Genomic DNA, 56,901 nt, shown 5'->3' on the forward strand with positions numbered 1-56,901 from the left:
TTCGACGTCACCACCGCCGCCGAACGCTCCATGGCCTTCGAAGCCCTCGACCAGCTCGCCCTGGACCACCTCCTCGGCGTCCGCTGACCCGGCCGCGGCAGGGGTACGGGGCAGCCCCGTACCCCTGCCCCGCCGTGCGCTTCAGGTGCCGACCTGAGCCGGCCGCGCGTACGCCACCGGGTCCGCCAGCACGTCCTGCACCACCAGGGCCGCGGCGCCGCGCGCCGCGTCACCCGCGACGGACGAGGCGCGCAGCCGGCCGCTGCCCCGGGACCAGAGCCCGGAGACCACCCGGCCCGTCAGCTCCTCGTCGGCGGGCGGCGAGAGCCACGGCATCAGACCCCGGTAGATCCCGCCCAGCACCACCGCGTCCGGGTCGAACAGGTTCACCGCGCCGGACAGCACCTGACCGAGCATCCGGCCCGCACCGGCGACCGCGGCCACCGCCCGCGCGTCCTCGGCCCGTACACGCCGCTCCAGCTCCAGGACCCCGGTGGCCCCGCCGCCGGACTCCTCGACCCCGGCCGCCCGCAGCAGCGCGCTCTGGCCCGCGTACTGTTCGAGGCAGCCGCGCGAACCGCACCGGCACTCCGGCCCCGACGGGTCCACCACCACGTGCCCGATCTCGCCCGCGAAGCCGTGGGCCCCGCGCAGCAGCCGCCCGTCCAGGACCAGGGCGCCGCCGACACCGATCTCACCCGTCAGGTACAGGAAGCTGCGCACCGCGCCGAGCCCGCCGAACCACAGCTCGGCCAGCGCCGCGAGATTCGCCTCGTTCTCCGAGCGCACCGGCAGCGCGGGCGTGCCGGGGCGCATCCCGGCGAGCGCCGCGGCGAACAGTTCTTCGGCCGGCACCCGGTTCCAGCCCAGGTTCGGCGCCTGGCGCACCGAGCCGCCCGAGACGAGCCCCGGCAGGGCGAGCGCCGCCCCGACCGGGTGGAGGCCCTGCTCACGGGCCGAGTCCAGGGTGCGCGCGGCGATGCCGGCCGCCCTGGCGAGCACGTCGGCGGGCGCCGAACCGCGGTTGTCCAGGTGCTCGGTCTGCCGGACCCGGCCGGTGCCCGCCAGGTCCACCACGCAGACCGACACGTAGTCGATGTTGATCTCCACACCGAGCCCGGCCGGACCGGTGCGCGCGACCTTGAGGGCCGTACCGGGGCGCCCGGCCTGCCCGCTGAACGTCTTTCCGGACTCGGTGAGGAACCCGGTCTCCAGCAACTGCTCCACCAGCGAGGACACCGCGGCCCGGGTGAGGCCCACCCTGGCCGAGACGCCCGCCCGGGTGGCCTCGCCCGCCTCCCCTTCGTCCCGTACCGCGCGCAGCACGAGGCTCAGGTTGTGACGCCGCACGGTGTCCTTGTCCGCCTTGGGTCCCAGGGGCGAGAGGTAGTTCTTCATATCGTCGGCGAGCCTATGCGATGGCTCGCGGTACGAGACCGGCGGTACGCGGCCGGACCGCCGGTCAGGCGGCGGCCGCACCGTGGTCCGGGAGCGCCGTGGTCCGGTGTGCGGCGGCCCGTGCCCGGTGGTGCTGTTCCGCGCACGGGCCGCCCGGTCCGGCGCTCAGGGCCGTGCGCCCCGCGCCTTCAGCATGTCGGCCATGAGGGCGATCTCCGACTCCTGGGCGCGTGCCATGCCCGCCGCCAGGTTCCTGATCTCCTCCGTCCCGGCCGGACCGGCCGCCGCCCGCGCCATGTCGGCGCCGGCCCGGTGGTGGACGGTCATCAGCCGGAGGAACAGCACTTCCGCGTCCCTGCCCGTCGCCGCGCGCAGCCGGTCCAGCTCGGTGTCGGTGGCCATACCCGGCATCAGGGCACCGTCCTTCGCGGCGGTGGCCGGGTGACCCATCCACGCCATGGGCGGGCGGTCGGAGCTCTTGGGCCTGCCCCACGCCTCCAGCCAGCCGAGCATCATGCCGCGCTGGTTGGCCTGGGTGTTGATGATGTCGTACGCCAGCCGCCGTACGTCCTCGTCGTCGGTCCGGTCCCGGACGAGGAACGCCATCTCCACCGCCTGCTGGTGATGGACCGACATGTCCCGGGCGAACCCGACGTCCACCGAGGACTCCGTGGGCGTGGAGGCCCCGGACCCCGACGGGGACGCCTGGGAGGGCCGTACCACCATCAGCAGGACGAGGCCGACGGCCACCAGGAAGACCACGGACCCTGCCAGGAGCAGGGGGCGGGGGGCTCGCACCGCACGGGTCACCGGGCGACACCGCCGCTGCACGCGGCGCCCGGCTCGGGGGTCTGCGGGCCCTGGACGTACTTCGTGAAGAACTGGGCGACCCGGGGATCGCTGGCGCTGTCGACCGTGACCTGCTTGCCCCAGGCGCTGAGCATCAGGGGGTCGTCCTGGCCCGCCAGCGGGCTCATCAGGGAGTAGGGCGTCCTGGAGACCCGCTCGGAGAGGGCCTTGACGTCCGCTTCCTTCGCCTTGTCGTTGTAGGTGACCCAGACGGCGCCGTGCTCCAGGGAGTGGACCGCGTTCTCGTTCGGTATCTCCTTCGTGTAGACGTCCGCGTCGCAGTTCATCCAGACCGGGTGGTGGTCACCGCCGACGGGCGGGCTCATCGGGTAGGTGACGGCCTTCTCCACGTGGTTCTGCGTCAGCTTGTCCCAGGAACGCTCGCCGGTGACGGGGGAGGTCCTGGCCTGCTCCTCCGCCTTGTCCTGCTCGTCGGCGGCCGACATCAGGTAGCCGCCGCCGACGACGAGGCCGGCGACCACGACGAGTGCGGCGGTGATGGTGATGACGCGGCTGCGGCGCTCACGGGCCCTCTCCTTGCGGCGGGCCTCCTCCAGCTTGGCGCGGCGGGCGGCGGACGGGCTGTTCGGGTCCTTGGTGGTAGCCATGTCGTGTCCTCGGGTTTCGGCGCGCACGGGGGTGCGCGGCGCGGGTTCAGGGGGGCTGGCGTACACCTCCCCGGCGCCGTGAGGGCGCAGGGGCGGTGCCGGCCTCCCTAGATCCGTTGGACCTGAAGGCGGAGACGGTTCACGGAGCCGGCGCCGTCGTCGGAGGGGCCGCGGATGCCCCCGGCTCCGGCGAGCGGGCCGGGCGGGGCCACGGCCGAGGGGCAGGGCAGCGCGACGGGAGCGGCGGGTCCGGGAAGCACGACGGGTGTCGAGTGGTTCGTCGCGCCGTGGCAGGAACTGCCGATCCCGCGCTCGCCCGGGGCGTCGGCCGTGACCACCGACGCCGCCGTGGGCACGGGGGTGAGCGCCCGGGCGTGCGACACCGGGGCGGCGTCCCCGTGGTGCGCGTACGCGGCGGCGGGGGAGCAGCAGAGGACCACGGCCATGAGCGTCAGGACCCAGCCCAGGGAGGCGGGCAGCGCTGAACCGCACCGCCGCCGGCCCGTCCACCCACTCGTCCTGGTCATCGCCGCCATCGTAATGGTGTGTGAATGTTCAATGAGTCCGGCCCACAGCTTGGCATGAGGACGGCGCCGGGAACACCCGTACGCCGGAGGCGCCGCGCCGGAGGCGCCGGGAGGTCCTGGTGCAGGCCGTGCGCCCCACGGCCGGGCGGCCACGTGCTCCGTACCCACCTCCGGGGCGGCCGAACCCGGGCTCGGCCGGTGCGCGGGGCGGACCCGGGCGGTGCGCCGGTGGCCGCACGGCAGGAGTTCGTGAGCGTCGCACGTACCTTCCGAGGCGGGCCGGCAGGTGTCTTCCCGCGCTGAGGGGTGCGGCGCACCGGCCACGGGCGCCCGGGCCGCGGGAAAATGATTTACAGGTGTAATACCTGTTAACGTGTAGGGGTGAGTGATCCAGCCGTGCGCACCCGGAAGCCGTCCCTCCCCGCGTTGCCGGTGACCGGTACCCTCCGGCTGAAAAGCCCCGCCGAGACCTGGTACAAGCCCGCACTGAGCGTCGTCGTGGCGTCCGGGGTGCCGAACCTGCTGCTGTACTCCCTCGACCGGCTCGACCTCGTCATGTACACCATGGCCGGCTCGCTCTGCGCCCTCTACGGGCACAACCTGCCGTACGCCCGCCGTGCCCACACCGTCGTCCGGGTGGTCCTCGGCATGGTCGCCGGGCTCGCGGTCTCCCTGGTCACCGCGGCTGCCACCGACTCGACGGCCGTGCTGATCACCGTCGGCGCCCTGCTCGCCGCCGTGCAGAAGGCCTTCTGCGACGCCTCCCGCATCGGCCCGCCCGGCAGCGTGATCTTCACCTTCGTCACCTCGGCGGCGCTGTTCGCCCCGCAGGAACTCGGGCAGGTCCCCGGACACCTGGCCCTGGCGCTGGCCGCCGGGGCCTTCTCCTGGCTGATCACCGTCGGCCCCGCCCTCCGGCGCAGGGAGGGGCCCGAGCGCCGCGCCACCGCCCGGGCCCTGGACGCCGCCGCGGCCTGCGCGGCCGACCCGGGTCCCCGCACGCGGCACGCGGCGGCCGCCGCCGTACAGGCCGCCTGGCAGTCACTGCTCGCCGCCGGCCGGCCCACCCCCGTGCGCCAGGAACTCGAACGCCTCGTCGTCCACGCCGAACGTGCCCTGGCCCGGTCCGCGGCCGGCCGCCCCCGCGGCGCCGACGCCGAACGGCTCCGCGGCTGGGCCGCGCAGACCCGGGCGTGCGGCCCCGTACCCAGTCCGGGGCCCGCACCCGGCACCGTCGAGCAGCTCTTCGGGATCGACGCCGAACGGGCCGGGCAGCGGGCCGGACGGGGCCGGCGCGAGGCCCGGCGCAGGCTCCTGCGCGCCCTCGGCCCCGGCTCGCCCGTACTGCCGATCGCCGTCCGTACCCTCGTCGGCTGCGCCCTGGCCGGTTACGTGTCCTCGGCCCTCGGGGTGGGCCGGCCCTACTGGGCCCTCGTCACCGCCGCCTCCGTCCACCAGCCGAACCTCTCCCTGTCCTTCGGCCGCGCCCTGCAGCGCACCGTGGGCAACCTCGTGGGCGTCCTGGTCTTCGCCGCAGTGATCCCGGTCGCCCGGACCGGGCCGTTCGCCCTCGTCCTCTGCGTCCTGTGCTGCAACTTCGCCGCCGAGGCGCTGATCACCCGCAACTACTGGCTCGGCTCGGTGGCCGTCACCCCGATGGCCCTGCTCGTCGTCGAGTTCGCCGGCTTCCACCCGGCCGGCGAACTCATCGGCGACCGCACCCTGGACACGCTCGTGGGCGCCGCGGTCGGCATCCTCGCGGCGGCCGCCGTACCCAACCGCAGGGCCACCGGCCGGGTGGAACGGGCCCTCGCCGCGACAGGGGTGGCCCGGGACCGGGCCGAGAAGCTCCTCGCCGACCCGGGAACCGACCCCCTGACGCTCAAAACGGCCGGCAGGCACCTGACCTCCTCCCTCGTCGAACTGCGCGACGCGAGCGACATCGCCGCGGGGGAGTGGTGGCAGCGCGCCCTGCCGGAGGAGGAGATGCTCGCCGCCGAGCAGGCCGGACACCGTACGCTCGCGGCGACGGCACAGCGGCAGGGACTGATCACCCTGCCCCCTGGGAACGGAGCGGCGTGAGCGAGGACATCGTTGCCTCGGTGGTACGGCAGTGGCATGCCGTCAACCCGGAACTCGACACCGGCCCGATGGAACTCATCGGCCGCATCAACCGCTGCGCGGCCCTCCTGCAGCAGGCGGAGGACGCCCCGCTGCGCGCCGCCGGACTGACCCGGGCCGAGTTCGACCTGCTCGGCGCCCTGCGCCGCAGCAACAGAGAACTCACCCCCGGCGAACTGGCCCGCGAGACCTTCTCGTCCGGCGCCGCCGTCACCAAACGGATCCGCGCGCTGCAGGACAGCGGCCTGATCGACCGCCGCGGCGACGCCCGGGACCGCCGGGTCGTCCACCTCGGACTGACCGCCGAGGGCCGCGGCCTGGTCGACCGCCTGCTGCCCGAACAGCTCGCCTACGAACGGTCGGTCCTCTCCGGTCTGGACGCGAGCACCCGCGAGGGGCTCGGTGGACAGCTCAGCGAACTGCTCGTCCATCTGGAGGGACGCCTCGGCGGCGGACGCCGCTGAGGCGGTGCGCGGTCAGTGGGAGCCCCGGACCGCGAGCAGCGGGGCGGCCGACCGCCGCAGCTGCTCCGCGCGTTCGGCGAGCGCGGCGTCGTCGCCGCGGCCGGCCGGCGCCGACGCCCCGAGTGCGAGCCGGCTGCGCCGGCTCCCACCCGTGAGGGGGACGGCGACGGCGTGCAGCCCCGGGACCGACTCGCCGCGGCTGACGGCACGGCCGAGCTCGCGGACCTCCGCCAGCTCGGCGAGCAGGGCGGTGCGGGACGTCAGGGTCCGGGCGGTGACGGCGGGCAGCCGCTCCCGGGGATAGAGGACACGCACCTGCTCCTCGGTCAGCCGGGCGAGCAGGACCTTGCCCACGGCGGTCGCGTGCGCACAGCGGCTCCGGCCCGCCTCCAGCATCACCCGGACCGGATGGGGTGACTCGCGGCCGTCCGTCACCAGGACCCGGTCGCCGACGAGCGCGGCGCAGTGCACCGTCTCGCCGGTCCGCACGACCGCCTCGTCGAGTACGGCCCCGACCCCCGCGCGCACCTCGGGGCCGAAGCCCGCGGGGCTGCCCAGGCGCAGCAGCGCGGGCCCCGCCTCGTAGCCACGGCCCGACGGGTCGCGGACCGCGAAGCCGCGCCCCTCCAGGGTGCTCAGGACGCGGTGGGCGGTGGAGCGGCCGACACCGAGGCGGCGGGCGGCCCCACTGACCGTGAGTGTGTCCTCGGTGAGGAACAGCTGCATCAGTCGCAGGCCGGTGTCCAGCGACTCGATGGTGTAGCTCCGGGCCGGCACCGCGGCGGCCTCCTCCTCGTACACGCGTCCATCGATCACGAATCTGCACCTTTCGATCTGGTTCGATCAGATGTGCCCTTGTCCCGCCCTGCGGTGCATCGGAATATGCACACACGGAGGAAGTTCGCACGGGCGTCCACCTCTTGCGGCCTTCTGGCTGGAAGCTCTCCGAAAACCTTCGAGCGGGAGCAGGGGTGTCTTACCGGCGCATTGTCCTGCACGGCGGGACGCGCGGACCCGGTTTACGTCGGTTCGCCGCTCCGTCACTCACCGCACACGCACGGAGGCGGTGAGTACGGAAACTGGCGAGTGTATTACCGCCGGAGTGCTCGCGCAGGGGGTTGGGTGAATATGCCGAGGCCCTGTTCTGATCTGGCTAGGCTCACGCGCAGTGAGTCGAGTTGATATGAAATCGCGCACTTGTTCACCACTGTCCGTACAGGTGTGCATACCTCCCGAATCAACCGCCAGAGGGTTTAGATGGTCCGTGCTGAATCTCCGCCGACAAGAAGAGACATCCCCGTAGTGCGCGCCGTGCTCCTGCCCGTCCTGCTCATGGCCGGAGCCACCGCCGCCGGAGCCGCGCCGGTGGCCGGCGCCACCCGGGCGGCCGTCGTCTGGTGCGGGGTGATCGCCACGGTCGTGGTCGCCACGCTCGCCGTCGCGCTCAACCGCCGCAGCCGGGCGATGCGCGTCCAGCGGGCCGAGTACGAACAGCGGATCGCCCACCTGGAACACCGCCTCGCGGCCTACGACCAGGAGACCGTACGGCTCACCGAGGAACTGCTCCCCGCCGCGATCCGCAGGCTGCGCGCGAGCAACTCGCCCCAGGAGGTGATGCGCGACGTCGTCGACGCGGACGAGTCCTACCGCGGCCTGCCCAAGGCCCAGCGCGCCCTGGTCCTCCAGATCCTCGACATCATCGACAACGAGGAGGCGATGCGCGACTCCGCCCAGCGCGCCTTCGTCAGCGTCGCCCGTCGCGTCCAGGCCATCGTCCACCGGCAGGCCAGCGAGCTCCGGGAGATGGAGGACCACCACGGGCGCAACCCCGAGGTCTTCGACGACCTGCTGAGGATCGACCACGGCACCGCGCTGATCGGACGGCTCGCCGACTCCATCGCCGTACTCGGCGGCGCCCGGCCCAGCCGCCAGTGGCCCAAGCCCGTACCGCTGTTCAGCGTGCTGCGCGGCGCCATGTCCCGGATCCTCGAGTACCAGCGCATCGACCTGCACTCGATCGCCAAGGTCGCCATCGTCGGCACCGCCGTGGAACCGCTCATCCACGCCTGCGCCGAACTCCTCGACAACGCCACGCGCTACTCCCCACCCCAGACCCGGGTCCACGTGACCGCCGTCGAGGTGCAGACCGGCATCGCCATCGAAATCGAGGACGGCGGCGTCAGCCTCAGCGAGGAGGCCCGCGCCCGGGCCGAGAACATGCTCGCCCAGGCACGGGCCGGCATCAACATGAACGATCTCGGCGAGTCCCCACGGCTCGGTATGGCCGTCGTCGGCCGGCTCTCGCGGATGTACCAACTCCAGGTGTCCCTGCGGCAGTCCGCGTACGGCGGCGTCCGCGCCGTGCTCGTCGTCCCGCGCGACATGATCACCACGGGACCCGCCCCCGGCATCGCGCACGGCATCGGCGCCACCTCGCGCCCCCAGAGCTCCCTCGACATGTCGCAGATGCAGCACGTGGTGCCCCCGCGCGGCAAGCGCCGGGCGCGTCCCGCGCCGACCGGACCGGTCCCCTCGGCCGGAGCCCCCGCACCGGCGGCCGCTCCCACGACCCGGCCCGCCTCCGCCCCGGTCCCGGCCACGGACGACGACGACGTCGTCGTGACCGAGTGGACGGCCGGGGGCCTGCCCCAGCGCCGCAGCCGGGGCCGCGCCCCGCTCGGCTCGCACAACCTTCCCCATCAGGCGGCCCCGGCCGCCGAGCCGCCCGCCGGCGCGCACAACGGGGCGGGCGGCGGACGGCACGGCGGCGCGGAGGCACCGCCCGGCCTGTGGCTGGAGGCCTTCACCCAGGCCGTCAACGGCGTGCCCAAGGAAGCGAAGAACGGCGAAGACTCCGATGAGACGTGGGACAAGGGAGACCTGAAGTGATCCAGCAGCGGGGAAACATGGACTGGATGCTCAAGGAGCTGGCCGACGACGTACCGAGCATCCACCAGATCGTGGTGCTCTCCGCCGACGGTCTGCGCATCGCCCGGCACGGCGGCGACCCCGACGTCGCCGACCGCCTCGCGGCTGCCTGCGCCGGCCTGCAGAGCCTGGCTGCCGCGGTGGCCACGGAGATCCCGCACAGCGACGGCCAGATGAAACTCGTCGTCATCGAGGTCACCGGCGGCTTCTTCTACCTGATGGCCGCGGGCACCGGCGCGTACCTCGCGGTCCTGGCCGGTGAGACCGTCGACGCCGGACTCGTCGGAGCCCGCATGCGCGACATGGTCGTGCGCATCGGCGCCCACCTGACCAGTCCTCCCCGGCATGGCGGGCAGGCCGGATGAGTGCTCCCCGACGAGAACGCCGTACGACCGACCCGGCGCTGAGCGACCCGGAGCGGCTGTACGTGATCACCGGTGACACCGACGGTGAGAGGGCGGAGCTCGACCTCGTGACGATGGTCGTCGCGCAGGCCGAGCCGTCGCCCACGGTCCAGCCCGAGCAGGCCGCGATCCTGCGGCTGTGCACGGCGCCGCTGTCCGTCGCCGAGATCTCGGCCTATCTGAGCCTGCCCTTCAGCGTGGTCACCTCGCTCCTGACAGAACTACTGGCGACCGAACTCGTCGAGTCGCGCGCGCCCGTCGTCCGCGCCTCGCTCCCGGACCGGTCCCTCCTCGAAGCGGTGATGCATGGACTTCAGAAACTCTGACACGATCACGGGCCCCCGCAGCGAGGACGTCCTTCCCACCACGGCCACGGCCGCGGTGAAGGTCGTCATCGTCGGAGGGTTCGGGGTCGGCAAGACGACCATGGTCGGCTCGGTCAGCGAGATCCGGCCCCTGACGACCGAAGAGACCATGACCCAGGCCGGCGTCGGCGTGGACGACAACATGGGGGTGGAGAGCAAGACCGCCACCACCGTCGCCATGGACTTCGGGCGGATCAGCCTCAGCGAGGAACTGATCCTCTACCTGTTCGGGACCCCCGGCCAGGAACGTTTCTGGTTCCTCTGGAACGGCCTGTTCGAAGGAGCTCTCGGAGCCGTCGTCCTCATCGACACCCGGCGGCTCCAGGTCAGCTTCGACGTGATCGGCCGGCTGGAGGAGCGCGGCGTCCCCTTCGTCGTCGCGGTCAACACCTTCCCCGACGCACCGCACCACCCGGTCGAAGCCCTGCGGACCGCCCTCGACCTGCCGGACGAGGTACCGATGATCGACTGCGACGCCCGGCTGCGTGCCTCCAGCCGCGACGTGCTGATGACCCTGATGCGCTACCTGCACAGTCTGGCCGTTCCCCTCGCCTGACGAGGGCACGCGTGTCCCCACCGCGCGTGCCGTGTCCCCGCCCGATCCGCTGATCCTCGGAAAGCCCGACCCTGGAGCGACTGTGACAACGCCCTTCCACCACGAACCCGGAGCGGCCACGGGGCCGTTGCCGCCCCCCGAGTGCCCCGCCCACGCCATGGGTGCCGGTCCGGGCGGCCTGCGCCGGCTCTACGGGCCCGAGGCGGAGAACGACCCCGCGGGTCTCTACGCCAGGCTCCGCGCCGAACACGGCACGGTGGCCCCCGTCCTGCTGCACGGAGACGTACCCGCCTGGCTTGTCCTCGGGCACAGCGAGAACCTCCACGTGACCCGGACGCCCTCGCAGTTCTCCCGCGACTCCCGGCGCTGGCAGGCCCTGCGGGACGGCACCGTCGCGCCGGACCACCCCCTCGCACCGATCTTCACCTGGCAGCCGGTCTGCGCGTTCGCCGACGGCGACGCCCACGAACGCCTGCGCGGCGCGGTCACGGACAGCATGGCGCGGATCGACACCCGCGGTGTCCGGCGCCACGTCAACCGCTTCAGCAACCGGCTCGTCAACGACTTCTGCCGGAAGGGCACCGCCGAACTGGTGAGCCAGTTCGCCGAGCACCTGCCCATGATGGTGATGTGCGCGATCTTCGGCATGCCCGAGGAGTACAACGACCGCATGGTCCAGGCCGCCCGCGACATGACCCGGGGCACCGCCACGGCGGTGGAGAGCAACGCCTACGTCGTCACCGTGCTGAACCGGCTGGTCGAGCGGCGGCGCAACGCCCCGGCCTCCGACTTCGCCAGCTGGCTCGTCGAACACCCCGCCGGACTCACCGACGTGGAGGTGGCGGAGCACCTGCGGCTCATCCTCATCGCCGCCTACGAGTCCACGGCGAACCTGATCGCCAACGTCCTGCGCATGGTGCTGACCGACCCGCGCTTCCGTGCCAGGCTCAGCGGCGGCCACATGACCGTGCCGGAGGCGGTGGAGCAGACCCTGTGGGACGAGCCGCCCTTCACGGCCGTCTTCGGCCGGTGGGCGGTGGGAGACACCGAGCTCGGCGGCCAGCGGATCCGGGCCGGTGACGCGCTCCTCATCGGGATCGCCCCCGCCAACACCGACCCGGTGGTACGTCCCGACCTCACCGCCGACATGGAGGGCAACCGCGCCCACCTCGCCTTCAGCGGCGGCCCGCACGAGTGCCCGGGCCAGGACATCGGCCGCGCCATCGCCGACGTGGGCGTCGACGCCCTGCTGATGCGCCTTCCCGATCTGGAACTCGCGGTCGACGAGAGCGAGCTCAGGTGGGTCGGCAACATCATGTCCCGCCACCTGGTCGACCTCCCGGTGCGGTTCGCCCCGAGCCCGGAGCAGAAGATCGACGCCGACCCGCTGACCTCGATGGCGGCCCGCCCCCGGCCCCGCACCGACTGGGAGGTGTCCTCACCCGCCCTGCCCAGGCCCGGGACTGCCGGGCCGCAGCCCGCACACGCGGCGCTGCGCGGCGACGTGCCCACCGGCGTACGGACCGCGGAGGCCGTGCCGGACGCCGGTCTCCCCGGGCAGCGCAGCTCCCCACCCCGGATCTGGCAGGCCGTGGCGCGCTGGTGGAACGGTCACTGACCCACCCGTGGCCCGGGGCCCGGCCCGGTCCCGGCCACGGGGCCGGCCCGCCGGGTCCCCTACCATCGGGCAGCGTGAAACTCACGATTCTTGGCGGGGGCGGATTCCGGGTCCCCCTCGTGTACGGGGCACTGCTCGGCGATCACGCCGAGGGCCGCGTCTCCCGGGTGGCCCTGTACGACACGGACGCGGACCGGCTCGCCGCCGTCGCCCGGGTCCTCGCGGAACAGGCGCGCGGCGTTCATGACGCACCCGCCGTCGTCCCCACCGGTGACCTCGACGAAGCTCTGCGCGGTGCGGACTTCGTCTTCTCCGCCATCCGGGTCGGCGGCCTGGCGGGCCGGGCCGCCGACGAACGCGTGGCGCTGGACGAAGGCGTCCTCGGCCAGGAGACGGTCGGCGCCGGAGGCATCGCCTTCGGGCTGCGCACCGTGCCCGTGGCGGTCGGGCTGGCGCGGCGCATCGCGCGGCTCGCCCCGCAGGCCTGGGTCATCAACTTCACCAACCCGGCGGGCCTGGTCACCGAGGCCATGTCCCGGCACCTCGGGGACCGCGTCATCGGGATCTGCGACTCGCCGGTGGGGCTCGGCCGCCGGATCGCACGGGTCCTGGGCGCCGACCCCGGCCGGGCATGGATCGACTACGTGGGCCTCAACCACCTGGGCTGGGTCCGCGGGCTGCGGGTCGACGGCCGCGACGAACTTCCGCGCCTGCTCGCCGACCCGGCACTGCTGGGATCCTTCGAGGAGGGGCGCCTCTTCGGTGCGGACTGGCTGCGCTCCCTGGGGGCGATCCCCAACGAGTACCTGCACTACTACTACTTCAACCGGGAAGCCGTCCGCGCCTACCAGGAGGCGGGACAGACCCGCGGTGCCTTCCTCCGCGACCAGCAGGAGGGGTTCTACGCCCGTATGAAGGACCCCGCCGCCCCGGCGCTCCTCACGTGGGACCGCACCCGCGCCGAGCGGGAGGCGACGTACATGGCGGAGAACCGGGACGTGGCCGGTGCCGGTGAGCGCGAGGAGAGCGATCTGGAATCGGGGGGTTACGAACAGGTGGCGCTCGCCCTGATGCGTGCGCTCGCCCGCGACGAACGCGCCTCGCTCATCCTCGACGTCCGCAACCGCGGCACCCTCCCGGTCCTCGACGGGGACGCCGTCATCGAAGTGCCGTGCCTGGTCGACGCCAACGGTGCCCACCCGGTCGCCGTCGATCCGCTCCCGTACCACGCGGTCGGGCTGGTCACCGCGGTCAAGGCGGTGGAGCGCGCGGTGCTCGAGGCGGCGGACACCGGTTCGCGCTCCGCGGCGGTACGGGCCTTCGCGCTGCACCCGCTGGTCGACTCGGTGTCCGTGGCCCGTCGGCTGGTGGACGGCTACACCCGGGTCCATCCGGGGCTCGCCTACCTCGACCGCCCCTGACCGGACGTCACCCGCGCCCCGGCCGTGACCCGAAGCGGCGACCCGTCAGGGGGCGGACACCGCCCTGGCCCGGTCGGCCGGAGTCCAGGACGGGGCGACACCGGTGACCTGGCACACCATCAGGAACAGCGGGATGGGTGGTGTGTAGGGCGTACGGCCGTCCGGCGCGTGGATCAGCTTGGGACGCCCGGCGGGGACGTAGGCCCCGGTGGCGTACGACACCTGCTCCGGCCAGTCCAGATCCAGGTCCGAGCCCGCGGGTACGATCCACCACCACCGGTCGGCGTCCGCGAACACGCATCCCGCGCGCGGCAGATGAGACATCAGCCGGAAACCGTACCGCGCCGGGACGCCCACGGCGTCGCAGCCGAGACTCGCCGACAGGGCGGGCGGCAGCGGCAGCTGGACCCGGCCGCGGTCGGAGGGCCCCCCGCCGGGGCGGGCGCGCCGCGTGCCGAGCAGCAAGGACAGGGCGTTCCTCAGCACGACTCCTCCCTGCAGAACGGCAGTTCCGCCCACACGATGCGCCCGGAGGCGTACCCCGCGGCGTGGGACCCCCACGCGGAGCTCATGGAGTCGACGAGCAGCAGCCCGCGCCCGTGTTCGTCGTCGGACGTGCGGGACAACCGGGGGCCGCCCGGCTGATGCCCCTGGTCCTGCACGGAGACGCGCAGGCGCCCGCCGTCGCAGCGGAGCTCGCAGAGCACCCGTGCGCTGGCGGTGTGCACCACCGCGTTGGTGACGAGCTCGGAGACGATCAGGACCGCGGCGTCGTGCGTGTCCCCGCCCAGCCGCCACTGGGCCAGCCGCGCCCGTGTCAGCTGCCGGGCGCCGGCCACCGACTCGGGCTGCGCCGGCAGCGCGAAGCAGTAACGGAGCGCCTCCGTCCCGGGGCTGAGGTCCATGAGCCGGGGGATGAGCGCACTGCCACGTGCCACGACCGATTCCTCACAGTGGGGGCTGCGTCACGCTTCGCACCGGGGTGAAGAAGGAGGGGGTACGCGAACGTGAACGGGTTCACGCACCAACTCTCCCCCCGACAAGAACACTTGGCAAGAGGCACTCTGAAAAATTCAGAGTGGCTGTGTCCTTGGGGCGACGCACATGGCACACTGCTCGCACACAGCGCATCAGGAGGTCCGAAGTGAGCGAACCGCGGTCCGCCCCGACCGTCGGTCAGGTCGTCCTCGGCAAGCGTCTGCAGGAGCTGCGGGAGCGCGTAGGCATGAGCCGCGACCAGGCCGCGAAGGTGCTCCATGTCGCCCCCGGGACGATACGCAGGATGGAGACCGCCGAGGTCGGTCTCAAGATCCCCTACGTCCAGCTCCTCCTGAAGGCCTACGGGATCGGCGACGAGGAGGCCGACGCCTTCGTCGAGCTCACCGAGGAGGCCAACAAGCCGGGCTGGTGGCAGCGCTTCCACGACGTGCTGCCCGACTGGTTCAGCATGTACGTCAGTCTGGAGGGGGCGGCGAGCCTCCTGCGCATGTACGAGCCGCACTTCGTCCCCGGCCTGCTGCAGACCGAGGACTACGCGCGTTCCGTGCTGCGCACCGGGGCCGTCGGACAGACCAGGCCGGAGGACATCGAGCGCCACGTGGCCCTCCGGATGGCACGGCAGTCGCTCCTGACCAGGGCGGACGCGCCGAAGCTCTGGGTGGTGATGGACGAGACGGTCCTGCGCCGCCCCGTCGGCGGGCCCGGCGTCATGAGGGCCCAGGTGGACCGCCTTCTGGAGGCGACCGCCCTGCCGCACGTGACCGTGCAGATCGCGGAGTTCTCGACCGGCCACCACCCCGGTACGTACGGCCCGTTCGTGCTCTTCCGCTTCGCCGTCCCGGAACTGCCCGACATGGTCTACAGCGAGTACCTGACCGGCGCCGTCTACTTCGACGCGCGCCCCGAGGTGGCCTCCTACCTCGAGGTCATGGACCGCATGGCGGCTCAGGCCGCAACTGCACAACGCACGAAGGAAATCCTCCGGGACTTCCGCAAGGAGCTGTGATGAACCACATATACAACGGCATGCCGGCCGGTGACCTCGGCACCGAGGGCTGGTACAAGCCGTGGAGCGGTGGTAACGGAGGGAACTGCATCGAGGCCATGAAGCTGGCCGACGGCAGGGTGGCGGTCCGCCAGTCCGCGGATCCCGACGGCCCCGCCCTCATCTACTCCCACGGTGAGATCGCCGCCTTCATCCAGGGAGCCAAGGCGGGACAGGCCGACTTCCTCCTCACCTGACGTCTCATCACCTCGTGGTCCCTCACACGTCAGCCCGACCGCCGAACCGGCCGGCCACCGAGGTGACCGGCCACCGAGGTGACCGGCCACCGAGGTGACCGGCCGGGCACATTCCGTCACGCCGGCAGGCGGCTGCCCTCGGTGAGGTGAGCGACGGCACGGGGGCGCCGGCCTCCGCTCCGCCCGGGGTCACAATGGACGCATGTCACGACGTACCTCACGCCCGCGCCGACCCGCCACCACCGCGGCGGCCTCGCCGCGGATCACCCCGGCCTCGCCGTGCCCCTGCGGTCTTCCGGCGCCCTACGCGGAGTGCTGCGGCCGGCTGCACGCCCTCGCCGCGGCGGCCCCGACGTGTGAGGCGCTGATGCGTTCGCGGTACTCCGCCTTCGTGGTGCGGGACGCTGCCTACCTGCTGCGCACCTGGCACCCGGAGACCCGGCCCCCGTCCGTCGACTTCGACCCCGCGATGCGCTGGGAGCGCCTGGAGATCCTGGAGACGACGGAGGGCAGCGCCTTCCACACCGCCGGAACGGTCACCTTCCGCGCGCACTACACCGACGACGGCCGCCCCGACTCGCTGCACGAGAAGAGCCGCTTCGTCCGCCACGAGGGTGCCTGGGTGTACGCGGCAGCGGTCTTCGTCGACTGAAAACCGGTGTCGGCCGCCGTCCCCGTCCCCGTACGCTTCCCGCATGAGCGAGGACACCGCGGCGCCGGACACCGCACGAGCACGTTGCTGGCGCGGCCGCGGCATCGCCTTCACCCCGATGGAGACCGACGACGCCGAGCTGATCCAGCACTGGCGCTCCGACCCCGTCGCCGCGCACGAGACCGGTGTCTGGCCCAGCTCGCTGTACCAGGTGCGTGAGCGCATCGAGCGCTACCTCGACGACGACTCCCGTGACGACTTCCTGATCCTCCTCCCGGACGGCACCCCGATCGGCGTCGTCGCCCTCTTCGACCAGCACCTGTCGGAGGGGACGGCGGAGGCCTACCTGATGCTGGCTCCCGGGTACCGCGGCCGGGGCCACGGCCCGGCGGCCCTCGAGGCCCTGACCGACCTGGCCTTCGGGGAACTGCCGATCCACCGTGTCGAGGCCGTCACGCACACCGACAACAGGGCGGCCCTCTCCGTCCTCACCGGTGCGGGTTTCGTCCAGGAGGGGGTGAGCCGCTCGTCCTGCCATCACCGCGGGCGCCGTTTCGACAACGCGGTCCTCTCCCTGCTCCGTCAGGAGTGGGAGACGCTGGCCCGTCCCCGGTCCTGGGAGCTGTGACGGAACCGGAACGGGAGCTCGGGCGGGGCCCGGGCAGGCCTCGGGCGGACGCCGCCTCCGGGCCCGCAGCGGCCGGCTGGTCCGCCAGGTCCACGGCGAGGAGCCGCGCCGTTCACGCGGCTGCCGGCCGCCGGGCCGGGCACCGTCCTCGGCAGGCCGTTCGCCGGGTCGGCGTTCACGCGGAGGTCCGTCGCCGTTTCGGCCCGTCCCGGGGACGGGACCGCTGTTCCGGCGCCCGCGGTGAACCGGGCGGTACCGACGCGGCCGATGACCGGCCGGCCCACCGCCCGCGCCGAGGTTCGCGCGGGCCGCGGCGATGACGACGACCGCGTTCGGCACCTCGGGGTGGAGGCGTCCGGACGGATCAGGCCAGCATCTCCCGTACGGACCTCGTCATCCGGGCCACGAACGCCTCGCGGACCCCTTCCGGGACCCGGTCGAGCGACAGGTACGGATTGAGGTCCTCCAACTCGACGAGCAGCAGTTCGCCGTCCGGTGTCCGGCAGGCGTCCACCCGCTGGACGCCCCGCGTGAGGGTGTTCCACTCCACGAACCGGCGCGCGAACTCCAGGTCGGCCGAGGTCGGGTCGTACGGCTCCAGGACCCACCGCCGCTCCGGATGCGGCGCGTACAGGGCGAACTGGAAGTCCCGGTCGACGAAGCAGAAGGACACCTCGTAGCGGAAGTCGATCCTCGGCTGGGCGAGCAGGGTGCCGTCGGCGTCCGCGGGCAGGGAGGCCTCGGAGGTGAACCGCAGTCCCACCGAGTCGGCGCCGAGCTTCGGCTTGACCACGTACCCGGCGGCCCGGGGGAGCAGGCCGAGGTCCGCGGCACGGTCCACGGTGGGGATCACCGGGAAGCCCGCGCGGCTCAGATCGACGAGGTACTGCTTGCCGGCCATGTCCCCGGAGCCGTCCAGGGTGTTGTACACCGGGGCGTCCAGCTCCCCGGCCCTCGCGCGGAACGCGTCGTACGCCTCCTGGTGGTGCAGGACCGGACCGCTGTTGCGTACGACCGTCGCGTCGAACCGGTCGAGCAGCGCCGCCGCGTCCCGGGGGTGGCAGAGCGCGAGGTCGAACTCCTCGCGCAGCCGCGACGTCAGGAAGATGTCCTCGTCACCGTACCGGCGGCCGCGTGCCTCGTAGGCGAGGTCGGTGACGAACAGGACGGAGGGGCGCGGGGCGTTCACGGGCTACTCCCAGAAGACGCGGATCGGGACGGTGGGCCGGCGGTCCCGGGGGCGGTGCCCGGTCACGGGTGGTGGGGGTGGCCGGTCCGTGCGGGGCCCGGCCCGGGGCGGGCGGCGGGCCGGTGGGGAGCGCACACCGGCAGTCACGCCGCCTCGTACCCATCCGTCTGCACCGCCGCTGCCCACTCCACCGGGAGCCGTTCGTACCCCCGGCGTGCCTCCGCGGGCCCCAGGCCGCCGTGCACAGGGCGCCGCGTTCAGCCCGGGCGGCGGGCGGACGGACGCCGACGCGGCGGGTGGTACGGGCATGGGGTAGATCCTACGTGCGCGGGCCGAATGCACGCTCGACCGCGTGGGGGAAGGGCGCCGGGGGAACGCCCTTGCCGCGCGCGGGTGGGCGGGTGCTCCGCGCCGCGGCGCCGTCCGCACGGCACACGGACCTGCCGCCCGGGATCCGGGTACGCAGGTCGCCGCGAAAGATCCCGGCGAGCCGCTTCGCCGGCAGGCACCCGATGATCCGCGCGAACTCCTCGAGGGAGATCGCGGCGAGGCCGGGCCCGGACAGTTCGTCGGTGGGGTTGCCTGTGGTGCCGTCGGGCGCGGGCGGGCTCATTACTCCAAAGTAAGCTTACTTTCGGGAAAAATAAGGGGGCTGTGCTCTCCGTGCACGCCTCACCAGGCGCCGCCCGGGCGCACCGCCAGCCGGGGGTGATGTGCGGACAGGATCTTGTTGGCCCGTGCCAGTTCGGACAGGGCCTGCTCGCGGTCGGCCTGGTCCTCCACGCAGAGCCGCGGGCCGCGGAACCTGCGGACCTCACGGGCCGCGCAGTCGGCGTCGAACTCCGCCTGCAGGATGTGCGGCGGGATGCAGGACCCGATCAGTGCGGCGACCCGGTCCGGGATCGGCACGGGGACGAGGAGGTGCGAGGCGGTCATGGGGTATCCCTCTCGGATGGTCGGCCAGGAGGTGGTGCTCCGCGACGGCCGGTGGGCCACCGCTCCTCCATGTCTACGGGACGCAGTTCCGGGTTTCTCGGCGGGTACGTCTCCGTGTCGCAACCGTTTGGGACTGACCGTCTATTTCGCGTTACTCGCAGGTAAGTTGATTACGGGCGACGAGTGTGATGCCACATCAGTTCACCGGATGGGTGGTGCGGGAGCGGAGCCGCAGTGCCCGCAGCACCGCTTCGGTGGCGAACCTGTCCTCCGGGTCGGTCAGTTGGTCGCCGAAGATGGATTCCAGACCGCGCATGCGGTACCGGACCGTCTGGGGATGGACGTCCAGCAGTTCGCCCATCCGGGCGGCCGTGCCCCGGGTGTCGAGCCAGATGCGCAGGGTCTCGAGCAGCCTCTCGCGGCGGCTCGCGCTGATGCCGGACACCGGGGCGAGCTCCCGCTCGGCGAGCTGGTCGAGCAGGGCCGGATCGCTGAGGAGCCATAAGGTGGTGAGATGGTCCTCGCAGCGTACGAGGGGCAGGTCGTCGATGACGCCGGAGTCGATGAGCTCCACCACGCGGCGGGCCCAGCGGACCGAGTCGGAGGCGTCGGCGGCCGGCACGGTCAGCCCGATCACGGCCCGGGTGCCGGTCAGGGCCCGGTCCAGCGCCTCGCGCCGCGCCTCGTCCACGGGGCCCGGGATCAGCAGGTGCGGCTGCGGGTCGCCGAGGTCGACCAGTGCGTCGGGCGGCAGTTCGGCGGGATCCACGCCGATCGGAGTGCGCACGGCGATCAGCGTGACGGTCTCCGGCATGGCCCAGCCGGTCTGCTCGCACAGCTCCGCTATGGCGGTACGGGGCACCGGCCGGCCCGCGAGGATCAGGTGGAGGAGCCGGCGGCGTAAGGATTCGCTCTGCTGGTCGGACCGGGCCTGGACCTCGAGATAGCCCTCGCGGGACAGGGACTCGAGTTCGTCGACGTACGCGAAGAGGGCGTCGGCGAAGCTGAGCATCAGGGTCGGGGAGAAGTGGTGGCTGCGGCCCACCTTCTTCGCGCGCCGCAGCGCGATCCGCGCGCCCAGCCGGTAGGCGCCCTGGAGGGCGTCCATGGTGCGCCCCTCGTACGCCTCGAACCGGCCGAATCTTCGGCACATGTCGTCGCGCAGCACCGTGGGGGTGGACGGCTCGGCCACCAGGTCGACGAACGAGGAGAGGCTCTGTTCGACGCCGAGCCGAATGGAGTGGCCGTTGGGGCCGTTCAGCAGACGCGCGTACTCGGGATAGGCGCGCGTCACCTCCATGCCTATCTCTTTGATCAGGCTCGGCAGTTCCGGCCGCATGATGGCGGCGAATTCCTGGGGGAGGGGCCCCAGCGGGTCGCCGGTGTCCAGTGGCTCCACGAGTCTCGGCATGACCGTCCCCTCTTGCTCTCCGTTGCCCGGTGTGGATGAGGCAGTCGGGAGGAAAGCGCTCCCACGGACCGGCAGGTGTATACCAACATCGGCGCCGAAGATAGACCAAGTCGGGCGTGCTTCACACCGGTCGGACAGGACCGGGACGCGCGGGGCACACATCGCGGCCCCGTTGTGCGGCTCCCGTGCAGGTCGGGCGCGAATGCTCACTTCCGGACAATCTTTTCGGCCGCCCGTACGGCCCGGGGCCTGGTGGTAACCGTCGGTAACGGTTCTTGTGTGCCTGCCGGGCCGGGCCTGCCGGGCGGCGGTGTGCGCACATGTGCTCGCCGAGGCCGCGGGACCGCCGCCCCCGAATCCCCGTTCCTGCGCACCACGTGACAAGGCGATCCGCGCCGCTGCTCATATCCGGATCAAAAAATCCGGACCGGAAAGATCTTCGGGCGACGGGATTGTGTCGCTGTGTTTCCCGCGAGTAACATCACGGCTCATCGAATTCGGACAGGAAATGCGTCCGCATTTCGTGCCGGGAGATTCCGGGTTCGGTACCACTCGTCATTCACCGCACACATCGAGCCGTCGGCGCATGCCATCTCTCGCGCCGGGACGTGACGATGAGCTGTTAATTCCGTGCCGAGGCACCGCCTTTCCGGGTGGCAGTCAAGAGGGGACGACATGAGATCCGTTTCGAACAGGACACGTGCGGGGACGCTGGCGGCGATCGCGGCGTTCGGCGCGCTGTTCTCGACCGGTACGGCGACGGCGGCCACCCAGCTGAACGGCCACTGGGCGCCGCTGGACCGCTGCCCGGTCGACGCTCCGGCCATGCTGGCGGCGGACGGCGTCGACACCGTCGCGACGTGCGTCTCCTCGACCTCCGCCAGTGGCTCCATCACGCTGGGGAACACGGTCGTGAAGACCGGCCACACCGATCTCCAGCTCGGCGTGCTCCAGCGGGGCGACGGCACGACGAGCCTGGTCGCCCCCGCGGAGGGCGCCCTGGTCGCCGACTCCGCCGAGGTCCCCGGCGGTCTGCTCGGCCTGATGTGCCCGAGCGGGCTGCCCGTCGTCTCGGCCGTCTGCCGGCAGATCACCAGCGCCGAGCTCAACCGGATCACGGCGACGATCGAGCCGGCCGGGGCTCCCCGCGACTTCGACATGGCGGCCGCCTTCACCACCGACGTACCGATCCTCACCCTCCCCGTCCGCATCCACCTGAAGAACCCGCTCCTCGGTGACACGTGTTACATCGGCTCCACGTCCAAGCCGGTGCTGCTCAGGCCGAAGAACGTGACGGCGCCCGAACTCTCGCTCCAGCGGTTCGCGGGCAACGGGGACCCGGACGACGAGAACGGGGTGATGGGCCGGTACACCTTCGAACGGGCCGACCAGGCCGACACCGCCTTCGCCGTCCCGGGTGCGAGCGGCTGCGGAGCGGGCCTCCTGGACTGGGCGGTCAACCTCAAGACGGGGCTGCCGTCCGCGGCGGGCAAGAACTCCGTCACTCTCGACGACACCTCGACGTACTTCGCGAGCCCGTACGCGCCCTCCGAGCACGCACCCGACGAGGGCAGGGCGCTGTCCGGCTTCTGGCACTCCGCAGCACGGTGACGACCGGCCCGAGGGCCGGCCTGGACTCCGCGCCCGGCGATCACCTGCCCCCGCCCGGGGGCACCGGCGATGTCGCTGCCGCGGTACGGCTTTTCACCTGACCGATTCGGCCTGTGCCTCGGTGCGGTGAATTGACGGCAAAGAAACACCCGGATTTCCCGAGGACCGGCGCGACCCTCGCACCGCAGGACGAAGCCTCCTCCCCGAGGGGCGGACGGCTTCCTCCGCCAATCCGTACCGGCCCGGCGGCCACGCATGAATTCCGACCGGTCGGTCGCATCCCCGACGGAAGAGGAGAAACACATGTCCAGGAAAACCCGCATGCTCACGGCGTTCGGCGCCGCAGCCGCCGCGGTCGCCATGGCCGCACCCACCGCGACGGCCGGCCCCACCGCCGCGTGGACCATCACCCCGACCGGCACCTTCACCGGCACGGCCGGTGTGACGACGCTGACGGACAACATCGGCAACGCGATCAAGTGCACGACCGCCTCCGCCACCGGCAACGCCCCCACGTCGCCCACGGCGGGACCGCAACTCGCATCGATCACCGCTGCGGCGTTCAGCGGTCCGTGCACCGGTCCGTTCAGCAGCACCTGGACGATCACCACCACGGTGCCCTGGAAGCTCAACGGCACCTCGTACGCGACCGGCGGAACCAACGGCACGGGTGTAACCACAGGCAACATCAGCACCATCGGTGCCACGGTCACCGGCTCCAGCGTGCTGGGCGCCTGCACCTTCAAGGTGACCGGATCGGTGGACGCCAAGTACAACAACCCGTCCACCGGTGGGGCCAACGGCACGCTCGACGTCGCCCCCGCCGCGACCAGCCCGCTGCTGCTCACCATCGGCAGCAAGGTCGGCCCCGGATGCGGAATCGTCGGGGCGACGGCGACCTTCAAGGGCGTCTACACGATCAAGCACTCCACGGGCGTCTCCCCGGTCATCAAGTACAGCTGATCCCGGCGGGTCCTCCCGACCCCGGCGGACGGCCCGGCCGCTACGCGGCAGCCGGGCCGTCCGCCCCTGCCTCGCTCGTCAACCGACAGCCTCCGCAGGCGAGTTGTCGCCGACTGCCGACATCACGGATCCAGGAGGACGGCTGAGGGACCGCGTGCGCCCCTCGCTTCCCAAGAGGTGGGGCCGCGCGTACCGTACCGCCGGGCAGGCGCCGGCGCATCCCGGTACGCGGCCCTCCCCGATCCTGCCTGAGCGCCGCCTCCCGAAGGGAAGGAACACATGGCAGCCCGAGCACGCCGGACGACGCGTCGCACCTCGAGGTTCGCCGCGGGCAGCCTGCTGATCGCCGCCGCGACCTTTCTGCCCGGTGCCCCGTCGGCCGCGGAGGTACCGGAGCTCGACGTGCCGGTCGACTACACCTGCCGGTTCCCCTCCGGCTCCTACGCGCTGACGGCCGTGCTCAGGGGAAGCATCCCGGCCGACGGCCTCGCGGGCCGGCCGGTGGAGCCGCAGGACATCTCCCTCGCGCTGGACCTGCCGGCACCGGCCGTGGCGGAGCTGGCCGCACTCGGCGCCGGCTCCGTCTCCGGCCGGGCGGACCTCACGGTGGTGCACGCCATGGGCGAGGAGACTGCCACGGCACGCTGGTCGGAACTCTCCGCGCCCGCGCGGGACGTCACCGGTCAGGAGGGGCTCACCCTCGAGGCGGCGGGCCCCGTCCCCGCGGCCACGTTCGGTTCCGCGGGGACGGCGACCCTGTCGGCCTCGGACCTGTCGCTCTCGCTGACTCCTCTCCGGGCGGACGGCTCCCCGACCGAGCCCGCCGTGGTCGAGGTCGAGTGCGTGCCGGCGGACGGTGCGGACGGCAGGCTGGCCACGGTCGTCATCGGTGAGGCGCCGGGGGACGGGCCGGTACCGGACCCCGACCCGGTCCCGGCACCGGAACCGAAGCCGGAGAAGCCCGTCGACCCCGGTTCCCCCACGGAGCCCGGCACCGGGGCACCGGAGATCGAGGGGAAGCTGCCCGCCGGTGCGAGGGAGAGGCTGGAGGCGGCCCGGAGGAAGGCGCAGACCCTCGCGGACGGCCCCGAGCCGTGCCCGTTCCCCCCGATACCGCTCCCCACCCCCGCGGAGACCTACGTGGCGGGCTACACCAACGTCAGGAAGATGGACGAGGCGGCCCTGCTGGGCCCGGCGCGCCTCGACGTCACCCTGATGAAGGAGTACATCCCCGACCCGTGCACGAGCACGTTCAAGGTCCTGAGCGAGGCGGACTTCATGTACGAGGGACGTCGTCAGCTCCCCCCGGCACAGGGCACGTTCCTCACCTACGGCTTCATGCCGACCACCGCGACGATGGAACTGATCCAGGTCGGGGGGCCGGCGAGGATCGAGTCGGTCAGCGTGACGAGTGACCCCACGATGCCCGAGTACACGACGGTCACCGCCGAGTTCGATCTCCGGATCAGCGACGTCGAGGTCAACGGGGTACCTCTCGACGTCGGGCCGAACTGCCGCACGGCCGAGCGGATCAAGCAGACCCTCCACGCCTTCGGGACCGGCAATCCACCCTCGGGGTATACCGTCAACCGCGGCGGGGCCATGGACGGGGAGACCTTCATACCGGCGTTCACGGGGTGCGGTGTCGACGAAGACGTGTCCGCCCTGCTCACCTCGTCCATCTCCGGCGGTGGGAACTACATCAAGATGACCCAGGCGCCGCTCTGCGTCCTCAACGACACGAGCAGTGTGGACTGCCCGGCGAAGAAGCCCACGCCCGAGCGCTGACCCGGCCGGACCGGCCGGCGGCCCCCGTTCCGCACGGGACGCGGCACCGCCGGCCGGACCCGGCCCTCTCCCGCGCCCGTGTCGCCCTGGGGTCCGGCGCGCGCGTTCCCGACCCCGGTTCCCGTGTCCGCGGTGCCGCGACGGCCCGTTCGCGTACTTCCGATCCGGCCTTCCCGGTTCCCGTGTCCGCGGTGCCGCGACGGCCCGTTCGCGTACTTCGTTCCGGCCTTCCCGCTTTCCGTCCCCGGGGCCTGACGCTCCCCGTCCCATGCCCCGCACCCGGTGGCCCCGTCCCTCCTGTCCGGATCCGAAACCCGTGATACTCACCGGGCCCCTCCTCGCCCGGTGACAAAACACGCGTCCCCGCCCGTGGGTGACCCGCCGGCGATTACTCACCTGCGGACAATCGCCGGGCCGTGCGTACTCACCGGCGCACACATATCCGCACCGGTGCGCATGTACTCGCGGAATTATGTGTGAGCGGTATTGCGCAGCCAGGTTACTCGCCCGTAGCGTCCCCGTTGAGCAGATCGGAAACGCGTCCTCATCCGCTTCTCCGGCGCATGTGACGCCCTGGTCCAGTCCGCTCGGACCGGGATTTCGCCAGGAGTTACTCCGGAATCCGGCCTTCCGTCGGAGGCCGGTTCCTCCCACCGCCGGGACCTCGTGGCTCCGCCCGTCCGAGCCGTGGGCCCCGGCACGCACCGGAGTGCTTGCGCAGTGTGCGACAAACCAGGGGCCCCTGGTTTGTCATCCGGTGACAAGTGGTCCGCCGACCGAGTCAAGACCGAGGATTTCCGCTGTTCAACGGCTTGTCCTGGCGTTTCGGCGGACATAGCGTGCGCCTCCCGGTGCACGTGTGACGCGTCGCCTTCGGAGTCACCGGAGCCGGAGTACCGACGGACGAGGTCGTTCACCACCCTTGCGAAGGAGGGCCGATGGGAATCGAAGTAGTCGTCGAAGGCCTCACGAAGTCCTTCGGTAAGCAGAACATATGGCAGGACGTGAGCCTTACCCTGCCGGCCGGTGAGGTGAGCGTCATGCTCGGTCCCTCCGGCACCGGGAAGACAGTGTTCCTGAAATCCATCATCGGACTGCTGAAACCGGAAAGAGGCCGCGTCCTCATCAACGGCGTCGACATGGTCAACAGTCCCGAGCGGGAGATCATGGAGACCCGGAAGCTCTTCGGCCTGATGTTCCAGGACGGCGCCCTCTTCGGTTCGATGTCCCTTTTCGACAACATCGCCTTTCCCCTGCGTGAACACACCCGCAAGAAGGAATCCGAGATCCGGCGCATCGTCATGGAGCGCATCGACATCGTCGGCCTGCTCGGAGCCGAGGAGAAGCTTCCCGGAGAGATATCCGGCGGCATGCGCAAGCGCGCCGGTCTCGCCCGTGCCCTCGTCCTGGACCCCCAGATCATCCTCTGCGACGAGCCGGACTCCGGACTCGACCCGGTCCGCACCGCCTACCTCTCGCAGTTGCTCATCGACCTCAACGCGCAGATCGACGCGACGATGCTCATCGTCACCCACAACCTCGACATCGCGGCCACCGTCCCCGACAACATGGGCATGCTGTTCTGCCGCAACCTCGTCACCTTCGGGCCCCGCGAGGTACTGCTCACCAGCGACACCCCCGTGGTCTCCCAGTTCCTGGCGGGGCGCCGCGAAGGCCCCATCGGCATGTCCGAGGAGAAGGACGCGGCCACCCTGGCCGCCGAGCGGACGACGGCCGGCGGACCGTACGCCGGCTCCGGGCCCTGCACCGTCGTTCCGCAACTGGAGCCCTCACCGGGCCTGCCCGTCCGGCAGGGCGCGCTGCGCCGCCGGGAGCGGGTCCTCGCCATGATGGGCACGCTGCCGGAGGCCGCCCGTACGGCCATCCTGGACAGCTACACGCCGACCCTGGGCGGTGGGCGCCCGTGACGGCCCCCCTGCCGGTGCGGCCGCCCGAACCGCCCGCCCCCCGGACCCCGCCCGCACCGCCCGGACCCGGGCGGCGAGCACCCTCCGGACTCCTCGCCCCGCTGCGCCGGACCGGCCAGCTGTTCGCACTCGCCCTGGCCGTCGCCCGCGCGGTCTTCCGGCGGCCCTTCCAGGTACGGGAGTTCATCGAGCAGTTCTGGTTCGTCGCCAGTGTCACCATCCTGCCCGCCGCCCTCGTCTCCATCCCCTTCGGCGCGGTCATCGCCCTCCAGGTCGGCTCCCTGACCGAACAGCTCGGCGCCCAGTCCTTCACCGGCGGTGCCAGCGTCCTCGCCGTCATCCAGCAGGCCAGCCCGCTCATCGTGGCGCTCCTGATCGCCGGGGCGGCCGGCTCGGCCATCTGCGCCGACCTCGGCTCGCGCACGATCCGCGAGGAGCTCGACGCGATGGAGGTCATGGGCGTCTCGCCCGTCCAGCGGCTGGTCGTCCCGCGCGTGCTCGCCACCATGTCCGTCGCCGTCCTGCTCAACGGCCTGGTCTCCGTCGTCGGCACCCTCGGCGGCTACTTCTTCAACGTGATCATGCAGGGCGGCACCCCCGGCGCGTACCTCGCCAGCTTCTCCGCCCTGGCCCAGCTGCCCGACCTGTACATCGGCGAACTCAAGGCGCTCGTCTTCGGTTTCATCGCCGGGATCGTCGCCGCCTACCGCGGACTGAACCCGCGCGGCGGCCCGAAGGGCGTCGGCGACGCCGTCAACCAGTCCGTCGTCATCACCTTCATGCTGCTGTTCGCCGTCAACATGGTCCTCACGACGATCTACCTGCAGATCGTCCCCCCGAAGGGGGGCTGAGCGATGTCGATGCTCGGCTGGCTGGACCGCTCCGGTGAACAGCTCACCTTCTACGTTCGCGCCCTCGTCTGGATCCCCAGGACCCTGCGCCGCTACCTCAAGGAGGTGCAACGGCTGCTCGCCGAAGTCGCCTTCGGCAGCGGCGGCCTCGGGGTCGTCGGCGGCACCGTCGGCGTGATGATCGCGATGACCCTCGCCACCGGCTCGGTCGTAGGCCTCCAGGGTTACGCCGCCCTCGACCAGATCGGCACCTCCGCCTTCACCGGATTCATCTCCGCCTACTTCAACACCCGCGAGATCGCCCCGCTCGTCGCCGGACTCGCCCTCTCCGCGACCGTCGGCGCCGGCTTCACCGCCCAGCTCGGTGCCATGCGGATCAACGAGGAGGTCGACGCCCTCGAAGCGATGGGGGTGCGGTCGATGCCCTACCTGGTCACCACCCGCATCATCGCCGGGGTCGTCGCGATCGTCCCGCTGTACGCGATCGGCCTGCTCTCCTCCTACCTCGCCTCCCGGTACATCACCGTCCTGTTCAACGGGCAGTCCGCGGGCACCTACGACCACTACTTCGATCTCTTCCTCTCCCCGGACGACGTCCTCCTGTCGGTCCTCAAGGTGCTGATCTTCAGCGTGCTGGTGATCCTCGCCCACTGCTACTACGGCTTCCACGCCACCGGTGGTCCCGCCGGAGTGGGAGTGGCCGTGGGCCGGTCGGTGCGCAACGCCATCGTGCTCATCAGCGTCACCGACTTCTTCCTCTCGCTCGCCATCTGGGGTGCGACGACCACGGTGAAGGTGGCGGGCTGATGCACACCTCCAGGGCGCAGACCGTGCGCCGCAGACTCGCCGGCACGGCCTTCGTGCTCGTGCCCGCCCTCCTGGCATGGTTGTCGGTCTCCGTGTACGAGAAGGACTTCGCCGACGAGGCCACCGTGACCGTGCGCACCGGAAGCGTCGGCAACGAGATGCACGACAACGCCGACGTGAAGCTGCGCGGCGTCGTGATCGGGCGGGTCCGCGCCATCAGGTCCGACGGTGCGGGTGCCCGCCTCACCCTCGCCATCGACCCGGACCGGCTCGGGCAGATCCCGGCCGACGTCACGGCGCAGATGCTGCCCACCACCCTGTTCGGTGAGCGCTTCGTCGCCCTCGTGCCCCCGGCCGTGCCGTCCGCACGGACGCTGCGGGCGGGGGCGGTGATCCCGCAGGACCGCTCCAGCAACGCGATCGAGCTGGAGGAGGTCCTCGACAACGTCCTGCCGATGCTCACCGCCGTCAAGCCGGAGAAGCTCGCCGCCACCCTGGGAGCCGTCTCCCAGGCACTCCAGGGCCGCGGCGCCGAGCTCGGCGACACCCTGGTCGCCCTCGACGCCCACCTCGAGGAGTTCAACCCCCAGCTTCCGACCCTCAACGCGGACATCAAGCACCTCGTCGAGGTGAGCCATCTCTACGCCGACGCGGCCCCCGACGTCCTGGCCGCGCTGACCGACTTCACCACCACCAGCGGCACGATCGCCGAGCAGCAGGCGGAACTCGCGGACCTGTACGGCTCGACCACCGCGTCGGCCCAGGACGTCACCTCCTTCCTGCGGAAGAACAAGGACAACCTCATCCGGCTCTCCGCCTCGGGCCGGCCGACGCTGGAGCTCCTCGCCGAGTACTCCGAGGCCTTCCCCTGCACCCTGCGCACCATGGCCGGGTTCGTCCCCGCCATGGACAAGGCGCTCGGCAAGGGCACCGGCGAACCCGGACTCCACGTCACCGTCAAGGCCGTGGAATCCAAGGGCCGGTACGTCCCCGGGAGGGACACCCCGGTGTACGGCGCGACCGGTGGCCCGCACTGCTACTCGGTGCCGTACGTCGGCAGGGCGGCACCCACCGCCGACACCCGTGCCGCCGGCGCCCCGGCGGCCGCCCCCACGCCGGAGCACGAGGCGGCGGCCACCGGCGACGGACTGGGCATGCCCAACTCCCCGCAGGAGAGCCGGCTCGTCAACGAACTCGTCGCCCCCTCACTGAACGTACGGCCGCAGACGCTGCCCGGCTGGAGCAGCGTGCTCATCGGTCCGGCCTTCCGCGGTACGGAGGTGAAGCTCGGATGAAGCGCCGCTCCCTCGCGGGACCGCTCGTGAAGTCCCTCGTCTTCGTCGTGGTGACGGCCCTCGCCACCACCGTCCTGGCCCTGTCCATCGCCAACACGGGGGTCGGTGACACCGACTCGTACAAGGCCCGGTTCACCGACGTCACCGGCCTCGTCGTCGGTGACAGCGTCCGGATCGCCGGCGTCGAGGTCGGGCAGGTCGAGTCCGTCGAGGTCGCCGGCAGACGGGAGGCCGAGGTCGGCTTCGCCGTACGCAAGGGCCGGAGACTGCCCGCCTCGGTGACCGCGTCGATCAAGTACCTCAACATGGTCGGCCAGCGCTACGTCGACCTCGGCCGTGGCGCCGGGCCGGTCGGCGAGAGCTTCCGGCCGGGAGAGACCATCCCACTCTCCCGGACGACGCCCGCGCTCGATCTCACCCAGCTCTTCAACGGCTTCCAGCCGCTCTTCGAAGGGCTCTCCCCGCCGGACGTCAACCAGCTCGCCGGCTCCCTCGTGCGCGTCCTCCAGGGCGAGGGCGGCACCGTCGACAGCATCCTCTCCCACGTCGGATCGCTGACCGGAACGGTCGCGGCCAAGGACAAGGTGATCGGCGAGGTGATCAAGAACCTCAACACGGTACTGAAGACCGTCAACGACCGCGAGGCGGGCTTCGACGACCTCGTGGACACCCTCCAGAAGCTCGTCACGGGCTTCGCGGGCGACCGCGAACCGCTCGGCGACGCGGTCACCGCCATGGGCGCGCTGACCACGGTCACCGCCGACCTCCTCCAGGACGGCCGGGCGCCGCTCAAGGAGGACATCGCGCAGCTCGGGCGCCTCACCGAGGGGCTCAACAGGAACGCGCCGGACATCGAGAACTTCCTGGCGAAGACCCCGGCCAAGATGGAGGCGATCACCCGCCTCACCTCCTACGGCTCGTGGCTCAACCTCTATCTCTGCGAAGCGAAGGTCAGGGGTGTGACCACCGACGACGGCAGTGCCCCGCCCACCGGCATCACGATCGGCCGACCGAGGTGCCAGGCATGAGGATCACGCCCGTACGGGAACGCAACCCCGTAGCCGTCGGCCTCGTGGGCCTCGTCCTCCTGGCCCTCGTCGGACTCGCCGCCTACCGGGCCGACGCCCTGCCCTTCGTCGGCGGCGGCACCACCTACAGCGCCGACTTCACCGAGTCCGCGGGGCTCGACACCGGCGACGAGGTGCGCATCGCCGGGGTGAAGGTCGGCGAGGTCACCGGAGTCACCCTGGACGGCGCCGCGGTGAAGGTCGACTTCAGGGTGAAGGACGCCTGGATCGGGGACGCCTCCACCGTCGGCATCGCCATCAAGACCCTCCTGGGCGACAAGTACCTCGCCGTCGACCCGCTCGGCGACGCGCCCCAGGACCCCGCGTCCCGCATCCCCGCCGCGCGCACCACCTCCCCGTACGACGTCACCCAGGCGTTCAACGGGCTCGGCGAGACCATCGAGGAGATCGACACCGCCCAGCTCGCCCGCAGCTTCCGGACCATCTCCGACACGTTCAAGGACTCGCCCCCGGACGTACGCAGCGCCGCGATCGGGCTGTCCGCCCTGTCGAGGACGGTCTCCGAGCGGGACGCGCAGCTCGCCACCCTCCTCAAGGGCAGCAAGCAGCTCACCCGGACACTCGCCACGAGGAAGAGCAGCTTCGAGACCCTGCTCGAGGACGGCAACCTGCTTCTCGGCGAGATCCAGGCCCGCCGCGACTCCATCCATCTGCTCCTCACCGGGACACGGAACCTCGGCACCCAGCTCACCGGCCTCGTCGCGGACAACGACAAGCAGCTGCGGCCCACACTCGACTCGCTCGGCCGCGTCACCACCGTGCTCGTCAAGAACCGCAAGAGCCTGGACAAGGTGCTCGCGCTGGCCGGCTCCTACAACCGGCTCGTCGGCAACACCCTCGGCAACGGCCGCTGGTTCGACAACTACGTCTGCGGAGTCGTCCCCAAGAACTACCTGCCCGCCGGTACGCCTCCGGAGAACGACTGCATGCCGCCGAAGCAGGGGGGCCGCTGACATGAGACGCGCACGCATCATCGGTATCGGGGCCGGGCTGGCCGTCCTGGCCGCTGCCGCGGCCTCCGGGGTGACGGCCCTGGACCGGGCGGGCACGACCGTCGTCACCGCCTACTTCGACCGGGCCACCGGGGTGTACGCCGGGTCGGACCTGCGGATCCTCGGTGTCCGGGTCGGCAGCGTCGAGTCCGTCGAACCGCGCGGCCGGGAAGTCAGGGTCACCCTGCGGCTCGACGAGGGCGTCGACGTCCCCGCGGACGCGCACGCCGTCGTCGTCGCCCCCAGCCTCATCGCCGACCGCTACGTCCAGCTCGCCCCGGCCTACACCGGGGGAGCGCGGCTCCAGGAGGGCGCCGTCCTGCCCGCAGCCGACAACGCCACCCCGCTGGAGGTCGACCAGCTGTACGAGTCGATCACGGAGCTGTCCACGGCGCTCGGACCGAACGGCGCCAACGCCGACGGGGCGCTCGCGGAACTCCTCGGCACCGGGGCGAAGAACCTCAAGGGCAACGGAGAGGCCATCGGGGACTCCATCGAGCAGTTCGGCAAGGCGACGAAGACACTCGACAAAAGCAGCGGCAACCTCTTCGACACGCTCTCCTACCTGCAGTCCTTCACCACCATGCTGAAGGACAACGACGGCGAGGTGCGGGCGGCCGAGCAGCAGCTCAACTCGGTCACCGGTTTCCTCGCCGACGACAAGAAGAACCTCAGTGCCGCGCTGAAGGAGCTGGGCACGGCACTCGGCCAGGTCAAGGGCTTCATCGGGAAGAACCGGGGCGCCCTCAAGAAGAACGTCGACCTCCTGGTGCCGCTCACCCAGACCCTGGTCGACCAGCGCGCCTCACTGGCCGAGTCCCTCGACACGCTGCCCCTCACCGCGGGCAACGTACTCAACGCCTACAACCCGGCGAACCGCACCCTCGACGGACGTACCGACCTCAACGAACTGTCCATGGGCGGGCCCCTCCTGGAGCCGGAGCCCGCATCCGGCCACCCTCGCCTGGAAGGGCTCGCCCCGGTGGACGCAGGCCGGCGCAGAGCACTGCCCGTGCTGCCGCTGCCGGCCGTCGGCACGGTCTTCGGGACCCCGGCGGACCCCGGAACCCCGAAGGGGACCGAGACGGGCGAGAAGAAGGAGGGGAACGGATGAGCCGCGCCCTGCGCAGGCCCGGAGCCCGCGCCACCACGAGCCTCGCCGCCCTGGCCGCCGTGGGCGTCGGCCTCACGCTCCTCGTCACCGGCGTCGAACTGCCCTCCTTCCACGGGATCGAACAGGTACCCCTGCCCGGCGGCGCCGACCTCGGCGACCATCCGTACGAGATCACGGCCGAGTTCGGCGACGTCCTGAGCCTCGCCCCCCAGTCCTCCGTCAAGGTCAACGACGTGGCCGTGGGACGGGTCACCAGGATCTCCCTCACCCCGGGCGGCTGGACCGCCCAGGTCACCATGCGCGTCAACGGGAAGATCAGGATGCCCGCCAACGCCTACGCCCACCTCGAGCAGTCCAGCCTCCTCGGCGAGAAGTTCGTCCAGCTCTCGCCGCCCGCCGACGGCACGGCCGAGGGCTCGCTGTCCGACGGCGACCGGATCCCGCTGGACCGCACCAACCGCAACCCGGAGGTGGAGGAGGTCTTCGGCGCGCTGTCCATGCTCCTCAACGGCGGCGGCGTCGCCCAGCTGAAGACCATCACCACCGAGCTCAACACGGCACTCGCCGGAAAGGAGCCGCAGGTCCGCTCGATGCTGAGCCGCGTCGACACCCTCGTCACCGAACTGGACGGCCACAAGGAGGACATCACCCGGGCACTCGACGGCGTCAACCGGCTGGCCGCCACCCTCGCCACCCGCAAACAGGACGTCGGTACGGTCCTCACCGGCCTCAGCCCCGGCCTCAAGGTCCTGGAGAAACAGCGCGGCTCCCTGCTCACCATGCTGCGCTCGCTCGACACCCTCTCCACCGTCGCCGTCGACACCGTCGACAGGAGCAAGGCCGACATGATCGCCGACCTCAAGGCCCTCGCCCCCACCCTGACCGCGCTCGCCGACTCGGGCGACGACCTGCCGGACTCCCTGCAGGTCCTGCTCACCTACCCGTTCACGGACGAGGTGCTCCGCGGTGTGAAGGGCGACTACCTGAACGTGTACCTCGACGTGACGTCCGTGCCGGGCACCCGGATCATCCCCGCTCTCACCCCCGGGCCGCCCACACCCACCTACCCCGGTGTCGAGCAGCAGTCCACCACGGCCCTCCCGCTGCCGCTGCCGGCGGTCACCGCCCCGGGCACGTCGAAGAAGCCGTCCGCCGGCACACCGTCCGACAAGGAGGGCACCCGCCGATGATCACCCCGGCCGTCCGGCTCAAGAACATCGCCTTCCTCGTCATCGCGGTGTTCGTCCTCGGCTACCTCGGTGTGCGGTACGCCGACCTCGGCCACTACGTCGGCCTGCGGAGCTACTACACCGTCACGGTGCAACTACCGCACACCGGGGGATTGTTCACCCATTCCGACGTCACCTACCGCGGCGTCTCCGTCGGCAGGGTCGGGCCGATCGGACTCACCGACGACGGCGTGGAGGCCGAGTTGCGCATAGAGAACGACGCACCGCCCATCCCCGACAGCCTGCGGGCCGTCGTCGCCGGCCTCTCCGCGGTCGGCGAGCAGTACATCGACCTGCGGCCCACCCGCGCCGACGGCCCCTTCCTGGAGAACGGCTCGGTCATCGACCTGGCGGACACCACCATCCCGGCACCCGTCACCGACGTGCTCACCGCCGTCGACGACCTGACGGCCTCCGTCGACGCCGAGGCCCTGCGGACCGTCGTCGACGAACTCGGTGCGGCGTTCACCGGACGCGGCGACGACCTGCAGGTCCTGCTCGACACCGGCAGTGAGTTCGTCGAAGCCGCCGACAAGGCGCTGCCGACCACCACGAAACTCGTCGCGGACGGCGAGACGGTCCTGCGCACGCAGGCCGAACAGGGGGAAGCACTCAAGGGTTTCGCCTCGGGAGCCGAGGAACTGGCCGCCGAGCTGAAGGGATCGGACGCCGACCTGCGCAGGCTCATCGCCGCCGCGCCCGGGGCGACGGAACAGATCAGCGGGCTGTTGCGCGACCTCGACCCGGCCTTCGGGGTGGTGGTCGCCAATCTCCTCACCACCTCCGAGGTCGCCGTGACCCGGCAACGCGGACTGGAGGAACTGCTGGTGAAGGTGCCGGCGGTCGCGGCGGCGGGTGCGAGCATCATCGACGAGGACGGGAAGGCCCGCTTCGGGATGTCGGTGACCTTCTTCGAACCGCTGCCCTGCACCGCCGGGTACGGCTCCACCACCTACCGGCCCGGCAACGACCTCTCGCCCGCCCCCGCGACCGACACCGCAGCCCGGTGCGCCTCGCCGCCCGGCACGGGGATCAACGTCCGCGGCAGCGCGAACGCCCCGAAGGGCGGCCCCGTACCCGAGCCCGCGACACCGGGATCCACGCTGCTCGGCACCGCGGGTACCGCCACCGGCGGCACCCCGGCGCCGGCCGACGGCATGGCCGGCCTGCTGGGCCTGCGAGGCAGCGCGTGAACGCCCGTACGAGGCAACTCACCGGCTGGGCCGCCCTCCTCGCCTCCGTACTGGTCTGCGCGCTGGGCGGCTGGTCCTACGCACAGGCCCGCGGCGACCACACCCTGTCGTACGCCGAGGCCCGTGACGCCGCTCTCACGGACGGCAGACGCCACCTGGCCCGGCTGACCACCATGGACGGCAAGGACGCCCGGAGCGTGCGGGCGGGACTCACCGCCTGGCTCGGCTCCTCGACCGGAGCGCTGCACGACCGGCTCGAGAGCACCCGGAAACAGGACACCGCCGCTCTCACCGAGTCCGGCACCACGGCACGCGGCAAGGTCACCGACGCCGCGCTCACGGCGCTCGACGAGCGGGCCGGAACGGCGGCACTCATCGCGACCGTCGACGTCGAGATCACCGACCGCGGCGGCCGGCCGGGCACCGAGCGCAAACGCTTCGAGGCGACCCTCGTCCGGACCGGCGACGGCTGGAAGGTCAAGGCGCTCGACGCCCTCCCGGTCGGAGGCGGCGCATGACACCGCAGGAGACCGGAGGGACCACGACGACGGCCACCGGCATCGAGGCCGGCACCGAGGCGGGCGAACCCGCCGAAGAGCAGCCGGTGGCCGGGGAGCCGCCGCCCCGCGGCCGCAGCAACCTGCTCCGCGTCCTCGCGACGGTGTCGGCACTCGTCCTCCTGGCGACGGGCGGCTTCCTCCTCTCCGAGGGGCAACGGCTGCGCGACACCCCCGCCACCGCCAACCGCGCGCTGACCGACACCGAGGCGACCACCAGGGTCATCGGCGATGTGAGCAGCGCCCTGGCCAAGGTCTTCTCGTACAGCCCGCACGACACCGCCGCCACCGAGGAGGCGGCGAAGCGGCTCCTCGCGGGGGAGGCACTCCGGCAGTACGCGGCCCTGTTCGGCCAGGTCGAGAGGCAGTCCGCCGACCAGAAGCTCACACTCACCAGCCAGGCCGTACGCGCCGGAGTCACCCGGCTCAGCGGGGACAGCGCCCACCTCCTCGTCTTCCTCGACCAGGTGTACGAGCGCGAGGGAAGGGCCGCCACCACCGCGGCGGCCCAGCTGTCCGTGACCGCCCGGCTGCGGGGCGGTCACTGGCAGATAGTCGAGATCACCTCCAGGTAGGGAGAGGCACCGATGGCACGGGTACGGACGACGGGGAATCCGCCGGTGGTGGTCGCGATCGTGCTGGCCGTCGTGGCCGCCGGCGCCGCGGGCTGGGGCGGCTGGTCCCGCTACGACGCCGCTCACGACGACTCGGCGGCCTACGCGCAGGCCCGCGACGACGTGCTGGCCGCCGGTGAGCAGGCCGTCCAGAACATGAACACGCTCGACCACGCCCGGCTCGACAAGGGACTCGACAGGTGGGAGGACTCGACCACCGGGGATCTGCACGCCCAGCTGGTGGACGGGCGGGACGCGTTCGTCAAGCAGATCCGGGCGGCGAGGACCGTCAGCACCGCCGAGGTGCTGTCGGGCGCGGTGACCGAACTGGACGACCGGGCCGGCCGGGCCGGCGTGATGGTGGCGCTGCGCGTGACCGTGACCGCACCGGAGGGCGAGCCCGCGGTGAAGGAGAGCCGGATGCTCGGGCAGCTGACCCGCACCTCCCAGGGGTGGAAGCTCAGTGCCCTCGGCCAGGCGCCCGTCGGCAACACCGCCGGCTGACACGCCCGCACCCCGTCCCGTCCCGCCCGTGAGAGGACCACCGACATGTCGACGACCCGACACCTCGTGAACCGCCGCCGCCGGCTGGCCGCCGTCGCCGCCCCGGCCGCGCCGCGCGGGACTGCCGCCCCCGGGACCGAACCCGCCGTGGACGCGGCCGCGGACCCGGCTCCGGCGACGGCCACGGACACGCCGCTGCCGCAGGACGAGGCGGCGGACGGACGCGTGGCAGCCGCCGACGAACCTCCCGGGCCGCCGCGCAGGCGGCTGCCCCGCCCGCACGTCCGGCTGCCCGTCGCCCTCGGCGCCGCCACGGTGCTCCTCGGGGCCTTCGCCGCCTGGGCGTTCACCTCGGCCGCGACGCTGCGCGAGGACCCCGCCCGGCAGAACACGGCGCTCACCGACGTCGGCCGGACCAGTGAGGTGAAGGGCGGGATCACCGAGGCGGTCGCCGCCGTGTTCTCGTACGACTACGCCTCGCCGGAGAAGTCGGACCGCGCCGCGCGGACGTACCTGACCGGCAAGGCGGTCCGGCAGCACGAGGACATGCTCGCCGAGGTACGCGCGCAGGCGCCGAAGCAGAAGCTCGTGCTGACCACGACCGTCACCGGGGCCGGGGTCGAACTGCTCGACGGCGACCGGGCACGGTTGCTGGTCTTCGCGGACCAGAGCAACACCCGGACCGGCACGCAGGAGGAGACGACGTACGCCGCGGCCATGTTCGCCGTGGACGCCGTCCACCGGGACGGCGGCTGGCGGATCTCGGCCATCGACACGTTCACCCGGTGATCCGGGGGATCCAGGGAGAGGAGCACGTGTGAGGTTCAACGGAACGATGCGCCGCGGACTCACCGGCACGGCGACGGCCGTCGCCGCCATGGCGGCGCTCACCGCGTCCCAGGCCCCCGGACCCGCGGCCGGCGCGACGCGCCCGGACAGGACCGCGGCGGCCGAAGACGTCGTGTGGACCGAGGTCCCCAACGACGACAGCTACCACACCGAACTGCCGCCCCTGAAGTCGCCGGAGCCACCGCCGAGGCCCGGGCGGAAGCCCGCCCCGGTCGTCGCCCGGTCCTGGGCGGAGGCCGGCATCCCGGCGACCGTACTGGCCGCCTACCGGTCGGCGGAGGGCTCCGTCGGCCGTACCGATTCCGGCTGCCACCTGCCCTGGCAGTTGCTCGCGGCGATCGGGAAGGTCGAGTCGGGCCACGCCGGCGGGGGCCGCGTGGACGCCCGCGGCACCACGCTCACGCCGATCCTCGGCCCTGTCCTGGACGGGAGGGGGTTCGCCCGCATCGCGGACACCGACGGCGGGGCCTACGACGGTGACACCCGGTACGACCGGGCGGTCGGCCCGATGCAGTTCATCCCCTCCACGTGGGCCCACTGGGGCAGGGACGCCAACGGCGACGGGCACGCCGACCCCGGCAACGTCGCCGACGCCGCTCTCGCCGCCGGCCACTACCTCTGCGCCGGACCGCGCGACCTGTCGGTCCGCGCCGACCTGGACCGGGCGATCCTCGGCTACAACCACTCGGACACCTATCTGCGCACGGTCCTGTCCTGGCTGGACTTCTACCGCGGGGGCGCCCACCCCGTGGCCGACGGCGAGGGTGTCGTCCCGACCACTCCCGGCGCGGGCGGCCGGTCCAGGCCGGAGAGCCCGGTCGGCGGCCCCGGCAGCCCCGGGAAGGGCGGCGGAGGCATCGTCATCGGCCCCCAGCCCAGCGCCACCCCGCGTCCCTCCACCTCGCCCGCACCGTCGGAGTCCGGCAGCCCGGACCCGGGCGGGCCGGCGACCCCCACGGACCCCGGGCCCGGCCCGGATCCCACCGGTACGAGTCCCACGGACCCGACGCCCACGCCGGACCCCACGACGACCCCGGACCCCACCACCACGCCGGACCCCACGACGACCCCGGACCCCACCACGACACCCGACCCGGCCACCGGCTGCCCCACGGATCCCACCGGGACCGATCCGGCCACCCCTGCGGACGACCCCTGCGCCACCCCGTCCGTCGGAGAGCCTGTCGGGTGACCTGGGATCGAGAAGCGGACGCGGTCCGGTGCGTGCGGTTCCAAGGCGCCGGATAGCCTTCGGCCGGAGGTCACCCGACAGGCTCTGAGCCCCCGAGGGCCCCGACCCGGGTCAGCCGGTGCCGAGCACTTCCGACAGGTCGTACCGCACCACTTCCTCCAGCTGCGCGTAGGTGCAGCTCGTGGGGGTGCGGTCCGGCCGCCACCGCCGGAACTGCGTGGTGTGGCGGAACCGGTCGCCCTCCATGTGGTCGTACGCCACCTCGCAGACCCGCTCGGGCCGCAGTGCCACCCACGACAGGTCCTTCTTGCCCGTCCAGCGGCTCGGGGCACCGGGCAGCCGCGCACCCTCGTGCGCCGCCGCCTCGGCCCAGGAGGCCCACGGATGCTCCGCCGGATCGATGCGCAACGGGTCCAGCTCCTCCAGGAGTTCGGCACGCCGCTTCATGGTGAAGGCGGCGCAGACGCCGACGTGCTGCAGCGAGCCGGTGGAGTCGTACAGGCCGAGGAGCAGCGACCCCACCACCGGGCCGCTCTTGTGGAAGCGGTAGCCCGCCACCACGCAGTCGGCCGTCCGCTCGTGTTTGACCTTGTACATCGCGCGCACGTCCGGCCGGTACGCCAGCCCGAGCGGCTTGGCGACCACGCCGTCCAGCCCGGCGCCCTCGTACCGTTCGAACCACTCCCGGGCGACGGCCGGGTCGGTGGTCGCCGGGGCCAGGTGCACAGGAGCAGCGACCTCCGCCAGGGCCCTCTCCAGCACCTCCCGGCGTTCGCTCTGGGGGGTGGCGAGCAGGGAGGTGTCGTCCAGCGCGAGGATGTCGAAGGCCACGAAGCCGGCGGGCGTCCGCTCGGCCAGCATCCGCACCCGGCTGTCCGCCGGATGGATGCGTTCGCTCAGCCGGTCGAAGTCGAGGCGCCCCTCGTGCGCCACCACGATCTCGCCGTCGATCACGCAGCGCGGCGGCAGGTTCTCCCGCACCGCGGTGACCAGCTCGGGGAAGTACCGGGTGAGCGGTTTCCCCGTGCGGCTGCCGATCACCACCTCGTCGCCGTCCCGGTGCACGATCGCACGGAAACCGTCCCACTTCGCCTCGTACTGCATGCCGGGCGGGATCGCGGACACGGACTTGGCGAGCATCGGTTTCACAGGAGGCATCACCGGCAGGTCCATGGCCCGATTCTTACCCATCCGACGGAGCACGTCTCCCGATATGCGGCATATGTGGGCCCGGCCTACGGTGTCCGACATGGGAGCAGCGGGAGCGGCGATGGAGCTGGACGCGGACGGGCGGCCCGTACGGCTGTCCCACCCGGGCAAGGTGTACTTCCCCGGGAAGGGCTACACCAAGAGGGACGTGGCCGAGTACTTCCTGGCCGTCGGGCCCGGGATCCTGCGCGCCCTGCGCGAGCGCCCCACCACCTTGCAGCGCTTCGTGGACGGCGTCGAGGGCGAGTTCTTCTACCAGAAGCGGGCGCCGAAGAGCCTCCCCGACTGGACGCCCACCGCCCGGATCGAGTTCCCCAGCGGCCGGCACGCCGACGAGATGTGCCCCACCGAGCTGGGCGCCGTCCTCTGGGCGGCCAACCTGGGCACGCTCACCTTCCACCCCTGGCCCGTCCGCAGGTCCGACACCGAGCACCCCGACGAGCTGCGCATCGACCTCGACCCGCAGCCGGGTACCGACTACGGCGACGCCGTGCGGGCCGCCCACGAGCTGCGCTCCGTCCTCGACGACCACGGGCTGCGCGGCTGGCCGAAGACCTCCGGTGGTCGCGGCCTCCACGTGTTCGTCCCCCTGGTGCCGGAGTGGACCTTCACGCAGGTGCGCCGCGCGGCCATCGCGGTGGGACGGGAGCTGGAGCGCCGGATGCCGAAGCAGGTCACCACCGCGTGGTGGAAGGAGGAGCGCGGCGAACGGATCTTCGTGGACTACAACCAGACGGCCCGTGACCGCACGATCGCCTCCGCCTACTCCGTCCGCCCGTTCCCGCACGCCCCGGTCTCCGCCCCGCTGCGCTGGGAGGAGATCGACGACGCCGAACCCCGCGACTTCGACATCCGGACCATGCCCGTGCGGTACGCGGAGGTGGGCGACCTGCACGCCGACATGGACGACCACGCCTTCCGCCTCGACCGGCTGCTGGAGCTGGCGACCCGCGACGAGCGGGAGCACGAGCTCGGCGACCTGCCCTATCCGCCGGAGTACCCGAAGATGCCCGGCGAGCCCAAGCGGGTGCAGCCCAGCCGTGCCCGGCACGACGAGGGCGATCCGGCGTGACGGCAGCGGGCTCCGGTGGGCACGGCGCGCACGGCAGGCCGCCGACCCGGCGGGAGAAGTGGGAGGCGTACAAGAAATCGCCGTACTTCCCCGCGATGGTCCTCGTCCTGATCGTCTCGGCCGCCGCCGGCCTCTTCGCGGGTTCGTACACCTATGCGATGGCCAATCCGACCCCCCACCGGATCCCCACAGCGGTCGTCGAGGGGCCGAGGACGCCCTACGCAGCCCGGTTCGTCGGCGGTATGGACAAGGCCCTCGACGCCTCGCTCGATCTCCACCGGTACCCGAGCGCCGCGCAGGCGCGGGCGGCGCTGGACGAGCAGAAGGTCTTCGTGATCCTGCGGAGCGCCGGCGACGGCGTGGTGATGCAGGTCGCGAGCGCCTCCGGCGCCACCGTCGCCCAACTGCTGGAGAAGACCGGGGCGAAGGTCGCCGACTCCCTCGGCGTCCGGCTCACGGTCGAGGACGTCAAACCGCTGCAGAGGGGCGACCCACGGGGTCTCGCCCTCTTCTACATCTCGCTCGCCGCCGTCATCATGGGCTTCCTCGGGGCGATCCAGCTCAGTGTGCACGCCCGGGCGCTGCTCCCGCTGGAGCGCATCCTCTTCACCGTCGCCTACGCCCTGCTCGGCGGGTTCGCCATCGCCGCCGTCGTCGACTGGGGGCTCGGCGCCGTCGACCTGCCGTTCGTCCAGTCCTGGCTGATCCTGGCGTTCACGATGTTCACGTCGGGCATGGTCTTCACGATGTTCAACACGCTCATGGGGCGCTGGGCGATGATCCCGACCTGGGGCGTCATGGTGCTGCTCGGCAACCCGTCGTCCGGTGGCGCGGTGTCCTGGCCCCTGCTGCCCTCACTCCTCGGGCACATCGGGCGCTGGCTGCCGCCCGGCGCTTCGGTCAACGCCCAGCACACCGCCGTCTACTACCAGGGCCACCAGTACGTTTTCCCGTACCTCGTGCTGGGAGCCTGGGCGCTGGTGTCCTGCACGGTGTTCTGGGTGTGGCGCCACCGGCACCCGGGAGGCCGCGACCGCACGCCGGAGCATGCGGCCGCGGCCCCCTGACCGCGAGCGGTCCTACAGCTCCTTGACGCGGATGTCCCGGTAGGAGATCACGTCCGTGGTGCTGTGGACCTGGAGCCCGATGTAGCCGGAGGCGTAGCGCCGGCCGTCGGTGCCGGGGTCGTCGCCCCGCGGCGGTTCGAAGAGCTGACCGCCGGTGTTGTCGAACTCGTTGATCAGGACCCCGTTGCGGTAGACCGAGTAGTGCTGGTCCACCACCCGGATCTCGTAGTCGTTCCAGGTGCCCTTGGGCGTGACCCCGGCGCCGCCGAGACCGACCCGGTCGAAGCCGTAGACCGAGCCCGTCTTGTACATGTCGCCGTCCGGCCGGTCGTTGACCTGGATCTCATGGCCGTACTTGATGGCGACCCACTCCGGACGCGATTCCTCCGGGTGGTCGTGGACGTACGGGAAGCGGACGAAGACGCCGCCGTTGGCGTTGCCCGTGCCGGGGGCGTCGTCCCGCCACTGGAGCTTCAGCGAGAAGTCCCCGTACTGCCGGGACGGGAACCACAGCATGCCCATGCCGTCGACCGTGGTCGAGCTGGTGATCGAGCCGTCCTCCTCGTTCAGCCCGAACTTCCCACCGCCCACCTGTTCCCACTTGGCGAGGGAAGCGGCCGTTCCGTCGAAGAGCTTGCGGTAGCCCTGGTCCTGGCCCGGCTTGCCGATGCCGGACTGCTTGGCCGCCCGGTAGATCTTCTTGTGCTCACGGGCGTCGATCACCCCGGCCGCCAGGAGCTTGTCGAGGACCTTGTCGACGTGCTTGAGGAACAGCGCGTGCGAGGACCAGTCCTTCTCGTCCTCGATCAGCTCGTTGATGGTGCAGCGGTTCCCGGTGATCCGGTTGGGCACCCCGCTGTCGACCGTGCCGACGATGACGGTGAGCCGCTCGTCGTACTCCGGGCAGTTGGGCGCCGGTACCCCGCCGCTCTCGGCCACGGTGAACGAGGTCTGCTTCGCCTCCGAGGTGTTGCCGGCCTTGTCCGTCGCCCGGTGGGCGAAGGTGTGGTAGCCGACGCGGTCGATGATGACGGGTGTCGTGTACGCGAGGTACGGGCCCCCGTCCAGCGAGTACTCCGTCCTCGCCACGCCGGATCCGGCGTCGGTGGCCCTGACCGTGGCCGTGGCGCTCGTGATGAACGCGCCGTCGGAGTTCTTGTCGCCCTCCACCGTCACCGAGGTCTCCGGCGGAGTCCGGTCCTCGGAGGGGGGCTCGACGACGGTGAACTCGACCGTCTTCCCGGCCGCCACGTTGCCGGCCCTGTCGGTGGCGCGGTAGCGGACCGTGTGGGTTCCCACCTCGTGCACCATCACGGGGGCGGTGTACGTCCGCCAGGCACCGTCCGCGCCGACGGCGTACTCGATGGTGTTGACGCCCGACCCGGTGTCGGAGGCGGTCACCGTGACCGTCGCCATGCCCAGGTAGGCGCCCGCGGCGTCCTTCTCGCCCGAGACCGTCGCCGAGGTCTCCGGCGCCGTTTCGTCGTCCGTGGGCGGTGCGGCGACGGCGAAGTCGACGGCCTTCTCGGCCGCCACGTTGCCGGCCTTGTCGGTGGCACGGTAGCGGACCGTATGGGCGCCGACCTCGTCGACCACGACGGGCGTCGTGTACGGCTGCCAGGCGCCGTCGTCGCCCAGCGCGTACTCGACGGTGCCCACGCCCGACCCCGCGTCGGTCGCCGCCACGGTGACGGTGGCCTGCCCGATGTACGCGCCGTCGGCGTTCTTGTCACCGTCCACCGTCGCCGAGGTCTCGGGAGCGGTGGTGTCCTCGCCGCCGCCGTCCTCGGTCACGGTGAGGATGCCCTGCATGGAGCCGTGGCCGGGAATGGTGCAGTGGTAGAAGTAGCGGCCGGGCGTGAGGGTGACCTCGACGCTGTGCCTGCCGCCCTCGCTGTCGTTCGGATTGGCCAGGATGTTCACCGCGACGTCGTTGTTGAACTCCACGTCCGAGACGCTGAAGGTCAGGGTGTGCGGCATCCCGGTGGTGTTGCCCGTGGCGGCACTGTTCTCGAAGACGATGGTCGCGGCGCCGGCCACCGCGGTCTTCGGCGCCGAGAGGTAGTGGTCGATGGGGTCGCCGGCGGTCCAGGTGAGGACCTGGTCGGCCGCCGCCCCGGCCTGGTCGTCCTCGCGTCCGTACGCGGCCGTCGACGTCAGCCCGAGGACCATCAGGAACGAACCGAGCAGGGCGAGCCACACCCTGACGGGCCGGTACCGCTGTCGTGCGAGGAGTGAACGGTGTCTCACCGGGCTGCCGCCTTCCTGGCCAGGTCGGCGACGGCCGGGGTCGGGCCGCCGCCCTTGTAGGTCACGCGCCAGAGCGCGGACTTGGAGTCGGAGGTGAAGAAGCCGCGGCCGTAGTCCAGGACGTAGAGGGACCCGTCCGGGGCGAACTTCCAGTCCATGAGGTTGCGGATGCCCTGCGCGCCGACCGGAATGATCTTCTTCAGGGACTCGGCGTGCGTGGGAAGCCCGCCCTTGCCGGCCGTCCGCGGGTCCGTGAGCACCGCGTGACGCGGCTGCGTGTCGTCGTAGAAGTCACCGACGAACCACTTGCCGTCCCAGTACGAGGGCCACTTGCCCGCGCTGTCGCTCGTGGCGTCGTACCGGTAGACCGGGCCGTTCATCGTGGCCTGGCCCCCGCCCTTGAGCCAGGGCAGGAGCTGCTTCTGGTCCTCGACCTTGTAGCTCGGGATGCCGTTCGCGTCACGCGGGTAGTCCACGCCACCGCCCTGCGGCGAGTACCAGATGGTGTTGCCGGTCACCGGAGGCAGGTTGACCAGACCGTCGTTGTTGGGCGACTCGTTCTTCGGCGCGTCGCAGTCGTACCAGCCCAGCGGCTTGGACGGATCCGGCAGGTTGCGGTCGCGGTAGGGCTGCTTGTTGCCCATGCAGTAGGGCCAGCCGTGGTTGCCCGCCTCGGTGATCGCGGCGAACGTGTCGTACTTCGCGGGGCCCCAGGTGGTGCTCGGGGAGCCGGCGTCCGGGCCGACCCAGCCCGCGTACAGCGTGTCGGTCGCCGGGTCGACCGAGATCCTCGCCGGGTTGCGGACACCCATCACATAGATCTCGCCGCGGGTCTTGCCGCCGCCCTCGTCGGGCTCCTTGCCCGTGAAGAGGTTTCCCGCGGGCAGGGTGTACGTGCCGTCGTCCTCGGGGTGGATCCGCAGGATCTTCCCGTTGAGGTTGTTGGTGTTGCCCGCGGTGCGGCGGGCGTCGGCGAACGAGAGTCCCTTGTAGGCGGGTTGCGGGTTGTTGCCGGAGTAACCGTCGCTGAAGCCGGAGGAGTTGTTGTCACCGGTGGCGATGTAGAGGTTCTCCTTCGAGTCCCAGGCCATTCCGCCGCCCGCGTGGCAGCAGCTGTGGATCTGGACCGGCCAGTGCAGCAGCACCTTCTCGGAGGCCAGGTCCAGCTTGTTCGTGGCGTGGTCGAAGGTGAAACGGGAGACCTGGCGCACGGCCGTCTGCTTGTCCCGGTCGATCTTCGCGTGCGGAGTGTAGTGCAGGTACACCCACCCGTTGGTGGCGAAGTCCGGGTCCAGCTCGATGCCGAGCAGCCCCTCCTCCACCTTGACCAGTTCGTCGCCGCCGCCCTTGTTGCCGAAGACGCTCAGCTTGCCCGCGAGGGTGACCTTCTTCGTCGCCGGGTCGTAGACGTGGATCTCGCCGTCGCCCTTGCCCACGTCCGGGTTGTTCCAGTCGGTGACCACGGGCACGCTGCTGTCCGCGCCCCCGCGGCCGATGTAGAAGACCCGCCCGTCCTCCGCGGTGACCAGGCCGTGCGGTTCGCCGATCTGGTCGTTCTGCCCGGGCTGATTGGGCTGGGTCACGCGCTCCGCCGTGTAGTTGGAGTCGATCGTGGCCGTGCAGTCGGCCTGCGAGAGGCGGGTCGTCCAGGCCAGCGCGCCGCGCAGATGGTCCCGGAAGTCCGTCTCGGCGAAGCTGCTGACCGTGCCGCCCATGGCGGTGTAGAAGGACCGGCCGCCGTCGTAGTCACGGCACCAGGAGACCGGGTGGTCCCAGCCGTTGGCGCTCGCGCCGGGGGAGTAGGTGATCTCCCGGACCCGGGCCACGGTGTGCACGTCGCCGGACGGATTGTCCTTCCAGTTCAGCCACTTGTCCGGGCGCTTCCACTCCAGCGGCAGGTTCTTCGTCGCCGGGTGCTGCCGGTCGCCGATCTCCACGGTGGCGCGCTGCACGTTCGTGGGACCGCCGGCCGCGGGACGGGCACCGACCAGGCCGGTGAACCAGTCGGAGTACGGCTCCGTGCGGGCGGCGTCGTGGATCCCGAGGAAACCTCCTCCGGCCTCCATGTACGCCTCCAGGCCCGCCTCCTGCTCCGGGTCCAGGACGTCACCGCCACCGGTCAGGAAGACGACGGCGTTGTACCTGCCGAGCTGTTTTCCGTCGGTGAAGACCGAGGCGTCGTCGGTGGCCACGGTCTTGAAGCGTCCGGCCGTCGGGCCGCTGAGCCCGATCTTCTCGATGGCGGCGATGCCCGCGTCCACGGTCGGCGACTCCTGGCCCGCCGAGGCGTGGAAGACCAGCACCCGGACGTTGGCCCCGCCCGGCGGCGAAGGCAGGGACAACGTTGTCGCCACCCGTTCCTTCAGCCCCGGATCCGGATACGGTCTGGCGCTGGCGGCGTTGCCGCCCAGCAGGGACGCGGTCAGGGCGCCGGTCGCCACCACCGCCGCGAGCCCTCGACGCGATCTGGACCTGTGATGTGGTGTGCGCTGCATGTGGTCACCCACCTCTCTCTGGTCACTTCACTTCTGGATCACTGCACTCTCTCGATCACTGCGCTACGCCTGCGTCATCACTGCGACAGCGCACGAAGCTAGACCCCTTTTCGCGGCACGCCAATAGCTACGGCAGCATTCGAACGAACTTTGTCCTGAGTGTGGATAAACGACGGTTTCACGGCTACGGTGTGGGCCGTCCCTGGGATCAGCGCGTCAGTTTCCGTCTCGCAGTGGGGAGTTCGACATGGACCGAAGGACCTTCAACCGGCGGATGCTCGTCGGCGGCGGGGTGGCCGCCGCGACCGGCGTGACATCGATGTCGCTCGGCGCCGTCCAGGCCACCTCGGCGGAGAACCCCGCGAAGACCGCCCCGGCGGGGGGTGAGGTCCGCCATCTCAAGCTCTACGCGGAGAAGCTGGCGGACGGTCAGATGGGCTACGGCCTCGAGAAGGGCAAGGCGTCGATCCCGGGCCCGCTCATCGAGATCACCGAGGGCGACACCCTGCACATCGAATTCGAGAACACCACGGACGTGGACGCCAGCCTCCACGTCCACGGCGTCGACTACGACATCGCGAGCGACGGCACCCGGATGAACCGCAGTCACGTCGAGCCCGGCGGCACCCGTACGTACACCTGGCGTACCCACGCCCCCGGCCGCCGCAAGGACGGGACCTGGCGTGCGGGCAGCGCCGGGTACTGGCACTACCACGACCACGTCGTCGGCACGGACCACGGCACCGGCGGCATCCGCAAGGGGCTGTACGGGCCGCTCGTCGTGCGGCGCAAGGGCGACGTGCTGCCCGACAAGACGATCACCATCGTCTTCAACGACATGACGATCAACAACAAGCCCGCCGGCAAGAGCCCCGACTTCGAGGCCACCGTGGGCGACCGGGTGGAAGTCGTGATGATCACGCACGGCGAGTACTACCACACCTTCCACATCCACGGGCACCGCTGGGCGGACAACAGGACCGGGCTGCTCACCGGTCCCGACGACCCCAGCCGCGTCGTCGACACCAAGATCTGCGGCCCCGCCGACTCGTTCGGCTTCCAGATCATCGCGGGCGAACACGTGGGGGCGGGCGCCTGGATGTACCACTGCCACGTCCAGAGCCACTCCGACATGGGCATGGCCGGACTGCTGCTGGTGGCCAAGCCCGACGGCACGGTCCCGGGGTACGAACCGCACCACCCGCAGGGCGCGGCGAGCACCCACACGCACTGAGGACCGGTCCGGCCGGCCGCTCAGACCCGGGCGGCCAGCCGCCGCTGCTCCTCCTCGACGATGCGCCGGGCGAGCGTCCCGTCCGACACGTCGACGGCGTCGGGCGTCGCCTCGGCGACCTCGCTGCGCCGCGCGTAGGCGTCGAAGAGCCGGTCCTTACGTGCCAGGATGTCCAGAATCCGCTGGTCGACGCTGTCCGCCGCGAGCAGCCGGTGGACGCGGACCGTCCGTATCTGCCCCATGCGGTGGACCCTCGCGACGGCCTGGCGCTCCGTCGTGGGCTTGATCTGGGGCTCGCACAGGATGACGACCGAAGCCGCCTGGATGTTGAGCCCGACACCGCCGGCCTGTATCTGGCCCAGCAGGACGGCGTGCCCCTCCGCCGCGCCGAACGCGTCGACCAGCTCCTGACGGCGGGCCGGCGGGACACTTCCGGAGACCGGCCCGAACACGCCCTGCCCCAAGGCGTCGCCCACGGTCCGCAGTACGTCCCGGAAGCAGGAGAAGACCACGACCTTCAGGCCGTTGGCCTCGGCCTCCGCCACCAGCTCGCACAGCCGGTTCAGCTTCGCCGAGGTCGCGGGGCGGGCGTACGCGGCACGGCGCATCCGCATGAAGTGCCCGGAGCCGACCGCCTCGCGGTAGGCCTCGAGGTCGGCGGCGGAGAACTCCTCCCACTCGTCGGCCTGCACCAGCGCCGGGAGTTCGCCGAGGACGTCGACCTGGTTGCGCCGCAGGTAGGCCGGGGCGACGGCTCTGCGGAAGGCGTGCGAGCCGGCGACGCCGTGCGTGGCGGTGACGGCGGGGGCGAGTTCGGGGCGCAGCTGGCGCACCAGGCTCCGGAACTCCTCGACCCGGTTCTCCATCGGGGTGCCGGTCAGGAACAGTACGCGTTCGGTGTGCTCCGTCCAGGCGGCGACGGCACGGGCGCGCCGGGTCGCGGGATTCTTCACGAAGTGGGCCTCGTCCACGACCACCATCCCGGGGCGGACCCCGCAACCGGGCCCGGCCGGCAGGCCGTTCAGCGCGTCGAAGGTGGTCAAGGCCACCCCGCCGCCCGCGCGCCACTCCTCGAACGCGTCCGCCCGCCCGGCGCCGTGCACCGGCACGGCCCGCAGGGTGGAGCGCGCCCGGACCTCCCGCCCCCAGTTGATCAGTACGCTCGCCGGGCACACCACCAGGAAGTGGGACTCGCCGTGCGCGGCGAGGTGGGCCAGTGCCGCGATGGCCTGCACGGTCTTCCCGAGCCCCATCTCGTCCCCGAGGATCACCCGCTTCCGGGCGAGCGCGAAGCGCGCGCCGAAGGACTGGTAGCCGCGCAGGGAGACCCGCAGATGGGTGTCGTCGAGGCGGAGGCCCCGGACCCGGTCCGCCATCGCGGCGGGCAGGAAGCCCTCGGCGGCCTCCCGGTCGGGGCCGGCACCGGACAGTTCGGCGAGCAGGCTGTAGTACTCCGCCGACCGCAGCTCGAAGTCGACCCATGCCTCGGCGGGCGAGGCGGGGGAACGCAGCAGGTCCACCGACACCTGACCGAACAGCAGCGGCAGGTCACGTGCCGACGCCTCGTCCAGCGCGGCCCGCAGGGCGGCCACGGCCGCCAGCGCCCGCGCACGTGCCGCCCGCCCCGAGACCAGCAGGCGCACCCTGCTCCCCGCCGGTGCGGCCGCCGCCAGCAGCGGCCCCAGCTCCGCGGCGAGACGCCGTGCGGCGACGGCCGCCCGGCGGGCGTCGTCACCCGCCCCGGCGAGCCGGTGCAGCGCCACGACCAGCGCGGTCGTGGCCGTGTCCGCAGCGTCCACGTCCAGCCGTACGGCGACCGTGTCCCGGACCGCGTGCGCGATCTGCCCGGCGGCCGCCAGGGCCTGGTCGGCCGTCTGCGCCCCGACACCGGGGATCTGGCGGAGCTCGTAGCGCCCGGCGGCGTGGACCTGGCCGACGGTCGTGTATCCGGCCTGCTCCAGGGCGCCCAGCCGCAGCCTGCCCTCGGTGACCTCGCCCAGCCGGGCAGCGGGGATGCCCGCGATCTCCCGGCCGACGAGGGAGTCCAGGAGAGGGGCCAGCGCGGCCTGCGCGGCCTCCACGGCCCGGGCGTGGTCGGCGAGGACCGCGCCGGCCGCCGCGGAGAGCCGCCGGGCCCCGTCGAGCAGTTCGCGGGCCTCTCTCCCCGTGGGCGCGTGGGCGCCCGTGGGTCCGGCCTGTGTCATGTACGTCCTTCTGTCCCCGCGGTTCCACCCCGGCCGTGCACCGGCTGCCCGGCCGCCTCCCATGCTCCCACGTGCCTGGTTCGCGGTTCGGCGCGAACTGCGGTCGCCGGTCCCCGGTGCGAGACTCGATGCGGGAGACACCGGGGAGGGAGCGCTCTGTCCGAACAGACAGGGGAGACGGCGAGAAACGCTGAAGGAGCACACCATGCTCGATCCGGCCTTCGTGACCGGCGCACCCAACTGGATCGACCTCGGCACACCCGACCTGGACGCGGCGACGGCCTTCTACCACGGCCTCTTCGGCTGGGAACTGGCGCCCGGTGGTCCCGAGACGGGCGGATACGGGACGTACCGGCTGAACGGCAGGACGGTCGCGGGCGCCATGACCGTGCCGGAGGACCAGGGCAGGCCCGCCTGGTCGGTCTACTTCCAGACACCTGACGCGGACGCGACCGCGAGGACGGTCGAGCAGGCGGGCGGCACCGCGGCGTTCCCTCCGATGGACGTCCTGGACTACGGGCGCATGGGCGGCTTCACGGACAACGCCGGCGCGTACTTCGGCGTCTGGCAGCCGGGGACCAACACCGGCCTCGGCATGATCATGGAGCCTGGTTCGCTGCTCTGGTCCGAGCTCTACACCCCGGACGTCCCCGCGGCCGCCGCGTTCTTCACCACCGTCTTCGGGTGGCAGACCGGGGGGATGGCGTTCCCCGGCGGCACCTACACGATGGTCCGGCCGGCGGGCACGGAGAACGACGCCGCGTGGTTCGGCGGTCTCGTCCCCCTCGACGACGTGCCGAGCCAGGCCCCGGCGGGCCCGCACTGGCTGCCGTACTTCGCGGTCGAGGACTGCGACGCCGCGGTGGCCGCCGCGGAGCGGCTGGGCGGCACGGTGACGTCGGCGGCGACGGACATCCCCGAGGTCGGCAGGATCGCCATGTTCGCCGACCCGGCGGGTGCGGCGTTCGCGGTGATCAGGCCGGCGCCGAGGCAGGAGGGCTGAACGGCGGGGCACCAGGGGCCTACGGTGGTCGTGCCCTCTCCGGGCCGGTGGCGGTCCGGGACGCGGTCGCCGCCCGCCCGGCCGGCGTTCCGTGCGCCGGGCCGCGGCGGAATTGACGCGTCGTTGATCACTTGTTTATCGCCACCGGGCACTGTGGGCCCCATGCTGATCAACACCATGACCGACGACGCGCTGGCCTGGCGGGAGACGGCGTTGTGCGCACAGGCCGGACCCGAGTTCTTCTTCCCGGCGCCGGGCAGCTCCACCCGCGAGGCCAAGCAGCTGTGCAACGCCTGCGAAGGCCGGGTCGCCTGCCTGGAGTACGCGCTCGCCCACGACGAGCGCTTCGGCGTGTGGGGCGGGCTCTCCGAGAAGGAGCGGGAGCAACTGCGCAGAGGCCGCGTGCAGCGCGGCTGAACCGGCCCCGCAGCGGTCGGGACGGCCGGGGGCCTGACCGGGCCCCACGCCGGGGGACGCGGGTCGGCGGACGGTGCGGGGGCCTCGTGAACAGGGGACCGCGTCAGGAGATGCGGAACTCCTCGCCGTACACCCGCCACACCAGCGGCGGTTCCAGCTCCAGATTGCCCGCGGAGAGGAACACCCGCTGGGCCGTGTCGATCCGCGTCGTGTCGCGCTGCACCTTCCGCGCCGTGATCGCCGCCCGGCCCGCGTCGAGGAACGCGCCGAGGTACGTCTCCTCGTCGCCGCCCTCCGCCGCCGTGTCCGCCTGCGCCATCGCGGCGTCGCGGATGCCGTAGAAGCCGTTCGCCTCGACGCCCGGTCCGTGCAGCACCATCGCGTCGTAGTAGAGGAACTGCCCCAGGGTGCCGAGGCCGTCCAGCTTCGCCAGCCGCACGGCGGGATCGAAGTACAGCCTGTCCCGGGTGGCGTCCTGAGCCGTACGGAACGCGGGGTCCCCGGCCGCCTCCCGCCATGCCGCTGTGAAGCCGGGGTCCAGGCCCTCGTGCGAGTCGCTGCCGTCCACCGCGCGCAGCGCCGGGAGGAACGGGGCGAGCGGGTTGTCCGGATGGTCCTCCGTGTACGCCTCGACCAGCTGCAGCATGTCGTTCGTGCCGGAGGAGAACCCGATGATCCCGGCGGTGTAGCCGTTGCCGTCGCCGACGTCGTCGATCGCCCCGTACAGGCCGCGCCAGTTGAGGGTGGAGGCCTCGGCGCTCGCCACCAGCCGGGACGCGATCTCCTTCGTCCGGGGGGCGGCGAGTCCGGGCGGCAGGGCCTTCAGCTCCTCGGCGTGCTCGTCGGCCCGGGCGGCCCCCTCCGGAACGGCCTGGGCGGTGTTCGGCGACCCGGAGGGCAACGGCGAGAGCGCGGGCGGTTCGGAATCGCCGCTGCTGAACAGGATCGACACGACGATGGCGACCGGCGCACCGAAGAGAAAAAGACGCGTCACAGGCTTCACCCGGCACAGGGTACGTTCCGCGATGTCGTGGGGTGAGCCGGGGAGGAGCTCGCGCTTCCACCCGCGCGGAACGGCCCGGCGACCGGGCGGCGGGTCCGCCACCCGGTCGCCGGGCCGTCCGGTTCAGCCCTGGGCGCGCGCCGCCACGCGGGCCTTGCGGGCCGCCAGCTTCTCGTCGAACTTCGACGCCTCGCTGTCGAGACCGCTCATGTACAGACCCAGTTCCTCCTGAGCCTTGAGGCCCTCGGGGCCCAGGCCGTCGATGTCGAGGACCTTCAGGTAGCGCAGGACGGGCTGGATCACGTCGTCGTGGTGGATGCGCATGTTGTAGATCTCGCCGATCGCCATCTGCGCGGCGGCGCGCTCGAAGCCGGGCATCCCGTGGCCGGGCATCCGGAAGTTCACCACGACGTCCCGCACGGACTGCATGGTGAGGTCCGGGGCGAGCTCGAAGGCAGCGCCCAGCAGATTGCGGTAGAAGACCATGTGCAGGTTCTCGTCGGTGGCGATCCGCGCCAGCATCCGGTCGCAGACCGGGTCGCCCGACTGGTGGCCGGTGTTGCGGTGCGACACACGGGTCGCCAGCTCCTGGAAGGCGACGTACGCCACGGAGTGCAGCATCGAGTGGCGGTTGTCGGACTCGAAGCCCTCCGCCATGTGCGCCATGCGGAACTGCTCGAGCTTGTCCGGGTCCACGGCGCGGGAGGTGAGCAGGTAGTCACGCATGACGATGCCGTGCCGGCCCTCCTCCGCGGTCCAGCGGTGCACCCAGGTGCCCCAGGCGCCGTCGCGGCCGAACAGCGAGGCGATCTCGTGGTGGTAACTGGGGAGGTTGTCCTCGGTCAGCAGGTTCACGACGAGCGCGATCCGGCCGATGTCGGTGACCTTGGACTGGCTCGTCTCCCACGCCTCGCCGTCCTCGAAGACGCCGGGGAAGTTCCGGCCGTCCGAGAAGGGGACGTACTCGTGGGGCATCCAGTCCTTGGCGACCTTGAGATGGCGGTTGAGTTCCTTCTCCACCACCTCTTCCAGCGCGTACAGCAGTTGGGCGTCTGTCCACGCCTTCGGACTGCCGAGGTGGGGAGAGGTGATCGTCACGGGGGCTCCTGGGGACGGGAGAATTACCTACGGCTTCGTAGGTTACGTGACCGTAGGTTAAGGCGGCGGTAAGGCGATCGCCAAGCCCGGTGCCGGCGGAACCCCTGAGGCCGGCCGCATCGGCGCACGTCACGGGCGCCCGGGGAGGGGGAGGTCACAGATCCGCCCCGGGCCCGGACGCGGCGGTGCACCTGGAGGACATGAGGGAGAAAGGGCGAGGGCAAGGGCCTGCCGGCCGCGTCGCGGAAGCACGGAGGCGGGGCCGCACACCGGTCGGCACCGGCCCGTGCGCGGGACCACGGAACAGCAGGCGGCGCGGGTACGACCCCCTTCGGACCTGGAGCACCGTCGTCCTGCGGCGCCCGGGGACGCCGGAGACAGCGGGGGCGGCCACGTCACGGGCGGGCTCTCCCGGCATGCCACCGGACCGCGGTGGGGCCGCCGGCCGCTTCGGCCCGGGTGGGCGGTCAGGCGGCGCCGCCCAGCAGTTCGGTCAGTCCGCGGTCCAGGTCCAGGAAGCGGTGCTCGTCCCCCACCGGAACCAGCTCCTGCACCCGCTGCAGGAAGCGGCGCAGCTCCGTCGTGCGGACGTGCACCATGGCGATGCCCTCGACGGCGTGGAACTCCAGGACGGTACGGTCGTACCCGAAGGGCCGTACGCGGACGTCGCCGAGACCTGCGGCTCCCTCGATCCCCGTCGCCAGGAGTTCACGGGAGAACTCCCAGGACACCTCGGCGCCTTCGAGGGTCGCCGGTGCCGGGAACGCCATCCGGACCGCGAAGGGGTCCCGGAGGTCGTAGTGCAAGGTGGCGGGCAGGGTTTCCATCCGTGGAGCGGATGCGACCATGCGGGCCTGCACGGACTGCTCGATAACGCTGGACAAGACCTGCTCCCTCTCGCCTCGTGGAACCGTTCCCGGCATTGGAGTAGACGACGGAACGCCTCGATCCGTGCCCCGGCCGGCCGCGTGAGCTGCGTCACCGGCCGGCGTATCCGATCACCTGCCCCGTTTCGCCCGGGGCACCCTGGACGGCCCACGGCCCGTCGACTAGCTTCCAGCGCCATGAAGGCGATGGGGAAGACGAGACGACTGATGTCCCTGGGGTTGTGCGGCGCCGCGGTGACCGCCGCGCTGGCCGTGCCGCCCGTGCAGGCCGCACCGTCCGCGGCCGCCGCACGTTCCGCACCGCCCGCCTCCTCGGTGGTGGAGGGCCGGGCCGCCCCGGGGGAGCAGCGGCGGGTGCCCGGGTGGACACTGACGGAGACGGGCACGGAGGCGCGCTTCCGCGGCCTCGCCGCCGTCAGCCGCAGTGCGGCCTGGGTCGCGGGCTCGCGGGGCACGGTGCTGCGGACGGAGGACGGGGGCCGGCACTGGCGCGACGTCTCCCCGGCCGGTGCGGCGGGGCTGGAGTTCCGCGACATCGAGGCCTTCGACGAACGGCGGGCGGTGGCCCTGGCCATCGGTGAGGGAGAGGCCTCCCGCGTCTTCCGCACCGACGACGGCGGGACGACCTGGGCCGAGTCCTTCCGCAACACCGACGCACGGGCGTTCTACGACTGCCTGACCTTCTTCGACAGCCGTCACGGGCTGGCGATGAGTGACCCGGTGGACGGACGCTTCCGCATCCTGTCGACCTCGGACGGCGGGCGGAACTGGCGGGTCCTGCCCGACGCCGGGATGCCCCTCGCGCTGCCCGGCGAGGCGGGGTTCGCGGCGGGCGGCCAGTGCCTCGTCAGCGCCGGATCCAGGGACGTCTGGCTGGCCACCGGCGGAGCGGCCGCCGCACGCGTGCTGCACTCCGCCGACCGCGGTCTGACGTGGACCGCGACGGCCGCCACCATCCCGGCGGGCGATCCGGCGCGCGGTGTCTTCGGACTCGCCTTCCGCGACCGTACGCACGGCATCGCGGTCGGAGGCGACTACCGGGCCGACCAGGCCTCTCCCGAGGCCGCGGCCGTCACGGGCGACGCGGGCCGCAGCTGGCGCCGCGCCTCTGCACCGCCCCCCGCCTACCGCTCCGGCGTGGCCTGGCTCCCGCACAGCCGGTCGTCGGCGGTGGCGGTCGGTCCGAGCGGCACGGACCTCACGCGGGACGGCGGGCGCACCTGGAGCACCGTGGACACGGGTTCCTACGACACCGCGGACTGCGCTCCCGGGGGCGGCTGCTGGGCCTCCGGCGAGAAGGGGCGCGTCGCGCGGATGCGATGACGCGGCAGTCCCGCACGCGGCCGACCCCGCTGCCCGGGCGGCTTCCGCGGGTACGGGGCGAGGGCCGCTGACGTCTTCGTCACCAGTGGCTCCGTGACCGAGGACGCATACCTGTGCGCGGCCGCGATCGCCTCGATCCGCGCACGGTCGTCCGCGACGCCACGGATCACGCTCGGGGCTGCTGCCTGCGGAGGCGCTGGACACCCGGCCTCGCAGGGGTGTTCAGCCGGATCACGGGGGTCCGCCGGCAGGGAGCCGGCGCGTTCCGCCGGGCGGTGCAGGGGAGTTCGGGCACGGGACGTGATCGCAGGGCCGGACCTTCCTGCCCTCCGGCCGGGGGAGCGGCTCCGGGGACCGGCGCGGAGGACGGCGGGCGGCGGGCGGAGCACACACGCCGGGGCGCTGTGCGGGCCTCCCCTCGCCGTCCCGGGCGGGAGGCCCGCGGACCGTAGGATGAGCCGCACCATGACGACGTTCCGGATGCCCGCCGACGAGGCCGAAGCCCGCGCCGTGCAGGACGCGTTGCGCACCCGCGTGGTCCTCGACGAACCCGGGCCGCCGCCCGGGACGGGCCGGGTGACCGGGGTCGACGTCGCCTACGACGACGAGCGGGACGTCGTGGTCGCGGCGGCCGTCGTCCTGGACGCGGCGACCCTCGACGTGGTGGCCGAGTCCACCGCGAGAGGGCGGGTCACCTTCCCCTACGTTCCCGGGCTCCTGGCCTTCCGGGAGATCCCGACCGTGCTGG

The 56,901-nt window shown here is 72.1% G+C and carries 54 protein-coding genes (1 of these 54 only partly in view); 36 read left to right on the top strand and 18 right to left on the bottom strand.

Translation table 11 applies throughout. From position 1 onward, the window contains the following. Positions 1-141: 141 nt before the first annotated feature. The 4 genes from BA175_RS03780 to BA175_RS03795 form a co-directional block, all read right to left on the bottom strand. Positions 142-1,398, bottom strand: a complete 1,257-nt coding sequence (locus BA175_RS03780; RefSeq protein ID WP_069169755.1) for an ROK family protein — start codon at positions 1,396-1,398, stop codon at positions 142-144. 165 nt (positions 1,399-1,563) lie between these two features. After that, positions 1,564-2,208, bottom strand: coding sequence for a DUF305 domain-containing protein (locus BA175_RS03785; protein WP_069169756.1), 645 nt, complete (start codon positions 2,206-2,208; stop codon positions 1,564-1,566). After that, positions 2,205-2,855 carry a DUF3105 domain-containing protein gene (locus BA175_RS03790; RefSeq protein ID WP_069169757.1) on the bottom strand — a complete coding sequence of 217 codons (651 nt, stop codon included), beginning with the start codon at positions 2,853-2,855 and terminating at the stop codon, positions 2,205-2,207. The genes BA175_RS03785 and BA175_RS03790 overlap by 4 nt, the downstream gene beginning before the upstream one ends. Positions 2,856-2,962: 107 nt before the next feature. Then, positions 2,963-3,382: a hypothetical protein gene (locus BA175_RS03795; RefSeq protein ID WP_175420734.1), complete on the bottom strand. Its 420-nt coding sequence runs from the start codon at positions 3,380-3,382 to the stop codon at positions 2,963-2,965. A gap of 381 nt (positions 3,383-3,763) precedes the next feature. Here BA175_RS03795 and BA175_RS03800 point away from each other — a divergent pair, with 381 nt between their 5' ends. Both BA175_RS03800 and BA175_RS03805 read left to right on the top strand, forming a co-directional pair. Beyond that, positions 3,764-5,464: an FUSC family protein gene (locus BA175_RS03800; RefSeq protein WP_069169759.1), complete on the top strand. Its 1,701-nt coding sequence runs from the start codon at positions 3,764-3,766 to the stop codon at positions 5,462-5,464. After that, a complete protein-coding gene (locus BA175_RS03805) occupies positions 5,461-5,967 on the top strand; it encodes a MarR family winged helix-turn-helix transcriptional regulator (protein WP_069169760.1) in 507 nt (168 codons plus the stop codon). The genes BA175_RS03800 and BA175_RS03805 overlap by 4 nt, the downstream gene beginning before the upstream one ends. Positions 5,968-5,979: 12 nt before the next feature. Here BA175_RS03805 and BA175_RS03810 read toward each other — a convergent pair whose 3' ends face one another. Then, positions 5,980-6,783: an IclR family transcriptional regulator gene (locus BA175_RS03810; RefSeq protein ID WP_069169761.1), complete on the bottom strand. Its 804-nt coding sequence runs from the start codon at positions 6,781-6,783 to the stop codon at positions 5,980-5,982. Between the two features lie 441 nt (positions 6,784-7,224). On the opposite strand from BA175_RS03810, the gene BA175_RS03815 reads away from it, so the two are divergent. The 6 genes from BA175_RS03815 (at position 7,225) to BA175_RS03840 (ending at position 13,259) form a co-directional block, all read left to right on the top strand. After that, positions 7,225-8,856 (top strand): ATP-binding protein, encoded by a 1,632-nt coding sequence (locus tag BA175_RS03815; RefSeq protein ID WP_069169762.1) that lies wholly within the window; start codon positions 7,225-7,227, stop codon positions 8,854-8,856. Then, a complete protein-coding gene (locus tag BA175_RS03820; RefSeq protein ID WP_069169763.1) occupies positions 8,853-9,260 on the top strand; it encodes a roadblock/LC7 domain-containing protein in 408 nt (135 codons plus the stop codon). Before BA175_RS03815 ends, BA175_RS03820 begins: the two co-directional genes overlap by 4 nt. Beyond that, positions 9,257-9,625: a DUF742 domain-containing protein gene (locus tag BA175_RS03825; RefSeq protein ID WP_069169764.1), complete on the top strand. Its 369-nt coding sequence runs from the start codon at positions 9,257-9,259 to the stop codon at positions 9,623-9,625. Before BA175_RS03820 ends, BA175_RS03825 begins: the two co-directional genes overlap by 4 nt. Next, positions 9,606-10,220 carry a GTP-binding protein gene (locus tag BA175_RS03830; protein WP_069169765.1) on the top strand — a complete coding sequence of 205 codons (615 nt, stop codon included), beginning with the start codon at positions 9,606-9,608 and terminating at the stop codon, positions 10,218-10,220. Before BA175_RS03825 ends, BA175_RS03830 begins: the two co-directional genes overlap by 20 nt. A gap of 82 nt (positions 10,221-10,302) precedes the next feature. Next, on the top strand, positions 10,303-11,838 hold the full coding sequence (locus BA175_RS03835) for a cytochrome P450 (RefSeq protein ID WP_069169766.1): 1,536 nt from the start codon (positions 10,303-10,305) through the stop codon (positions 11,836-11,838). A gap of 74 nt (positions 11,839-11,912) precedes the next feature. Beyond that, positions 11,913-13,259: a 6-phospho-beta-glucosidase gene (locus BA175_RS03840; protein ID WP_069169767.1), complete on the top strand. Its 1,347-nt coding sequence runs from the start codon at positions 11,913-11,915 to the stop codon at positions 13,257-13,259. A gap of 45 nt (positions 13,260-13,304) precedes the next feature. Here the strand turns inward: BA175_RS03840 and BA175_RS03845 are convergent, their stop codons facing one another. Continuing rightward, positions 13,305-13,745, bottom strand: a complete 441-nt coding sequence (locus BA175_RS03845; protein WP_069169768.1) for a hypothetical protein — start codon at positions 13,743-13,745, stop codon at positions 13,305-13,307. Continuing rightward, positions 13,739-14,197 (bottom strand): ATP-binding protein, encoded by a 459-nt coding sequence (locus BA175_RS03850; protein ID WP_069169769.1) that lies wholly within the window; start codon positions 14,195-14,197, stop codon positions 13,739-13,741. The genes BA175_RS03845 and BA175_RS03850 overlap by 7 nt, the downstream gene beginning before the upstream one ends. 206 nt (positions 14,198-14,403) lie before the next feature. Here BA175_RS03850 and BA175_RS03855 point away from each other — a divergent pair, with 206 nt between their 5' ends. The 4 genes from BA175_RS03855 (at position 14,404) to BA175_RS03870 (ending at position 16,780) form a co-directional block, all read left to right on the top strand. Beyond that, a complete protein-coding gene (locus BA175_RS03855) occupies positions 14,404-15,264 on the top strand; it encodes a helix-turn-helix domain-containing protein (RefSeq protein ID WP_069169770.1) in 861 nt (286 codons plus the stop codon). Then, positions 15,264-15,500: a DUF397 domain-containing protein gene (locus tag BA175_RS03860; protein WP_069169771.1), complete on the top strand. Its 237-nt coding sequence runs from the start codon at positions 15,264-15,266 to the stop codon at positions 15,498-15,500. The genes BA175_RS03855 and BA175_RS03860 overlap by 1 nt, the downstream gene beginning before the upstream one ends. A 202-nt stretch (positions 15,501-15,702) precedes the next feature. Beyond that, positions 15,703-16,152 (top strand): YchJ family protein, encoded by a 450-nt coding sequence (locus BA175_RS03865; RefSeq protein WP_069169772.1) that lies wholly within the window; start codon positions 15,703-15,705, stop codon positions 16,150-16,152. A gap of 43 nt (positions 16,153-16,195) precedes the next feature. Beyond that, the gene (locus tag BA175_RS03870) at positions 16,196-16,780 is read left to right on the top strand and encodes a GNAT family N-acetyltransferase (protein ID WP_069169773.1); all 585 of its coding nucleotides are present in this window, start codon (positions 16,196-16,198) and stop codon (positions 16,778-16,780) included. Positions 16,781-17,144: 364 nt separating this feature from the next. On the opposite strand, the gene BA175_RS03875 is transcribed toward BA175_RS03870, so the two are convergent. The 4 genes from BA175_RS03875 to BA175_RS03890 all read right to left on the bottom strand — a co-directional run bounded on the left by BA175_RS03875 (position 17,145) and on the right by BA175_RS03890 (position 20,316). Next, positions 17,145-17,969, bottom strand: coding sequence for a hypothetical protein (locus BA175_RS03875; protein WP_069169774.1), 825 nt, complete (start codon positions 17,967-17,969; stop codon positions 17,145-17,147). A gap of 319 nt (positions 17,970-18,288) precedes the next feature. Further along, positions 18,289-18,582, bottom strand: coding sequence for a hypothetical protein (locus BA175_RS03880; RefSeq protein ID WP_069169775.1), 294 nt, complete (start codon positions 18,580-18,582; stop codon positions 18,289-18,291). 59 nt (positions 18,583-18,641) lie between these two features. Beyond that, a complete protein-coding gene (locus BA175_RS03885) occupies positions 18,642-18,905 on the bottom strand; it encodes a hypothetical protein (RefSeq protein ID WP_069169776.1) in 264 nt (87 codons plus the stop codon). Between the two features lie 196 nt (positions 18,906-19,101). Further along, entirely contained in the window at positions 19,102-20,316 is a 1,215-nt protein-coding gene (locus BA175_RS03890) for a helix-turn-helix domain-containing protein (protein ID WP_069169777.1), read from the bottom strand. Between the two features lie 675 nt (positions 20,317-20,991). Here BA175_RS03890 and BA175_RS03895 point away from each other — a divergent pair. From BA175_RS03895 to BA175_RS03975, 17 genes are all read left to right on the top strand, one after another. Continuing rightward, the gene (locus BA175_RS03895) at positions 20,992-21,927 is read left to right on the top strand and encodes a hypothetical protein (protein WP_069169778.1); all 936 of its coding nucleotides are present in this window, start codon (positions 20,992-20,994) and stop codon (positions 21,925-21,927) included. A 303-nt stretch (positions 21,928-22,230) separates the two neighbouring features. Then, on the top strand, positions 22,231-22,890 hold the full coding sequence (locus BA175_RS03900; protein ID WP_069169779.1) for a hypothetical protein: 660 nt from the start codon (positions 22,231-22,233) through the stop codon (positions 22,888-22,890). Positions 22,891-23,169: 279 nt separating this feature from the next. Further along, entirely contained in the window at positions 23,170-24,678 is a 1,509-nt protein-coding gene (locus BA175_RS03905; protein WP_069169780.1) for a DUF6801 domain-containing protein, read from the top strand. 938 nt (positions 24,679-25,616) lie between these two features. Next, positions 25,617-26,606 (top strand): ABC transporter ATP-binding protein, encoded by a 990-nt coding sequence (locus BA175_RS03910; protein WP_069169781.1) that lies wholly within the window; start codon positions 25,617-25,619, stop codon positions 26,604-26,606. Beyond that, positions 26,603-27,457: an MlaE family ABC transporter permease gene (locus BA175_RS03915; RefSeq protein WP_069169782.1), complete on the top strand. Its 855-nt coding sequence runs from the start codon at positions 26,603-26,605 to the stop codon at positions 27,455-27,457. Before BA175_RS03910 ends, BA175_RS03915 begins: the two co-directional genes overlap by 4 nt. 3 nt (positions 27,458-27,460) lie before the next feature. Then, on the top strand, positions 27,461-28,264 hold the full coding sequence (locus BA175_RS03920) for an MlaE family ABC transporter permease (protein WP_069169783.1): 804 nt from the start codon (positions 27,461-27,463) through the stop codon (positions 28,262-28,264). Next, positions 28,264-29,559, top strand: coding sequence for an MCE family protein (locus tag BA175_RS03925; RefSeq protein ID WP_069169784.1), 1,296 nt, complete (start codon positions 28,264-28,266; stop codon positions 29,557-29,559). The genes BA175_RS03920 and BA175_RS03925 overlap by 1 nt, the downstream gene beginning before the upstream one ends. Beyond that, positions 29,556-30,587 carry an MCE family protein gene (locus BA175_RS03930; protein ID WP_069169785.1) on the top strand — a complete coding sequence of 344 codons (1,032 nt, stop codon included), beginning with the start codon at positions 29,556-29,558 and terminating at the stop codon, positions 30,585-30,587. The genes BA175_RS03925 and BA175_RS03930 overlap by 4 nt, the downstream gene beginning before the upstream one ends. Then, the gene (locus BA175_RS03935) at positions 30,584-31,600 is read left to right on the top strand and encodes an MCE family protein (protein WP_069169786.1); all 1,017 of its coding nucleotides are present in this window, start codon (positions 30,584-30,586) and stop codon (positions 31,598-31,600) included. Before BA175_RS03930 ends, BA175_RS03935 begins: the two co-directional genes overlap by 4 nt. A 1-nt stretch (position 31,601) precedes the next feature. Beyond that, positions 31,602-32,753, top strand: a complete 1,152-nt coding sequence (locus tag BA175_RS03940; RefSeq protein WP_069169787.1) for an MCE family protein — start codon at positions 31,602-31,604, stop codon at positions 32,751-32,753. Beyond that, positions 32,750-33,943, top strand: a complete 1,194-nt coding sequence (locus tag BA175_RS03945) for an MCE family protein (protein ID WP_069169788.1) — start codon at positions 32,750-32,752, stop codon at positions 33,941-33,943. The genes BA175_RS03940 and BA175_RS03945 overlap by 4 nt, the downstream gene beginning before the upstream one ends. Next, positions 33,940-35,175: an MCE family protein gene (locus BA175_RS03950; RefSeq protein WP_069169789.1), complete on the top strand. Its 1,236-nt coding sequence runs from the start codon at positions 33,940-33,942 to the stop codon at positions 35,173-35,175. The genes BA175_RS03945 and BA175_RS03950 overlap by 4 nt, the downstream gene beginning before the upstream one ends. Then, positions 35,172-35,693: a hypothetical protein gene (locus BA175_RS03955; RefSeq protein ID WP_069169790.1), complete on the top strand. Its 522-nt coding sequence runs from the start codon at positions 35,172-35,174 to the stop codon at positions 35,691-35,693. Before BA175_RS03950 ends, BA175_RS03955 begins: the two co-directional genes overlap by 4 nt. After that, positions 35,690-36,307: a hypothetical protein gene (locus BA175_RS03960; protein WP_079159360.1), complete on the top strand. Its 618-nt coding sequence runs from the start codon at positions 35,690-35,692 to the stop codon at positions 36,305-36,307. The genes BA175_RS03955 and BA175_RS03960 overlap by 4 nt, the downstream gene beginning before the upstream one ends. A 12-nt stretch (positions 36,308-36,319) precedes the next feature. Next, positions 36,320-36,850, top strand: coding sequence for a nuclear transport factor 2 family protein (locus tag BA175_RS03965; RefSeq protein WP_069169791.1), 531 nt, complete (start codon positions 36,320-36,322; stop codon positions 36,848-36,850). A 45-nt stretch (positions 36,851-36,895) separates the two neighbouring features. Then, a complete protein-coding gene (locus BA175_RS03970) occupies positions 36,896-37,639 on the top strand; it encodes a hypothetical protein (protein ID WP_069169792.1) in 744 nt (247 codons plus the stop codon). A 28-nt stretch (positions 37,640-37,667) separates the two neighbouring features. Beyond that, complete coding sequence (locus tag BA175_RS03975) at positions 37,668-38,891, top strand: lytic transglycosylase domain-containing protein (protein WP_069169793.1); 1,224 nt, start codon at positions 37,668-37,670, stop codon at positions 38,889-38,891. Positions 38,892-39,002: 111 nt separating this feature from the next. On the opposite strand, the gene BA175_RS03980 is transcribed toward BA175_RS03975, so the two are convergent. After that, positions 39,003-40,064: an ATP-dependent DNA ligase gene (locus BA175_RS03980; RefSeq protein WP_069169794.1), complete on the bottom strand. Its 1,062-nt coding sequence runs from the start codon at positions 40,062-40,064 to the stop codon at positions 39,003-39,005. A gap of 97 nt (positions 40,065-40,161) precedes the next feature. On the opposite strand from BA175_RS03980, the gene ligD reads away from it, so the two are divergent. Together ligD and BA175_RS03990 are read left to right on the top strand one after the other, a co-directional pair. After that, positions 40,162-41,172 (top strand): non-homologous end-joining DNA ligase, encoded by a 1,011-nt coding sequence (gene ligD, locus BA175_RS03985; protein WP_069169795.1) that lies wholly within the window; start codon positions 40,162-40,164, stop codon positions 41,170-41,172. Continuing rightward, positions 41,169-42,239: a hypothetical protein gene (locus BA175_RS03990; protein ID WP_069169796.1), complete on the top strand. Its 1,071-nt coding sequence runs from the start codon at positions 41,169-41,171 to the stop codon at positions 42,237-42,239. Before ligD ends, BA175_RS03990 begins: the two co-directional genes overlap by 4 nt. 12 nt (positions 42,240-42,251) lie before the next feature. Here BA175_RS03990 and BA175_RS03995 read toward each other — a convergent pair whose 3' ends face one another. Both BA175_RS03995 and BA175_RS04000 read right to left on the bottom strand, forming a co-directional pair. After that, on the bottom strand, positions 42,252-44,489 hold the full coding sequence (locus BA175_RS03995; RefSeq protein WP_069169797.1) for an OmpL47-type beta-barrel domain-containing protein: 2,238 nt from the start codon (positions 44,487-44,489) through the stop codon (positions 42,252-42,254). Then, on the bottom strand, positions 44,486-46,984 hold the full coding sequence (locus BA175_RS04000; protein ID WP_254667801.1) for a ThuA domain-containing protein: 2,499 nt from the start codon (positions 46,982-46,984) through the stop codon (positions 44,486-44,488). Before BA175_RS04000 ends, BA175_RS03995 begins: the two co-directional genes overlap by 4 nt. 247 nt (positions 46,985-47,231) lie before the next feature. Here BA175_RS04000 and BA175_RS04005 point away from each other — a divergent pair, with 247 nt between their 5' ends. After that, positions 47,232-48,218, top strand: coding sequence for a multicopper oxidase domain-containing protein (locus tag BA175_RS04005; RefSeq protein WP_069169798.1), 987 nt, complete (start codon positions 47,232-47,234; stop codon positions 48,216-48,218). Between the two features lie 20 nt (positions 48,219-48,238). Here the strand turns inward: BA175_RS04005 and BA175_RS04010 are convergent, their stop codons facing one another. Continuing rightward, on the bottom strand, positions 48,239-50,422 hold the full coding sequence (locus BA175_RS04010; protein ID WP_069169799.1) for a DEAD/DEAH box helicase: 2,184 nt from the start codon (positions 50,420-50,422) through the stop codon (positions 48,239-48,241). 205 nt (positions 50,423-50,627) lie between these two features. Between BA175_RS04010 and BA175_RS04015 the strand changes: the two genes are divergently transcribed. Both BA175_RS04015 and BA175_RS04020 read left to right on the top strand, forming a co-directional pair. Further along, a complete protein-coding gene (locus BA175_RS04015; RefSeq protein ID WP_069169800.1) occupies positions 50,628-51,425 on the top strand; it encodes a VOC family protein in 798 nt (265 codons plus the stop codon). A 162-nt stretch (positions 51,426-51,587) separates the two neighbouring features. After that, positions 51,588-51,842, top strand: a complete 255-nt coding sequence (locus tag BA175_RS04020) for a WhiB family transcriptional regulator (RefSeq protein WP_069169801.1) — start codon at positions 51,588-51,590, stop codon at positions 51,840-51,842. Positions 51,843-51,945: 103 nt separating this feature from the next. On the opposite strand, the gene BA175_RS04025 is transcribed toward BA175_RS04020, so the two are convergent. The 3 genes from BA175_RS04025 to BA175_RS04035 form a co-directional block, all read right to left on the bottom strand. Continuing rightward, positions 51,946-52,836 (bottom strand): chitosanase, encoded by an 891-nt coding sequence (locus BA175_RS04025; protein WP_069169802.1) that lies wholly within the window; start codon positions 52,834-52,836, stop codon positions 51,946-51,948. A gap of 132 nt (positions 52,837-52,968) precedes the next feature. Next, entirely contained in the window at positions 52,969-53,943 is a 975-nt protein-coding gene (locus BA175_RS04030) for an acyl-ACP desaturase (protein ID WP_069169803.1), read from the bottom strand. Positions 53,944-54,410: 467 nt separating this feature from the next. Next, positions 54,411-54,827, bottom strand: a complete 417-nt coding sequence (locus tag BA175_RS04035; RefSeq protein ID WP_069169804.1) for an SsgA family sporulation/cell division regulator — start codon at positions 54,825-54,827, stop codon at positions 54,411-54,413. A 180-nt stretch (positions 54,828-55,007) separates the two neighbouring features. On the opposite strand from BA175_RS04035, the gene BA175_RS04040 reads away from it, so the two are divergent. Together BA175_RS04040 and BA175_RS04045 are read left to right on the top strand one after the other, a co-directional pair. Next, positions 55,008-56,153: a WD40/YVTN/BNR-like repeat-containing protein gene (locus BA175_RS04040; protein WP_069169805.1), complete on the top strand. Its 1,146-nt coding sequence runs from the start codon at positions 55,008-55,010 to the stop codon at positions 56,151-56,153. Positions 56,154-56,618: 465 nt separating this feature from the next. Next, on the top strand, positions 56,619-56,901 hold the 5' end (the start) of the coding sequence (locus tag BA175_RS04045) for an endonuclease V (protein WP_069169806.1). Its footprint extends 395 nt past the window's final position; the window shows 283 of its 678 coding nt (coding positions 1-283); the start codon lies at positions 56,619-56,621; the stop codon falls past the right edge of the window.

The sequence above is a fragment of the Streptomyces griseus genome (assembly GCF_001715295.1).
Taxonomy (GTDB): Bacteria; Actinomycetota; Actinomycetes; order Streptomycetales; family Streptomycetaceae; genus Streptomyces; species Streptomyces griseus_G.

Excerpts from the sequence above, each read along its gene's own strand:
- BA175_RS03930 (WP_069169785.1), top strand. The coding sequence starts at position 29,556 with ATGAAGCGCCGCTCCCTCGCGGGACCGCTCGTGAAGTCCCTCGTCTTC.
- ligD (WP_069169795.1), top strand. The coding sequence starts at position 40,162 with ATGGAGCTGGACGCGGACGGGCGGCCCGTACGGCTGTCCCACCCGGGC.
- BA175_RS04000 (WP_254667801.1), bottom strand. The coding sequence starts at position 46,984 with ATGCAGCGCACACCACATCACAGGTCCAGATCGCGTCGAGGGCTCGCG.
- BA175_RS03960 (WP_079159360.1), top strand. The coding sequence starts at position 35,690 with ATGACACCGCAGGAGACCGGAGGGACCACGACGACGGCCACCGGCATC.
- BA175_RS03890 (WP_069169777.1), bottom strand. The coding sequence starts at position 20,316 with ATGCCGAGACTCGTGGAGCCACTGGACACCGGCGACCCGCTGGGGCCC.
- BA175_RS03905 (WP_069169780.1), top strand. The coding sequence starts at position 23,170 with ATGGCAGCCCGAGCACGCCGGACGACGCGTCGCACCTCGAGGTTCGCC.
- BA175_RS03870 (WP_069169773.1), top strand. The coding sequence starts at position 16,196 with ATGAGCGAGGACACCGCGGCGCCGGACACCGCACGAGCACGTTGCTGG.
- BA175_RS04015 (WP_069169800.1), top strand. The coding sequence starts at position 50,628 with ATGCTCGATCCGGCCTTCGTGACCGGCGCACCCAACTGGATCGACCTC.
- BA175_RS03790 (WP_069169757.1), bottom strand. The coding sequence starts at position 2,855 with ATGGCTACCACCAAGGACCCGAACAGCCCGTCCGCCGCCCGCCGCGCC.
- BA175_RS03950 (WP_069169789.1), top strand. The coding sequence starts at position 33,940 with ATGATCACCCCGGCCGTCCGGCTCAAGAACATCGCCTTCCTCGTCATC.
- BA175_RS03910 (WP_069169781.1), top strand. The coding sequence starts at position 25,617 with ATGGGAATCGAAGTAGTCGTCGAAGGCCTCACGAAGTCCTTCGGTAAG.
- BA175_RS03945 (WP_069169788.1), top strand. The coding sequence starts at position 32,750 with ATGAGCCGCGCCCTGCGCAGGCCCGGAGCCCGCGCCACCACGAGCCTC.
- BA175_RS03895 (WP_069169778.1), top strand. The coding sequence starts at position 20,992 with ATGAGATCCGTTTCGAACAGGACACGTGCGGGGACGCTGGCGGCGATC.
- BA175_RS03830 (WP_069169765.1), top strand. The coding sequence starts at position 9,606 with ATGGACTTCAGAAACTCTGACACGATCACGGGCCCCCGCAGCGAGGAC.
- BA175_RS03965 (WP_069169791.1), top strand. The coding sequence starts at position 36,320 with ATGGCACGGGTACGGACGACGGGGAATCCGCCGGTGGTGGTCGCGATC.
- BA175_RS03825 (WP_069169764.1), top strand. The coding sequence starts at position 9,257 with ATGAGTGCTCCCCGACGAGAACGCCGTACGACCGACCCGGCGCTGAGC.
- BA175_RS03815 (WP_069169762.1), top strand. The coding sequence starts at position 7,225 with ATGGTCCGTGCTGAATCTCCGCCGACAAGAAGAGACATCCCCGTAGTG.
- BA175_RS03925 (WP_069169784.1), top strand. The coding sequence starts at position 28,264 with ATGCACACCTCCAGGGCGCAGACCGTGCGCCGCAGACTCGCCGGCACG.
- BA175_RS04010 (WP_069169799.1), bottom strand. The coding sequence starts at position 50,422 with ATGACACAGGCCGGACCCACGGGCGCCCACGCGCCCACGGGGAGAGAG.
- BA175_RS03885 (WP_069169776.1), bottom strand. The coding sequence starts at position 18,905 with ATGACCGCCTCGCACCTCCTCGTCCCCGTGCCGATCCCGGACCGGGTC.
- BA175_RS03865 (WP_069169772.1), top strand. The coding sequence starts at position 15,703 with ATGTCACGACGTACCTCACGCCCGCGCCGACCCGCCACCACCGCGGCG.
- BA175_RS03940 (WP_069169787.1), top strand. The coding sequence starts at position 31,602 with ATGAGACGCGCACGCATCATCGGTATCGGGGCCGGGCTGGCCGTCCTG.
- BA175_RS03860 (WP_069169771.1), top strand. The coding sequence starts at position 15,264 with ATGAACCACATATACAACGGCATGCCGGCCGGTGACCTCGGCACCGAG.
- BA175_RS03795 (WP_175420734.1), bottom strand. The coding sequence starts at position 3,382 with ATGACCAGGACGAGTGGGTGGACGGGCCGGCGGCGGTGCGGTTCAGCG.
- BA175_RS03980 (WP_069169794.1), bottom strand. The coding sequence starts at position 40,064 with ATGGACCTGCCGGTGATGCCTCCTGTGAAACCGATGCTCGCCAAGTCC.
- BA175_RS04020 (WP_069169801.1), top strand. The coding sequence starts at position 51,588 with ATGCTGATCAACACCATGACCGACGACGCGCTGGCCTGGCGGGAGACG.
- BA175_RS04005 (WP_069169798.1), top strand. The coding sequence starts at position 47,232 with ATGGACCGAAGGACCTTCAACCGGCGGATGCTCGTCGGCGGCGGGGTG.
- BA175_RS03920 (WP_069169783.1), top strand. The coding sequence starts at position 27,461 with ATGTCGATGCTCGGCTGGCTGGACCGCTCCGGTGAACAGCTCACCTTC.
- BA175_RS03880 (WP_069169775.1), bottom strand. The coding sequence starts at position 18,582 with ATGAGCCCGCCCGCGCCCGACGGCACCACAGGCAACCCCACCGACGAA.
- BA175_RS03900 (WP_069169779.1), top strand. The coding sequence starts at position 22,231 with ATGTCCAGGAAAACCCGCATGCTCACGGCGTTCGGCGCCGCAGCCGCC.
- BA175_RS04040 (WP_069169805.1), top strand. The coding sequence starts at position 55,008 with ATGAAGGCGATGGGGAAGACGAGACGACTGATGTCCCTGGGGTTGTGC.
- BA175_RS03780 (WP_069169755.1), bottom strand. The coding sequence starts at position 1,398 with ATGAAGAACTACCTCTCGCCCCTGGGACCCAAGGCGGACAAGGACACC.
- BA175_RS03935 (WP_069169786.1), top strand. The coding sequence starts at position 30,584 with ATGAGGATCACGCCCGTACGGGAACGCAACCCCGTAGCCGTCGGCCTC.
- BA175_RS03970 (WP_069169792.1), top strand. The coding sequence starts at position 36,896 with ATGTCGACGACCCGACACCTCGTGAACCGCCGCCGCCGGCTGGCCGCC.